Origin of the sequence: Gallibacterium salpingitidis, from assembly GCF_001678495.1 — a bacterium.
GTDB lineage: Bacteria > Pseudomonadota > Gammaproteobacteria > Enterobacterales > Pasteurellaceae > Gallibacterium > Gallibacterium salpingitidis.
Genome location: NZ_JTJL01000018.1, coordinates 1 through 52,527 on the forward strand (window position 1 = coordinate 1; position 52,527 = coordinate 52,527).

Annotated in this window: 39 protein-coding genes and 1 pseudogene; 23 read left to right on the plus strand and 17 right to left on the minus strand. The window is 37.9% G+C overall.

The features are described from left to right. The first annotated feature begins 270 nt into the window (after positions 1–270). Together msrAB and metF are read left to right on the plus strand one after the other, a co-directional pair. Entirely contained in the window at positions 271–1,257 is a 987-nt protein-coding gene (gene msrAB, locus QS62_RS05155) for a bifunctional peptide-methionine (S)-S-oxide reductase MsrA/peptide-methionine (R)-S-oxide reductase MsrB (RefSeq protein ID WP_066106915.1), read from the plus strand. Positions 1,258–1,370: 113 nt separating this feature from the next. Further along, complete coding sequence (gene metF, locus QS62_RS05160; RefSeq protein ID WP_066106918.1) at positions 1,371–2,264, plus strand: methylenetetrahydrofolate reductase; 894 nt, start codon at positions 1,371–1,373, stop codon at positions 2,262–2,264. Between the two features lie 71 nt (positions 2,265–2,335). On the opposite strand, the gene glnS is transcribed toward metF, so the two are convergent. Beyond that, positions 2,336–4,000 carry a glutamine--tRNA ligase gene (glnS, locus tag QS62_RS05165; RefSeq protein WP_066106921.1) on the minus strand — a complete coding sequence of 555 codons (1,665 nt, stop codon included), beginning with the start codon at positions 3,998–4,000 and terminating at the stop codon, positions 2,336–2,338. 474 nt (positions 4,001–4,474) lie between these two features. Here glnS and ggt point away from each other — a divergent pair, with 474 nt between their 5' ends. The 4 genes from ggt to tdeA all read left to right on the plus strand — a co-directional run bounded on the left by ggt (position 4,475) and on the right by tdeA (position 11,239). After that, complete coding sequence (gene ggt, locus QS62_RS05170; RefSeq protein ID WP_197496264.1) at positions 4,475–6,259, plus strand: gamma-glutamyltransferase; 1,785 nt, start codon at positions 4,475–4,477, stop codon at positions 6,257–6,259. Between the two features lie 391 nt (positions 6,260–6,650). Beyond that, positions 6,651–7,817, plus strand: coding sequence for an efflux RND transporter periplasmic adaptor subunit (locus tag QS62_RS05175; RefSeq protein WP_066106924.1), 1,167 nt, complete (start codon positions 6,651–6,653; stop codon positions 7,815–7,817). 10 nt (positions 7,818–7,827) lie between these two features. Next, on the plus strand, positions 7,828–9,765 hold the full coding sequence (locus QS62_RS05180) for a MacB family efflux pump subunit (protein WP_066106928.1): 1,938 nt from the start codon (positions 7,828–7,830) through the stop codon (positions 9,763–9,765). Between the two features lie 103 nt (positions 9,766–9,868). Then, a complete protein-coding gene (gene tdeA / locus QS62_RS05185) occupies positions 9,869–11,239 on the plus strand; it encodes a toxin/drug exporter TdeA (RefSeq protein ID WP_066106931.1) in 1,371 nt (456 codons plus the stop codon). A 106-nt stretch (positions 11,240–11,345) separates the two neighbouring features. On the opposite strand, the gene cspD is transcribed toward tdeA, so the two are convergent. Further along, positions 11,346–11,555 (minus strand): cold shock domain-containing protein CspD, encoded by a 210-nt coding sequence (cspD, locus tag QS62_RS05190; protein ID WP_066106934.1) that lies wholly within the window; start codon positions 11,553–11,555, stop codon positions 11,346–11,348. 265 nt (positions 11,556–11,820) lie between these two features. Here cspD and sbcB point away from each other — a divergent pair, with 265 nt between their 5' ends. From sbcB to QS62_RS05205, 4 genes are all read left to right on the plus strand, one after another. Further along, on the plus strand, positions 11,821–13,239 hold the full coding sequence (sbcB, locus tag QS62_RS05195; protein WP_066106937.1) for an exodeoxyribonuclease I: 1,419 nt from the start codon (positions 11,821–11,823) through the stop codon (positions 13,237–13,239). Positions 13,240–13,329: 90 nt separating this feature from the next. After that, positions 13,330–15,534, plus strand: a complete 2,205-nt coding sequence (locus tag QS62_RS05200) for an NADP-dependent isocitrate dehydrogenase (protein ID WP_066106939.1) — start codon at positions 13,330–13,332, stop codon at positions 15,532–15,534. A gap of 298 nt (positions 15,535–15,832) precedes the next feature. After that, positions 15,833–15,982, plus strand: a complete 150-nt coding sequence (locus QS62_RS11860; protein ID WP_082966135.1) for an ESPR domain-containing protein — start codon at positions 15,833–15,835, stop codon at positions 15,980–15,982. A gap of 203 nt (positions 15,983–16,185) precedes the next feature. Further along, positions 16,186–19,173, plus strand: coding sequence for an autotransporter outer membrane beta-barrel domain-containing protein (locus tag QS62_RS05205; RefSeq protein WP_066106942.1), 2,988 nt, complete (start codon positions 16,186–16,188; stop codon positions 19,171–19,173). A gap of 55 nt (positions 19,174–19,228) precedes the next feature. Here QS62_RS05205 and QS62_RS05210 read toward each other — a convergent pair. The 10 genes and pseudogenes from QS62_RS05210 to QS62_RS05255 all read right to left on the minus strand — a co-directional run bounded on the left by QS62_RS05210 (position 19,229) and on the right by QS62_RS05255 (position 31,644). Next, positions 19,229–19,678, minus strand: a pseudogene (locus QS62_RS05210) (NfeD family protein). Continuing rightward, the gene (locus QS62_RS05215; RefSeq protein ID WP_066106945.1) at positions 19,678–20,604 is read right to left on the minus strand and encodes an SPFH domain-containing protein; all 927 of its coding nucleotides are present in this window, start codon (positions 20,602–20,604) and stop codon (positions 19,678–19,680) included. Before QS62_RS05215 ends, QS62_RS05210 begins: the two are co-directional and overlap by 1 nt. A gap of 139 nt (positions 20,605–20,743) precedes the next feature. After that, the gene (gene brnQ / locus QS62_RS05220) at positions 20,744–22,063 is read right to left on the minus strand and encodes a branched-chain amino acid transport system II carrier protein (protein WP_066106948.1); all 1,320 of its coding nucleotides are present in this window, start codon (positions 22,061–22,063) and stop codon (positions 20,744–20,746) included. Positions 22,064–22,293: 230 nt separating this feature from the next. After that, positions 22,294–24,096, minus strand: coding sequence for an AMP-dependent synthetase/ligase (locus QS62_RS05225; RefSeq protein WP_066106951.1), 1,803 nt, complete (start codon positions 24,094–24,096; stop codon positions 22,294–22,296). Between the two features lie 143 nt (positions 24,097–24,239). Further along, positions 24,240–25,217, minus strand: a complete 978-nt coding sequence (gene oppF / locus QS62_RS05230) for a murein tripeptide/oligopeptide ABC transporter ATP binding protein OppF (protein WP_066106954.1) — start codon at positions 25,215–25,217, stop codon at positions 24,240–24,242. Next, positions 25,214–26,212, minus strand: coding sequence for an ABC transporter ATP-binding protein (gene oppD / locus QS62_RS05235; protein WP_066106957.1), 999 nt, complete (start codon positions 26,210–26,212; stop codon positions 25,214–25,216). The genes oppF and oppD overlap by 4 nt, the downstream gene beginning before the upstream one ends. A 9-nt stretch (positions 26,213–26,221) precedes the next feature. Then, complete coding sequence (gene oppC / locus QS62_RS05240; protein ID WP_066106960.1) at positions 26,222–27,133, minus strand: oligopeptide ABC transporter permease OppC; 912 nt, start codon at positions 27,131–27,133, stop codon at positions 26,222–26,224. A gap of 14 nt (positions 27,134–27,147) precedes the next feature. Then, positions 27,148–28,068: an oligopeptide ABC transporter permease OppB gene (oppB, locus tag QS62_RS05245; protein ID WP_066106963.1), complete on the minus strand. Its 921-nt coding sequence runs from the start codon at positions 28,066–28,068 to the stop codon at positions 27,148–27,150. Positions 28,069–28,148: 80 nt separating this feature from the next. Further along, positions 28,149–29,789 carry an ABC transporter substrate-binding protein gene (locus QS62_RS05250; protein WP_066106966.1) on the minus strand — a complete coding sequence of 547 codons (1,641 nt, stop codon included), beginning with the start codon at positions 29,787–29,789 and terminating at the stop codon, positions 28,149–28,151. Positions 29,790–30,006: 217 nt separating this feature from the next. Next, positions 30,007–31,644, minus strand: coding sequence for an ABC transporter substrate-binding protein (locus tag QS62_RS05255; protein ID WP_066106969.1), 1,638 nt, complete (start codon positions 31,642–31,644; stop codon positions 30,007–30,009). 212 nt (positions 31,645–31,856) lie between these two features. Here QS62_RS05255 and selD point away from each other — a divergent pair, with 212 nt between their 5' ends. Then, the gene (gene selD / locus QS62_RS05260; protein WP_066106972.1) at positions 31,857–32,942 is read left to right on the plus strand and encodes a selenide, water dikinase SelD; all 1,086 of its coding nucleotides are present in this window, start codon (positions 31,857–31,859) and stop codon (positions 32,940–32,942) included. Between the two features lie 85 nt (positions 32,943–33,027). Next, positions 33,028–33,738: a GNAT family N-acetyltransferase gene (locus QS62_RS05265; RefSeq protein ID WP_066106975.1), complete on the plus strand. Its 711-nt coding sequence runs from the start codon at positions 33,028–33,030 to the stop codon at positions 33,736–33,738. Positions 33,739–33,810: 72 nt separating this feature from the next. On the opposite strand, the gene thrS is transcribed toward QS62_RS05265, so the two are convergent. Both thrS and folE read right to left on the minus strand, forming a co-directional pair. Further along, the gene (gene thrS / locus QS62_RS05270) at positions 33,811–35,742 is read right to left on the minus strand and encodes a threonine--tRNA ligase (RefSeq protein ID WP_066106979.1); all 1,932 of its coding nucleotides are present in this window, start codon (positions 35,740–35,742) and stop codon (positions 33,811–33,813) included. Positions 35,743–35,895: 153 nt separating this feature from the next. Continuing rightward, the gene (folE, locus tag QS62_RS05275) at positions 35,896–36,552 is read right to left on the minus strand and encodes a GTP cyclohydrolase I FolE (RefSeq protein WP_066106981.1); all 657 of its coding nucleotides are present in this window, start codon (positions 36,550–36,552) and stop codon (positions 35,896–35,898) included. A 153-nt stretch (positions 36,553–36,705) separates the two neighbouring features. Between folE and QS62_RS05280 the strand changes: the two genes are divergently transcribed. Beyond that, positions 36,706–37,125 carry a DNA polymerase III subunit psi gene (locus QS62_RS05280; protein WP_066106984.1) on the plus strand — a complete coding sequence of 140 codons (420 nt, stop codon included), beginning with the start codon at positions 36,706–36,708 and terminating at the stop codon, positions 37,123–37,125. Continuing rightward, positions 37,115–37,561, plus strand: coding sequence for a ribosomal protein S18-alanine N-acetyltransferase (gene rimI, locus QS62_RS05285; protein ID WP_066106987.1), 447 nt, complete (start codon positions 37,115–37,117; stop codon positions 37,559–37,561). Before QS62_RS05280 ends, rimI begins: the two co-directional genes overlap by 11 nt. On the opposite strand, the gene ribD is transcribed toward rimI, so the two are convergent. Genes ribD through hrpA form a run of 3 tightly spaced genes read right to left on the minus strand, consistent with a single transcriptional unit; the run spans position 37,556 to position 43,120 of the window. Further along, complete coding sequence (gene ribD, locus QS62_RS05290; RefSeq protein ID WP_066106990.1) at positions 37,556–38,689, minus strand: bifunctional diaminohydroxyphosphoribosylaminopyrimidine deaminase/5-amino-6-(5-phosphoribosylamino)uracil reductase RibD; 1,134 nt, start codon at positions 38,687–38,689, stop codon at positions 37,556–37,558. The genes rimI and ribD overlap by 6 nt on opposite strands. 8 nt (positions 38,690–38,697) lie before the next feature. Beyond that, on the minus strand, positions 38,698–39,153 hold the full coding sequence (nrdR, locus tag QS62_RS05295; protein ID WP_066106994.1) for a transcriptional regulator NrdR: 456 nt from the start codon (positions 39,151–39,153) through the stop codon (positions 38,698–38,700). A gap of 22 nt (positions 39,154–39,175) precedes the next feature. Further along, the gene (gene hrpA / locus QS62_RS05300) at positions 39,176–43,120 is read right to left on the minus strand and encodes an ATP-dependent RNA helicase HrpA (RefSeq protein WP_066106997.1); all 3,945 of its coding nucleotides are present in this window, start codon (positions 43,118–43,120) and stop codon (positions 39,176–39,178) included. Between the two features lie 149 nt (positions 43,121–43,269). Here hrpA and QS62_RS05305 point away from each other — a divergent pair, with 149 nt between their 5' ends. The 9 genes from QS62_RS05305 (at position 43,270) to QS62_RS05345 (ending at position 52,468) form a co-directional block, all read left to right on the plus strand. Then, on the plus strand, positions 43,270–44,274 hold the full coding sequence (locus tag QS62_RS05305) for an AI-2E family transporter (protein ID WP_066107000.1): 1,005 nt from the start codon (positions 43,270–43,272) through the stop codon (positions 44,272–44,274). Between the two features lie 248 nt (positions 44,275–44,522). Beyond that, positions 44,523–46,436 (plus strand): FTR1 family iron permease, encoded by a 1,914-nt coding sequence (locus tag QS62_RS05310; RefSeq protein WP_066107031.1) that lies wholly within the window; start codon positions 44,523–44,525, stop codon positions 46,434–46,436. A 44-nt stretch (positions 46,437–46,480) separates the two neighbouring features. After that, positions 46,481–47,002: an iron transporter gene (locus QS62_RS05315; RefSeq protein WP_066107004.1), complete on the plus strand. Its 522-nt coding sequence runs from the start codon at positions 46,481–46,483 to the stop codon at positions 47,000–47,002. Between the two features lie 121 nt (positions 47,003–47,123). Continuing rightward, positions 47,124–48,524, plus strand: a complete 1,401-nt coding sequence (locus QS62_RS05320; RefSeq protein WP_066107007.1) for a Fe-S-containing protein — start codon at positions 47,124–47,126, stop codon at positions 48,522–48,524. After that, the gene (locus QS62_RS05325; protein ID WP_066107010.1) at positions 48,524–49,846 is read left to right on the plus strand and encodes an ABC transporter permease; all 1,323 of its coding nucleotides are present in this window, start codon (positions 48,524–48,526) and stop codon (positions 49,844–49,846) included. The genes QS62_RS05320 and QS62_RS05325 overlap by 1 nt, the downstream gene beginning before the upstream one ends. After that, a complete protein-coding gene (locus QS62_RS05330; protein ID WP_066107012.1) occupies positions 49,833–50,972 on the plus strand; it encodes an ABC transporter permease in 1,140 nt (379 codons plus the stop codon). The genes QS62_RS05325 and QS62_RS05330 overlap by 14 nt, the downstream gene beginning before the upstream one ends. 2 nt (positions 50,973–50,974) lie before the next feature. Beyond that, the gene (locus tag QS62_RS05335) at positions 50,975–51,658 is read left to right on the plus strand and encodes an ABC transporter ATP-binding protein (protein WP_066107017.1); all 684 of its coding nucleotides are present in this window, start codon (positions 50,975–50,977) and stop codon (positions 51,656–51,658) included. Positions 51,659–51,668: 10 nt separating this feature from the next. Then, entirely contained in the window at positions 51,669–52,157 is a 489-nt protein-coding gene (locus QS62_RS05340) for a TlpA family protein disulfide reductase (protein WP_066107020.1), read from the plus strand. Further along, positions 52,157–52,468 (plus strand): c-type cytochrome, encoded by a 312-nt coding sequence (locus QS62_RS05345; protein ID WP_066107025.1) that lies wholly within the window; start codon positions 52,157–52,159, stop codon positions 52,466–52,468. The genes QS62_RS05340 and QS62_RS05345 overlap by 1 nt, the downstream gene beginning before the upstream one ends. Positions 52,469–52,527: the final 59 nt, after the last annotated feature.

Below are 52,527 nucleotides of genomic sequence, written 5' to 3' on the forward strand. Positions count from 1 at the left end.
TTAGCAAGAGTGTGAGGGGGTATTTCTTTTGCCTACTTTTCTTTATACAAGCAAAGACAAAAAGCGTTAGCTTTTTGAACGTTGCTTGCAACGACCCGTAGGGTGAGCAAGTGAACAAAGGTCACTTGCGAATAAAAGTAGGTCGCTCTTTAGAGCGAAATCTAAATCTTAATTCACAAACTCTTCTCCCTCACATTCACAAACACCACAATCTATGTTAAAACCACCCTCACAACACATTTGTTAATACTGTATTCAAAGTGAGGAAATATGAACGAACCATCTTTAAAAAATATCTCCAGCCATAATCCATACACTGCTGAAATTTATCTCGCTGGTGGTTGTTTCTGGGGATTAGAAGCCTATTTTGCCGCAATTGGCGGAGTATTAGATGCAGAATCTGGTTATGCTAATGGCAATACTGAAAACCCAAGTTATCAAGAAGTCTGCCATGGCAGCGGTCATGCTGAAACCGTAAAAGTAACTTATGATCCAACATTGATTTCACTATCCACAATTCTTGAATACTACTTTCGTGTCATTGATCCGACCAGTTTAAATAAACAAGGACACGATCAAGGAATTCAATATCGCACCGGTATTTATTACACCAATCCAGAGCAAAAACCTATTATTGATGCCGCTATGGCTGCTGAACAAACAAAATGGGATCAACCACTAGTCGTTGAAGTGACACCATTAGTAAGCTATTACCCTGCTGAAGAGTATCATCAAGATTACTTAGCAAAAAATCCTAATGGTTACTGTCATATCGATCTCAGCAAAGCTGATGATGTGATTATTGATGCAACTCAATATCCAAAACCAACTCCTACCGAGATTCAGCAAAAGTTAAGCGCTGAAGCCTTTGCTATCACCCAACAAGCCGGTACAGAAAGGCCTTTCTCTCACCCTTATTGGAATGATTTTAAAGAGGGGCTATATGTTGATATTATCACTGGCGAACCGCTATTCTCCTCTTCTGATAAATATCGTTGTGAATGTGGTTGGCCAAGTTTTACCCGTCCAATTTCGCCTGATGTTGTGCGTTATGTGCGTGATACTAGCCATGGTATGATTCGCACTGAAGTACGTTCTCGTGTTGCTGACGCACATTTAGGTCATGTATTTGAAGATGGTCCTGTTGATAAAGGTGGGCTGCGTTATTGTATTAATGGTGCGGCATTACGCTTTATTCCACTAGAGCAATTAGCTGCTGAAGGTTATGCTTATTTAACGAAGCGTATTAAAAAATAATTTTTAATATGAATACTATTCATATTAAATCTGAAAATTATTAAATTGACGCAACTCAAAAATCTCCCTATTTTAATGTTTAGACGGCTAAACATCTAAATAAGGAGAATAATATGAGTTACGCCAAAGAGATTGATGTATTAAACAGAAGCATTGCTGATTTAAATGGTGATATTAATGTTTCATTTGAATTCTTCCCGCCCAAAAATGAAAAAATGGAGAATATTTTGTGGGAATCAATTCAGCGTTTAAAAGTCTTACAGCCTAAATTTGTTTCTGTTACTTACGGCGCCAATTCGGGCGAACGTGAGCGTACTCATGGTGTGGTGAAAGCAATCAAACAACAAACTGGTATTGAAGCTGCACCACACTTAACCGGCATTGATGCTACCCCTGAACAATTAAAACAAATTGCTAAAGAATATTGGGATAGCGGTATCCGCCGTATTGTGGCATTGCGTGGTGATGAACCACCTGGTTACGATAAAAAACCGTTTTACGCTCGTGATCTGGTGACATTATTAAAAGAAGTGGCCGATTTTGATATTTCAGTTGCTGCTTATCCGGAAGTTCACCCAGAAGCAAAATCAGCACAAGCCGATCTTATTTTCTTAAAACAAAAAGTGGAAGCTGGTGCTAATCGAGCAATTACGCAATTTTTCTTTGATATCGACAGTTACCTACGTTTTCGCGATCGTTGTGTTACGGTTGGCATTGATGTAGAAATTGTGCCGGGAATTTTACCTGTATCCAATTTTATCCAGTTACAAAAAATGGCAAAAATTACTAATGTGAAAATTCCTAGCTGGATGTATAAACTTTATGATGGTTTAGAACAAGATCAAACAACAAGAAATCTGATTGGTGCGAGTATTGCGATTGATATGGTAAAAATTTTATCCAAAGAAGGAGTAAAAGATTTCCATTTCTATACCTTAAATCGTTCTGAATTAACTTATGCGATTTGTCATACCTTAGGTTTACGTCCACATTTAGCCGCAGCTTAGCTAAAGTTATTGAACAAAAAAGGCTTTTAACTCATCAGTTAAAAGCCTTTTGCTTTAATTAAAACCAGTTATTAAACCACAACGCTCTCTTTTAAAGAAACAGTGAGGTTAAACACCAAATGTTCTGGGTGGCTGTCTTTACTATCTGCACAGAAATAGCCTTCACGTTCAAATTGATACGCTTTTTCCGCTTGTGCATTAATTAAGCTTTGCTCAACAAAACCATGTTTCACCACTAATGAATGTGGATTTAACACCTGATGGATATCTTCCGCTGCACTTGGATTTGATACAGTAAATAAACGATCATATAAACGGAATTCTGCTGGGTGATTTTGTGTTGCTGATACCCAATGAATTACCCCTTTTACTTTACGTCCATCAGCTGGATTCTTTCCTAAAGTTTCTGGATCATAGCTGCAATAAACCGTAGTAATATTGCCTTCAGCATCTTTTTCTACACGTTCAGCTTTAATCACATACGCATTACGCAAACGCACTTCTTTACCTAATACTAGACGTTTATAGTGCTTATTCGCCTCTTCGCGAAAATCTGCTTGATCAATATAAATTTCTTTAGTGAATGGCAATGTTCTGGTACCAAGCTCTTCACGATTCGGATGATTTGGCGCAGTCAACATCTCTACTCCATCAAAATTTTCGATCACAATGCGTAATGGATTAATTACCGCCATTGCACGTGGAGCATTGGTATTTAAATCGTCACGAATACAAGATTCTAATGCACTATATTCCACCACATTATCTTGTTTCGTTACCCCAATACGGCGACAGAATTCACGAATTGACTCTGGTGTATAACCACGACGACGTAAGCCAGAAATAGTTGGCATACGAGGGTCATTCCAACCATCAACAATCTCTTCATTAACCAACTGTAATAGCTTACGTTTAGAAGTTAATGTACTCTCTAAATTTAAACGAGAAAATTCATATTGATGCGGTAATGGACGTTCGATAGAGATATTTTCCAATACCCAATCATATAAACGACGGTTATCTTGGAATTCCAATGTACAAAGTGAATGGGTAATACGTTCAATCGCATCAGAAATACAGTGCGTAAAATCATACATCGGATAAATGCACCATTTATCACCTGTTTGGTGGTGGTGTGCAAATTTAATGCGATAGATTACTGGATCTCGCATTACAATAAACGGTGAAGCCATATCAATTTTCGCACGCAAACAAGCTTTACCTTCTGCGAATTCGCCGTTCTTCATTTTTTCAAATAACGCTAGGTTTTCTTCTACTGAACGATCACGATAAGGACTGTTTTTACCTGGTTCAGTTAAAGTTCCACGATATTCGCGCATTTCATCCGGTGATAACTCATCCACATAAGCCAATCCTTTTTTAATCAACTCAATCGCATAGCCATAAAGTTGATCAAAATAATCAGAAGCATAACGCGGCTTACCTTCCCATTTAAAACCAAGCCATTCCACATCTTGCTGAATTGACTCAACATAACTCATATCTTCTTTTACTGGGTTCGTATCATCAAAACGCAAATTACATTTGCCATGATAATCCTCGGCAATACCGAAATTTAAGCAGATAGATTTCGCATGACCGATATGTAAATAACCGTTTGGTTCAGGTGGAAAGCGGGTATAAACAGATTGATGTTTGCCTTGTGCCAGATCTTCATCAATAATTTGACGAATAAAGTTTGTTGGTTTTATCTCTGTCGTTTCTGTATGACTCATAATGTCCTCAAATTGAGTGTACTCAAAAATAATTTCCGCATTTTACACTTTTTAGTGCATAACACCAAACCGAAGCCTCATTTTCTTGCTAAATTCCCTTTTCTCCATTTAAACATATTAAATTTAAATCGCAGATTATCTAAATAGATATCCAAATTGTTTACCTCCCAAAAAACACTTCCACTTTATAACAAGACACTCTCTATTAGGCTGAAAACGATATAAAAACCAATAAAAACGCAATGAAATTAAAAAAAATCTATAAAAGATATAAAAATATTTGACAATATTCAATTTAAGATCCTATCATTTAGATAAATTATAAAAAATAATCAAAATTAATAGAAAATTAATCGATTACTTTAAAATTAATTGTAGTTTTTTTAATAAAAAGAGGATTTTTTCAGAATATTTTCAATTCCAAAAAACTTACTAAATGACTGAGATTCACCATTATGATTTACGGAGGTCTTTATGAAGTTACAGTCAACGTTCTTATCTTGTTCAAACAGTATGCGCAGCATCGCTATTACTGCAACTATTCTTTGTTTTTCTGGATCACTGTATAGCGCTGAAAATTTCACCTATGATCCAAAATTAATCCATTCACCAAGCCACCTCACTACGGCACAGGCAGACAATCCATTAGCTACCCATGCTATGGTGACATCTCCTCACTATCTTGCTACTCAAGCAGGGATTGATGTATTACAGCGTGGAGGAAGTGCAATAGATGCAGCAATCGCAACAGCTGCAACACTTGCTGTTGTTTATCCACAAATGTGTACTTTAGGTGGAGACAGCTTTTGGTTGATATATGATGCTAAATCAGGTGAATTAAAAGCGCTTAACGCTTCAGGTCGCGCAGGGGAAAAAGCAACTATAGATTTCTATAAAAGTAAAGGGTTTAGCAAAATACCTTCTCGTGGATATTACTCTGCCAACACAGTACCAGGGATCGTATCAGGCTGGGATAAAGCTTATCAATATTCACAACAACATATGAATAGCCATTTTGCCTGGAAAGATCTATTTAAAACTCCTATCAGCCTGGCCAAAAACGGCTTCCCGGTCAGCAGTTCTCTCGAATATTGGAGCAAAATTAATTTAGATCCTACTGATAGTGAATTCCGTAATCTTTCCCGTTTTAGCGAATTTGCTAAAATTTTCCTGAAAAATAGCAAACAGGCTTATCAAGTCGGTGATATTTTAAAACAAGAGGATCTCGGCAATACCTTGCAATTAATTGCAGATAAAGGAGCTAAAGAGTTTTATCAAGGTTCAATCGCTAAAGCCATTGTTGCGGATCTGCAAGCACACGATGGTATGCTAACATTAAATGATTTCAGCGAACATCAAGCAAATTGGGTGAAACCAATACATGTCGCTTATCGTGATACTATTGCCTATAATTTCCCACCAAACACTCAAGGTATGGCTTCACTAGAAATTCTCAACATTCTAAACAATTTCGATGTACGCAAACTGGGAGAAGGCACTGCGGATTATTACCATCTATTAATAGAAGCAACCAAACAATCATTTGCTGATCGAGATAAATACTTAAGCGATCCTGATTTTGTCCATATTCCGCTCGACAAATTACTATCTAAAGAACATGGCAAAGAACAAGCCAGACAGATCAATATGCAAAAAGCAGCAACTAACGTACAAGCGCTCGACCCTAAAGGTGATACAGTCTGGTTCGGTGTAGTAGATGCTCAAGGAAATGCGGTTTCCTTAATCCAAAGCATATATCATGATTTTGGTTCTGCGATTGTGCCAAAAGGTACTGGCATAATATTACAAAATCGTGGTTCATTTTTCTCTTTAGATAAAAATAATGTCAATGCGCTAGCACCTCACAAACGCACATTCCACACACTAAACCCAGCAATGCTGTTCAAAAATAATAAACCTTATTTAATTTACGGCACAATGGGTGGTGAAGGACAACCGCAAACTCAAGCTGCGTTAGTGACACGCATTGTCGATTTTGCAATGAGTCCGCAACAAGCTGTTGATGCGCCTCGCTGGTTATATGGACGTACTTGGGGAGCCAGCTCTAACGATCTCAAATTGGAAGGACGAATTTCCGCACAAACAGCGCAAGAACTACAACGTCGTGGACACCCTGTCAAAATGCTGCCCGATTATACAGATACTATGGGACATGCTGGCGCGATTTTAATTCGTGAAAATGGTGTGTTACAAGGTGCTTCTGATCCAAGAAGTGACGGTTTGGCAACTGGTTTCTAACAATAATGTGATGAAAACCTGCTTGTAAAAATCAAGCAGGTTTTATTCATTCATCAAGCCGCCATCAAAAACAGACAGCGTAAATCCTTTGCAACAAAATCAGATCACTATCAGCTACATCAAACACATTAAAAATGTAAACAACAAACCAGCCTCTCCCATCATTCATGCAAAACTAATTTTCTTCTAATTTTCCTTCTCCATCATTAAACCTCTGTACATGCAATCAGATTATTCGCAAAAACTAGCGTTCCAAACACTCCTCCTTTTACTAATAGTCTGATCACATATTTCCCAAAATAATATTTGTTTACCAAGTCATCTTTCTATAAAATGAATGAATGTTCATTTAGTAAAGAGAAACGTCCTTGGTTGTCTAAAGGATACATATATGACATTAAATAAAAAAATCGTGTGGAGCCTTGCTATTGCTGTTATTGTGCTTGGTTCCATTTATTATTTCACACAGAGTAATCAGCCCCAAACCTCCTATTTTACGGAAACAGTAAAAAAAACAGATTTACAACAAACTGTAATTGCAACAGGAACAGTTCGTAGTTCTAAACGTGTTGAGGTCGGCGCGCGCGTTTCAGGTAAAGTGGAAAAAATTTATGTCAAACTTGGACAACAAGTTAAAAAAGGCGATCTCATTGCCCAACTTGATTCAATCACTCAAGAAAATGAATTAAATATCGCTGTTGCTCAATTAGCTTCTTATAAAGCACAACTCGCTGCGGCGCAAACAGCGTATCGTATCGCACAATCTAATTATGACCGAGTAGCAAAATTATATAAAAAACAAGCAAGTTCACTAAATGACTACGAAACAGCACAAAACACATTAGAAAGTGCAAAAGCTACTGTTGAACAAATTCAAGCACAAGTTAAACAATCAGAAATTGAAGTGAATACGGCAACAACTAATTTAAATTACACCAAAATTACTTCTCCATTAGATGGTACTGTTATTTCAATTCCAGTTTCTGAAGGGCAAACTGTTAATGCTAATCAAACAACTCCAACAATTATTCAAGTAGCAGATTTAGATACAATGCTGATTAAACCTGAAATTTCTGAAGGAGATATCACCAAAATTAAAGCTGGTATGACGGTAAAATTCTCTACTCTCGCGGAACCTGACGAAATTTATACTGCGAAAATTGATTCTGTTGATCCTGCAATGACTACACTAACAGATAACGAATATACCGAATCAGTGAGTGATACCAATGCTATTTATTATTACGCCAATGTGTTAGTTCCTAATCCAGAACATAAATTACAAATCGGGATGACGACACAAAATACCATTATTATTGCGCAAAAACAGAATGTGTTAACGGTACCAACATTGGCTATTCGCAAACAAGCTGGTAAATCGACTGTACAAGTATTAGACGGCAATAATGTGATCGAGAAAACCATCACCACTGGCTTACACGATGATGTAAACACCGAAGTATTATCTGGTTTAGCGGAAGGCAAGAAAGTCATTGTATCGCAATCTTCTACTAACGACTCACCTAGCGTGCGCGTCAGAACACCAAGAATGATGTAATGAGGTGGGTATGCAAAATATCATCGAAATAAAGAATCTGAATAAATTCTTTGGTGAAGGAGAAAACCGCGTTCATATTCTGAAAAATATCAATTTGGAAATTCAACAAGGTGATTTTATCGCGATTATTGGTACCTCTGGTTCAGGTAAATCAACCTTAATGAATATTATTGGCTGCCTAGATACCCCAACCAATGGTTCCTATGCCATTACTGGGCAAGAAACTGCAACTTTGTCAGCCGATCAACTTTCAGAATTACGTCAGCAACGCTTTGGTTTTATTTTTCAACGCTATAATCTGTTACCAACATTAAACGCTCAAGAGAATGTTGCCTTACCTGCTGTTTATACTGGAATGGCGAAAGAACAACGTTTAGCCCGCGCTGCACAACTATTAGATAAATTAGGTTTAGCTAACAAAATGGAGAATAAACCTAATCAATTATCAGGCGGTCAGCAACAACGTGTCAGTATTGCAAGAGCCTTGATGAATGGCGGTGATATTATTTTGGCAGATGAACCAACTGGTGCATTAGATTCTAAAAGCGGCGAAATGGTAATGGAAATTCTGCAGCAGCTGCACCAAGAAGGACATACCATTATTCTGGTCACTCACGATCAACATATAGCTCAATTTGCCAGCCGTATTATCGAAATTAAAGATGGTGAAATTATTCAAGATCAGCGTAAAAATGATCCGTTGCAACAGCGTGAAATCAGTCAAGCTAACACCAGCAAAAGTTTTCGTTTTTATCGCGATCAATTCATTGAAGCGTTAAATATGTCGATTAAAGCGATCGTGGCACATAAATTACGTTCGCTCCTCACTATGTTAGGGATCATTATCGGTATTACTTCTGTTGTTTGTGTAGTGGCATTAGGAAATGGTTCGCAACAAAAAGTGTTACAAAATATTAATTCACTTGGTACCAATACAATGGATATTTTTAATGGTACAGGTTTTGGCGATCGCAGAGCGGAAAGTATGCAAAATCTAACTGTAGCTGACAGCGAAATTTTGATGAAACAACCTTATATAGAAAGTGTGACCCCAAATAGTTCAGTGAGCGGAACCTTAACGTATCGCAATAGCGCTTTTACTGCTCAAGTACGCGGAGTAAGTGAACAATACTTTAATGTTAAAGGCATTCAATCGGCAGCAGGAAATTTATTCACCGCGCAAGATGTGAAACTAAATCAATCAGTGGCTATTATTGATCAAAATACACAACAACGTATTTTCCAAGATCGTAATCCTCTTGGACAAATTATTATGATTAATAAAAAACCGCTAAAAATTATTGGTGTAGTGAATACCAATAATGTAATGGGAATTAACAGCGAAAATCTTAATATTTGGATTCCTTATACCACCGCTATGAACAAAATTTCTGGCGAGAAAAAAATTAGTTCCATTACAGTAAAAGTGTCGGAAGGTATTACCACCGCCGCAGCGGAAAAAAATGTGACTGCACTTTTATTAAGCCGTCATGGGAAAAAAGATTTCTTTATTTTAAATACCGATACGATTAAACAAACTATCGAAAGTACTACCAATACAATGAAATTATTAATTTCATCAATCGCCTTAATTTCACTGATTGTCGGCGGTATTGGTGTGATGAATATTATGTTGGTTTCTGTTACCGAACGTACCAAAGAAATTGGTGTTAGAATGGCAATTGGTGCAAAACAACAAAATATCTTACAACAGTTCCTGATTGAGGCAGTGTTAGTCTGCTTAGTCGGCGGCATTATCGGTATCTGTTTATCCGGCATTATTGGTGTATTATTTAATCAATTTATGACCGATTTTACGATGCTATTTTCAACATTTTCGATTGTAGTGGCAGTGCTTTGCTCAACTTTAATTGGTGTCATTTTTGGCTATGTTCCTGCACAAAATGCCGCCAAATTAAACCCAATTACCGCATTATCACAAGAGTAAAATTACCTTATGAAGTGAATAATTTCAGATGTGATTACTAGGCGAAAATGGCGAAAATTGCTATAATTTTTTATAACATTTTATTTATTTTTTAAGGATAACTATGAATAAATTCAATAAAATTACCGCAGCCTTGTTGCTTTCTACAATTCTTGTTGGTTGTGCCAATATTGATGATTCATTTAAAGCCAGCCAACAAAATTTTGAACAATATATTTCAGCGACTTCACAATTCAACGTAAATGAAGAGTGGTGGAAACTTTATAATGATCCACAACTCAATCAACTAGTTGATCTCGCATTAAAAAACAATCTTGATTTAGCGAAAAGTGCCGTTGCAGTGAATATCGCTTTATATAAAGCCAATTTATTAGGTGCTGATTTAGTGCCAACATTCAGCGGTGGTTCTGAATCTCAAGCAATGAAAGATATCAAAAATGGCGGTAATTCAACCATTTCTCATACAGGACAAATTGGTATTAGTTACACCGTAGATCTCTGGCGTAAATTAGCCGATTCTGCTGATGCAGCTGAATGGGAACATAAAGCGACAATTGAAGATCTTGCCGCAGCTCGTTTATCTTTAATTAATAGTGTAATCGATGCTTATTACAGCCTCGCTTATTTAAATGATGCCATTAAAGCGACTGAAGAATCTGTAAATTATTACAATCAAATCAATACCGTAGTACAAAATAAACAACGCTTCGGTGTAATTGATGGTTTAAGCAGTGCTCAAGCAACACAAGCCGTATTAACCGCACGCAATACGCTCCTTGATCTACAAGCGCAACAAAAAACTGCACAACAAACATTGCACAATTTATTAAATTTAAAACCAAATGAACCGCTTAATTTAAAATTGCCAAAATTACTTGATGTTAAACTTCCAGGTGTGAATTTAAATGTACCTGTTTCAGTAATTGCAAATCGTCCTGATGTTCGTGCTGCACAGTATCGTTTACAAAGCGCCTTTAAAGATGCAAAAGCAATGCAAAAAAGCTGGTTCCCAACTGTTAGTTTAGCGGGTACATTACAAGTACAAGGTAATCGTGTAAGCAATGCAACTGAATCACAAGCCGGTATTGGCGCGCTCTCTATCACATTACCATTCCTTTCATGGCAAACTGTTAAATGGAATGTAAAAATTTCAGAAGCGACTTATGAACAATATCGTTTAGCTTTCGCACAAAATATTACTACTGCGCTTAATGAAATTGATGCACTCTATTTTGCTTATCAACAATCACAACGTAGCTACAACAATCTACAAGATAAATATAACTACGATAAGCAAATCAGCAAATATTATCGTGATCGTTACAATGCTGGCGTATCTGAATTAAAAGATTGGTTAGCAGCGGAAAATACCGAAAAGGCTTCAGAAATTTCAATTTTAAGTCAAAAATATAACTTAATTAAAAATGAAACGGCGGTATATCAATCTATGGCAGGTTATTATATGAAGAAATAATCTTGCTTCATAAAACTAAAAAAGATACACCCTCTTTGGTGTATCTTTTTTATTTGGTTAATCTTGTTTTAACACACAAAATCATTTTAAAAAGTATGCGATATAATTATTCAACAATTGGCACAATTTTCGTTGCGTGAGAACCTTTATCGCCATGTACAGCTTCAAACTGTACTTTTTGTCCTGCTTTTAATGAACGATATCCATCCATTTCAATCACAGAATAATGTGCGAAGATATCGCCTTCTTGACCTTCAGTCGAAATAAAACCGAACCCTTTTGCATTGTTAAACCACTTAACTACACCGATTTCCATAATAACCTCGAATAATGGATTTTTTACTTAATTTAAAATATACAACGGCAGGATCGCCCTGTACTGGCTACATATTTATCCAAGTTGGCTGATAAATCAAATAGCGAATGTTTAAAATTAGCGGAAGATCACATAAATTTAGCAAATTTGTTTAAAAACAATCTCATTTATGCCAAATTAACTCTAAATTTAAGGTTTTATCCTTAGTTATCATTCTCTATAATCATGAGGTTATTTTTCTATTTTTAGTATTAAAATCCACAATATGAGTAATTTCTCTTTTTTTATTTATGATTACGAAAGTTTCGGTGTTGATCCTGCTTTAGACCGTCCTGCCCAATTTGCTGGTATTCGTACTGATCAAGACTTCAATATTATTGGGGAGCCTATCGTTCTCTATTGTAAGCAAAGTGATGATTATTTACCGCACCCTGCCGCAGTTGCTTTAACAGGCATTACGCCACAACTTTGTAATCAACAAGGGCTTAGCGAACCTGAATTTGCTGACAAAATTTTAGCTGAATTTAGCCAACCCAATACTTGCATTATGGGTTACAACAATATTCGTTTTGATGATGAAATGACACGTTATACCTTCTATCGTAATTTTATCGATCCTTATGAATATAGTTACAAAAATGGCAATTCACGTTGGGATTTACTCGATTTAGTACGTGCAACTTACGCCTTACGTCCAGAAGGAATCAATTGGGTTTATGATGAACAAGGTATGCCAAGTTTTCGCTTAGAATTATTGACCAAAGCGAATGGTATTGAACATAGCCACGCCCACGACGCGATGTCCGATGTATATGCCACGATTGAAATGGCGAAATTAATTAAAAGCAAACAACCGAAACTGTTTGATTACTTTTTCACACATCGTGGTAAAAAAGAGATTGAAGCACTAATTGATTACATCAATATGACACCATTAGTGCATGTATCCGGTATGCTCGGCAATTATCGCAGTAATATCAGTTGGATGGTGCCGCTAGCACCACATCCAACCAACAAAAATGCGGTTATTTTTTGTGATCTAGCCAGTGATCTTACCGATTTATTACAGCTAGATGCTGCACAATTGAAACAGAACCTTTACACCAAAAAAGAAGAGTTAGAACAGCAAGGTATTTTGTCAGTACCGCTCAAATTGGTGCATATCAATAAATGTCCAATTCTTGCACCGGCAAAAACCTTAACACCGCAAGATGCACAACGCGTAGGCATCGATCGCCAGCTTTGTTTATCCAATTTAGAAAAATTAAAAGCCAGACCAGATATTCGCGAAAAGGTACATCAAATTTTTCTTGATGAATATGACAATGATTTTAGCAATGTCGAAGCTGCGTTATATAACGGTTTCTACTCTTTTTCTGATAAAAATAATCTTGCTATTTTACGTACCTTACCCGCTGAAAAACTTGCTGATCATGGTTTAAGTTTTCAAGATGCACGTATTCCTGAATTGCTTTTTCACTATCGTGCCAGACATTTTTTTAAAACACTCTCTCGTGCCGAACAAATTAAATGGCAAAAATATTGTCGCGCCAAATTAGAACAAACCAGCGAGAGTTTTATTGCCGAATTAGAACAACTTTCTGCCGAATATGCTAATGATGAGAGCAAACTCACATTGTTAAAAAATCTTTATGATTATGGTTTAAAGTTAATAATGAAATGATAAGATAAAGATACGATTATCGTGCCTGATATTCTGCGATATCAGGCGAATTGCAACACACTATACTTAATATCCAATCAAGAGGTGATTATGAGTAAAATTATTTATACCTATACCGACGAAGCACCTGCTTTAGCCACTCTCTCTTTCCTACCGATTATTGAAAAATTTGTTAAACCAGCCAATATTGAGATGGTCACCAGCGACATTTCTCTTGCCGGCCGTATTTTGGCAAATTTTCCTGAATATTTAAAACCGGAACAACGTGTCGAAGATGCTCTTGCTCAATTAGGAGAGTTAGTGACAAAACCGGAAGCGAATGTAATCAAATTACCAAATATCAGTGCTTCTATCCCACAATTAAAAGCAGCTATCGCCGAATTACAAGCGCATGGCTATGCCGTACCAAATTACCCAGATTCACCAAGCAATGACGAAGAAAATAGTGTGCGTGCTCGTTATGACAAAATCAAAGGTAGCGCAGTAAACCCTGTTTTACGTGAAGGAAACTCAGATCGCCGCGCACCTAAAGCGGTGAAAAATTTTGCGAAACAGTATCCGCATAGTATGGGAGCTTGGTCAGCAGATTCCAAAACACACGTGGCAACAATGCAAGCCGGCGATTTCTACCATAATGAACAATCTGTTACCTTAGCCAAAGCCGGTGAAATCCGTATTGTCTTAGAAGATAAACAAGGGCAACAAACCGTATTAAAAAGCTTAAAAGGTCAAGCTGGTGAAATCTTAGATGCCACAATGATGAGCAAAAAAGCCTTAGTTGATTTCCTTGCTAAAGAAGTGGCAGATGCGAAAAAACAAGGCGTGTTATTCTCATTACATATGAAAGCTACCATGATGAAAGTTTCCGATCCGATTATTTTCGGTCATGCGGTAAAAGTGTTCTTTGCTCCAGTATTTGAGAAATATGGTGCGCAATTAGCACAAGCAGGCGTAAACGTGAATAACGGCTTAGGTAATTTAATTGCCAATTTAGATAAATTACCAGATGAAGTGCGTGCAGCAGTAGATCAAGCATTAGCTGACGGCCCAGATTTAGCGATGGTAGATTCTGATAAAGGTATTACCAATCTTCACGTACCGAGTGATGTCATTATTGACGCTTCAATGCCAGCGATGATCCGCAGTTCAGGTCAAATGTGGAATGCACAAGGCAAATTACAAGATACTAAAGCAGTAATTCCAGATAGCAGTTATGCTGGCGTTTATGCACAAACAATTGCTTTCTGTAAACAACATGGTGCATTCGATCCAAAAACAATGGGCAGCGTACCAAACGTTGGTTTAATGGCACAAAAAGCGGAAGAGTATGGTTCTCATGATAAAACCTTTGAAATCGCTGCTGATGGCGTTGTGAAAGTATTAGACGAAGATAATCAAGTCTTAATGCAGCATACTGTTGAAGCCGGCGATATTTGGCGTATGTGTCAAACCAAAGATGCACCGGTAACTGATTGGGTGAAATTAGCGGTAAAACGTGCACAACTCTCTGATACTCCAGCAGTTTTCTGGCTTGATAAGAATCGTGCACACGATCGCGAAGTATTGAAAAAAGTCGAAAGAGATTTGGCAACGATTGATACTAGCAAAGTTGAGCTACATATTCTCTCTCCAGTGGAAGCAACTCAATTCTCATTAGAACGTGCAAAAGCGGGTAAAGACACCATTTCTGTCACTGGTAACGTATTGCGCGATTATCTCACCGACCTCTTCCCAATTTTAGAATTAGGTACTAGTGCGAAAATGCTTTCTATCGTTCCATTAATGAATGGTGGCGGTATGTTTGAAACCGGTGCTGGTGGTTCAGCACCAAAACATGTGCAACAATTCTTACAAGAAAATCATTTACGTTGGGACTCTTTAGGTGAATTCTTAGCGTTAGCAGTTTCACTTGAACATTTAGCACAACGTGAAGGTAACCAACGTGCGCAAGTTATTGCCGATGCGTTAGATGTTGCGACGGAAAAATTGTTGTTAAACGGCAAATCACCAGCACGTAAAGTCAAAGAAATTGATAACCGCGGCAGCCATTATTATCTTGCTTGTTACTGGGCGGAAGCACTTAGCCAACAAGATAAAGATCCAGCATTAGCGGCACAATTTAAACCATTAGCGGAAGCATTAGTGGAAAACGAAGCGGCGATTGTTAAAGAGTTGCTTGAGGTTCAAGGTAACGCAGTTGATATGGGCGGTTATTATCAACCAAACCCAGAGCTTGCACAAAAAGCAATGCGTCCAAGTGCGACTTTAAATGCGATTATTGATAATTTCGCCTAAACCGTTATTCATTATCTATTGATAACTACCAACCCCGATAGTTGCTGCTATTGGGGTTAATTGTCTTTTTAAAGAAATTTGTCTGTCACCAATAATTCTCTCTCCTTCAGTATTGCTACAATTTTTAAATGTAAATAATAGAAAAGTGCAAGTTTTTGATGGTTTTTTCCCTTACTAAGACTATACTAGAAAACGTATTCTTTACATTACCGTTTAAGTCATCATATACCACTGCATAGTTATCAAGTTTTGTCTATTACTATGTTTTTATGTTTAGCTTATTGCTAAGGAGCTTTCTATGAATCACATTTATCGTGTTATTTGGAACAATGCGTTGCAATTATGGCAATGTGTTAGCGAAATTGCGCATGCGCATAGTGCAAAATCCTGCAAAAATCGCAGTGAAATCAGTAGTCTAATTACCCCCCCCCCTCAACCACTAAGTTAATTTCTGCTTATTCTCGACCTTTTATTTTTTCCACGTTATCCCTTTTTGTTGCCTTAGCCATTCCTCAAATCACGTTAGCAGAGCGCCTTTATACTGAAAACATTGCGACGAATCCGTATAACCAAGATATACGCGACACTATTTTTACGGTGACTGAGGGTCAAAAGACCAATATTGGGCGAACAGGAAAGCCAGCATTTCTTGTGGATAGCAATGTATTACGTATCCATGGTCAAGGTACACACCTTAATATTTTGCAAGATGATTACCTAAAGCCTGCATTGTCGCTGGGGATATATCCTCGTTCTGCCAAGGATAAGATACCAACGATTGAGGTATCGGATGGGGCAGTATTGGAGACACATTCTTATATTGATGTGGGTAGTATTGAGGCAGTGGGAGAAGTACATAGAGAGAGTTATGGGAAATTAGTGGTGAATAACGCCTATGTATTGATTGATTGGCTATATGATGGAGAGTTCATGGGCAAAGGAATGCTGGCCATAGGCAATTATGGGGAAGGCGAGGGGCTAGTTGAAGTTAGCGGTAATAGTTTTGTCTATGCCAATAAGGGCGTAAAATTTTATGGTGCACCAGCAGGTACTATTCCATCCGTACTTAACGGCGGCGGTTTAGTACTCAATGGTGGAGTATTGATGAGCGATATGTATCGCTCTATCACAGCAGGTAACTTTGGTGGTGTTGATAAATACGGTGATTTCTCTATGGGCGATCAGGGCTATACGGCAATTAATCAAACCGCGCCAGATGCATCACGGATTTACCCCGCCCATATGGTTTTTAACGGAGGGGCGCTCGCTTTTAAGAATGCGACACCAGATATACAGCCTGCTTTATTATTTAATGGGTTTTATACGCTTGCCGTCCCTGAGCATTACAGTATTACGGTAGGCAATAACGATGCCAAATTGGTTTTGGCACCTACCTCGGTCGATAGTAAAGCGGTGGTGCAATTCCCTCATGCGGCGATTACGCCAGAACAAGCCGATAGCTCGGGTGGTTTAACACTGGAAAAACAAGAAACTAACTACTACACAGGAGAACAGATTCAAGGGGGAGGTACGTTAGTATTAACGGCAGATAACCGCTATAAGGGAGATACTCGGGTTGAGGTGGGTACATTAGAGATTGGCGGTGAAGGGTATATGTCGTTGGCATTGTATTTGGATAATAAGCTGCTCAACCGAAGTTACCGCGTGGAGGATTTAGCTTCCTTGCAAGACGAGATAGCCAAGTTACCTCAAGAAGAACAGACGCCTTATTATTTTGGTGAAAACGGCGATATCGGTGAAGGCGATGTTTATCTTGGTCTTGATCAAGCTAATCGCGCTACGTTAAAAATCTCGCGCAGCCGTAACATTGTAAATGGTGATATTCAAGAGAATGTTCCGGACGATATTCATTATAAAGAATATGTGTTAGATAACGGCATCCATGGGTATGGTGATTTATATCAATCGGGTAGTGCCTTATTAAAATTAATGAACTCAGCTAATGATTTTATTGGCGATGTCTTTATTGAAAAAAGCGCAATCTATATCGAAGATATAAATGCCCTTGGTCGTGGCGAAAATGTGATGATGGGTAAAAAGGAAAATGCGCAATTAATCCTGAATTTACAGCAAGATACGACTTTAAACCATCACATCAAAGACGATGACTCAGCACAAGGCAAAGGTAGTTTGCTTAAACAAGACAACCATATCTTAACCTTCAGCAAAGATTATCAATATACCTATTCCGGCGATACTGATGTGCAAGCTGGTGAAATTGTGTTAGCTAAAGGCGCGAATATACCAAATAGCGCTATTAAAATGGCATCAGCCACCGTATTACGAGCGGAAACTGGTGCGCATGCGATAGGCGCATTATCGTTAGCGGATAAGACTAACCAAGTCAATATCGTTGCCAATAGTTTTAACGATTACAGCCAATTACACGCACAAGGTGCGGTCACCTTAAATGGACAATTAATGGTCGATGCCAGTGCCTGGAATACTCCGGTAGCCGGCAATGGCAAATTGCCCAATGTGATTACCTCACAACAACAACTCAGCGGACAATTTAGCAGCTATCAAGATAACAGTGCTTTGTTTGATTTTGTCCCAGAATATGATTATGCCAATAAGGCAATGCACTTAGTGATTAATCACGCGGCAAATTGTGCTAACACCTCAGCAGGGATGTTAGGTTGTTATATCCCAACTAATTATCCAAACATTACCCCAACCGATGTAGAAGCCTCTGTACCGCTTCTTACCGGTTCAGGCAATTCGATTCTTAATAATGATGTCAGCCGTTTAGCGCTATATACGCCGAGAATTCCTTGTACCAGTGGTTTTAATCAAGGTAAACACAATGTTTGGGTGGAAACCTCAGGAAATTGGGACCACCAACGTGAAAAGGATATCTCCACTGGTTATCGAGGTCATCATAACGATGTGGCGATTGGTACCGATACTTGCGTAGAACAACAACAATTACGTCTTGGCGTGATGGCAGGCTATGCTTACTCGGATGTCCATAGTGTGGGTACGCCAGCGATTCATAATTTTGATAGTGATTTATTCCAACTTGGTATCTACGGCGATAAAGTGTTAAGAGAAAAAGTGGATATGGATTTCCAAACGGGGTATGCAAAAGCCTATATTGACGGCAAACGTTATTTACCGTTTGCCAATCTGACTGCGAAAGCCAACTATCAGGGTGATGTGTTCTATGCAGGTTTAGGGTTTAACTATCGTGCGGATAATGGGCTTTCGCCATTTATTCGTGCAGATTATGCTTTAATCAGCAGTAAGGGTTATCACGAAACAGGGGCTGGCGCGTATAACTTCATTGTCAAACCGCAATATCGTCAATCCTTAATTTTCCAAACTGGTGTCAATATTGATAAAGCGGTCACTGAGAAATTTATCGTCAATGGTCAAGTCGGTTTAGGCATTGAAGCCTTAGATGAAAAGAACTACATCACAGCTGCTTTTGAAGCTACGCCTGACCGTTATTTCACTATGCCAAGTGCGGAACGCGGTCGGTTATTTGCTAATGCGAAATTAGGCTTTGATTATCATATTGAAAACAATGTGACTTTCTCGGTCGATTATCGTGTTAAAGGCAACCAAAGCTATTATGAAAATAGCTTAATGGCGAATTTGAAAGTGACTTTCTAACCCCTCTAAACGAAATAACACCACAAGGATTGTGGTGTTATTTGTTAATATTCAATCAATTCAAAACTTTTCTCACTAACAGCGTAATTCCCCTTACCGCTATCACTTCAACCAGATCACCAACTTGTAGCTCCTGCCCTTCTACACGCCAAGTTGTATCACCGAAAGCTGCTCTTGCAGTATTACCGCTCAAAACTTCTGTCACACGTCCTTGCTGACCTTGCATTGCTAAACCACGTTGATTTAACAAATTTACCGATAAATCCTGTCTATTTTTTCATGATTGGTAACGCCACCAGCATACACTAGCAACCGTAGCCAGTACGGCAAATAAAACGCCACTTACCACAATCGACAATAAGAAGAAATAGCTAACCGCCGCAATAATTAATGCGGCGATTCCCCACCATAGAAAGAAAATGCCCGGTACAATAATTTCTAAAATTAACAGAATAAAGCCTAATACCAACCAATGGATCATGCCCCATTCCGCAAACCACGCCATCATTTTTTCGATCCTGTTTCTTTTAACAATTCAGTGATACCTGCAATTGATCCCATTAAATTACTCGCTTCTAATGGCATCATCACGACTTTGCTATTTCCAGATTGACCAATCTGTTGCAATGCTTCAGTGTATTTTTGCGCAATAAAGTAATTAATCGCTTGAGTATTCCCTGTGGCAATCGCTTCAGACACCATTTGCGTTGCTTTCGCTTCCGCTTCTGCTTCACGCTCTCTCGCTTCCGCACGTAAAAAGGCTTCTTGTCTTTCCCCTTCCGCTTGCAAAATACGCGATTGTTTTTCCCCTTCTGCACGCAAAATAGCTGCTTGACGAATCCCTTCCGCTTCTAATACTTCCGCACGCTTATTTCGTTCAGCTTTCATTTGTGCATTCATTGAATCAATCAACTCTTTTGGCGGACGCACATCACGAATTTCAATCCGCGTCACTTTTACACCCCAAGGGTTGGTTGCTTCATCAACAATCGCCAATAGGCGGCTATTAATCGAGTCACGTTGTGACAACATTTCATCTAATTCCATGGAACCTAAAACGGTACGGATATTAGTCAGCGTTAAATTAATAATTGCTTGTTCTAAATGATTAACTTCATAAGCCGCATTGCGTGCATCAATCACTTGTACAAAGCAAACCGCATCAATTGATACATTGGCATTATCTTTTGAAATCACTTCTTGTGAAGGAATATCCAACACCTGTTCCATCATATTGATCTTACGACCTACACGATCAATAAAAGGCACAATAATATTTAAACCAGGTGTTAAAGTGCGGGTATAACGACCAAAACGTTCGATCGTCCAATGATAACCTTGTGGTACCGTTTTTACTGCAGCAAATAACGCTACAATCACTAAAATAATAAAAAACAGCGTACCAATCGGCAAACTATCTAAATAAAACATAATCACCTCTTATTTTGACTAACTCTCTTTTTGTATCTTCCCATAAATGCTAAATAAGTCAAAAAGTTAATCGTAAAAATGCAGGTGATATAACAAAAAAAGCCTGCATCAACGCAGGCTTCTATTCAGCAATTTCCACTTAAGCAGCATTATCCACTGCTGATTTCATTTTTAACTTACCAACGACAATTGTTAATAACAACATCACTAATACCGGCAGCAACCAAGTTAACCCCTCTTGATAGAATGGAAATAGTTTTAAAAAGTCATCTACCGCTTTTGGTAAAATCCCCATATTTTTCAAACTATCACACAGACTAAATAAGGTTGTTAATGCAATGGTCGCATTATAGCTCCAACTAATTATTGGTAATTTTTTGCGTAACAGTTGTAACACCACTAACATAATCGCCACCGGATAGATTAACAATAACGCCGGAATTGTCACTCGCAATAAGGTATCTAATCCTGTTTCCGAAATAATAATAGTCGCAATAGTAAAGACCACCACAAAGAATGAATAATTTAAACGATGATGGAAGTGTGAGAAATAGTCAGCACAAGCACTGGTTACCCCAACAAGCGTTGTTAAATTAGCTAACATCACAATGCCGCTCATAATCCAAAGCCCGGTTGCACCAAATAATTCATTGATATAGCGTGAGAAAATTTGACCGCCATTGGTTGAGGTTGATGCCACCATATCACCAGTCGCACCTAAATAGAACAAACATAAATAGAGTCCGCTTAACAACACTACCGATGTTGTTCCTGCGGCAAGGGTATAACGCACAATCGTTCTACCTTCTGTAACTTTATTAACCGCAAACGCACGCGCCACAATACCACCGAACGCCATAGCGGATAATACGTCCATTGTTTGATAACCACCAATCATTCCCGTAACTAATGCTGAACCTTCCGCATAATTGCTTGATGGCGCAACGATTTCTGAAATTGGATTAGAAACAACACCAATACCAACAATAACCAATAATACCAATAAAATAGGTGCCATAAATTTACCGATAGTCGAAATCATCGTACTACGGCCCAACATAAAGCCCATACCAATCAGGTTAAAAATCACTGCAAATAGAATATGCGAATTTTCTCCGTTATAAATATTCAATGGCAGCCAAGCCATTTCATACGCCACATTGGTCACACGCGGCATCGCAAATGTCGAACCAATGATCAAATATAAAATTGACCAGAAAACAACGCCAACCCAAGGCGGTAGATCCGTAGAAAGCGCTTCACCACGACCACGCACAGTCACTACAATCAAAGTGATAAAAGGCATCAACACGCCAGTTAAAATAAAACCTAACGCTGCCCATAACCAACTATATCCTGCATGATAACCTTCCATTGGTGGGAAGATGATATTTCCTGCACCAAGAAACAGTGAAAAAATCATCATGCCTAAAACTAAAATGTCTTTTCTTGATAACATTATTACTTTCCCTAAGGTATAAATTTTCTCCAAAGGCGCAAAGTGTAGCTAGATTGAACAGTAAATAGAAGTAAAAAATGCTTTTTTTGCGATTTTTTGCAGAGTAATTAGATGAGATCTAATAATTTAGCTGATTTTTATCATTTATTAAGTAAAACTAGCAGGATAAAGATTTGTAGTGAGATGATAAAAGTAGGCTGCACACAAGGATGCAGCCTACTAAATATGATTTATTGATACATTTTCTCAATTAAATGACGATAACGCTCTAAAATCACTTTTCTACGTAATTTCAAAGTTGGCGTAATCTCACCCAATTCGGTCGAAAATGCTTGTGGTAATAGAGTAAATTTCTTAATTTTTTCAAAACCTTGCAACTCTTTTTGTAATTCATTGATCCGTTTTTCAAACATCTCAACAATCGTTGCATTTTTAATTAACTCTAAACGATTTTGATATTTGATATTTAAGCGTTTCGCATACTCTTCTAAAGTATCAAAACAAGGAACCACTAGTGCCGAAACATATTTTCTTGCATCTGCAATAACGGCAATTTGTTCAATTAATTTATCTTGTAAGAATTTACCTTCCACTAATTGTGGCGCGATATATTTACCTGTTGATGTTTTCATTAACTCTTTAATTCGATCGGTCATAAACAGATTACCATGTTCATCAACATAACCTGCATCACCTGTTTTTAAGAAGCCATCTTCAGTAAAACTTTTCGCGGTTTCTTCCGGATTTTTATAATATCCCTTCATTACACCACCGCCTTTAACCAAAATTTCATTTTCGGCGCCAATTTTAACGGTAGTACCGGTCATAATATGGCCAATCGAATTAGAATCAAAACCAAAATCTTGCCAGCAAGAAACTGTTGCTGTGGTTTCAGTCATACCATAGCCCAATTTAATATTTACGCCAATCACATGAAAGAAACGTCCAATTTGTGGTTCTAACTTCGCTCCGCCACAAGGCATCATTCTAATACGACCGCCCAATAAATTACGTAATTTGCTAAATACCGCTTTATCAGCAAATTGATATAACGGTTTTAACCAAATAGGTAATGGTTGTTGCTGCTGTTTATAATGTAACGCCCATTTACCAATCCGTAGTGCGCTATGAAAAATTTGACGGCGCAGCCAAGGTGCATGAGCCACTTTATCTTGCACTGCTGCATAAATTTTTTCGTAGAAGCGCGGTACTGAACACATCAAGGTCGGTTTAACTTTAACTATTGCCTCTTTCACTTGATGAGGATCAGATAAATACACATTGACCGCACCTTGCGATAACACATACGCCACCCAAGCACGTTCAAAAATATGAGAAAGCGGTAAGAATGACAAAGAAACATCTTGATGATCGATCTTCATCAATGTCTGTTTATGAGTTGCCAATTGATGAGCGAGATTTTGATAATCCAACATCACCCCTTTTGGCTCACCTGTTGTTCCTGAGGTATAAATCAAAGTGAAAAGATCGCTCATTGATTTATCGGTAATACGTTGTTGCAATACAGATTGCATCGCACTGTCTGCTGACAATAAGAAGTCTTGCCAAGTAATACCAATTTCAGCACCTCTTAAATCTAGTGGCTGCATTGCCACAATTTTTTCTAATTGCGGACAACGTTCTACAATCGACAACGCAGTATCGTACTCTTTTTGATCACCAACAAATAACACCTTCATATCTGAATGATTCACAATATATTCAGTCTGAATGGCATTATTGGTTGCAAAAATTGGCACCGTCACTGCTCGAATTTGCAAAATCGCGACATCGGCAATTGTCCATTCCGCCATATTTTGCGCAAAAATACCGACTTTATCTTGTGGTTGCAAACCAAGCGTCAATAACGCTAATGACAATTGGTCTATTTGCTGACGAAATTGCTGCCAAGAAATATCGCGTAATTCCCCATTTTCAGCAAAATAACGTAAAGCGGTATGTTGAGAAAGTTTGGTACTTTGTTGATGGATTACATCAATGAAATGGATAAGTTGTTGAGATGGGTTTTGCATTACAAATGCGTTCCTTTATTTCAGCTAACATTTGTTCGCAAATATACTCATTCTGTCAGAAAAAATCCAGCAATTTTGCCTTAACAAAGCCAATCATTCACTGATTTTTACAGTGAATGATTGTTTTGTGATATAGCTCACATTTATACCTTGAAACAGGCAACTAAATGTTGATCATTACCAGTTAATTTCGGTTTAGTTAAGGTACATTCCGTATCAGCTAAAATACATCTGGTACGGAATACACACCCTGATGGTGGGTTGATTGGTGAAGGTAAATCCCCTTCCAAAAGTTGAATTTTCTTCCCTTTTTCTAAATCAGGATCAGGAATAGGCACTGCCGACATCAACGCTTTCGTATAAGGATGCTTAGTTTGGTGATAAACCTTATCATAAGTCCCTAATTCCACCGCATTGCCCAAATACATTACCAACACACGATCAGAAATATGTTTCACTACTGCCAAATCATGCGCAATAAAGATTAACGAAACACCCATCTCTTTTTGCAATGATTTTAATAAATTCACCACTTGCGCCTGAATTGATACATCCAACGCAGAAACCGGTTCATCACAAATAATTAATTTAGGTTCAATAATCAATGCGCGGGCAATACCAATCCGCTGACACTGACCGCCAGAAAATTCATGTGGATAACGGTTAATTAAGTTTGGCAATAATCCTACTTTTAGCATCATCGATTGCACCCGTTGTTTTACCTCTTCCGCAGATAATTCAGGGAAATAAATTTTCAACGGCTCTGCAATAATATTGCCGATAGTCATTCGCGGATTTAAAGATGCCAGCGGATCTTGGAAAATCATCTGGATATCTTTGCGTGTTGCGTGCCACTCTTTATCAGATTGTTCACTTAAATTTTTGCCCAGCCATAAAATATTACCGCCAGCCGATTTTACTAAGCCAATAATTGCACGCGCTAAAGTGGATTTACCACAGCCAGATTCACCAACCACGCCTAATGTTTCGCCCTCATATAACTTAAAGGAAACATTATTGACCGCTTTTAAGGTTTGTGTTTTTTTGAAAAATAGCCCCTCATTACCCTGAACTTGGAAATGAACGCTAAGATCTTCGACTTCTAACAATAATTTTTTCATTCTGCTCTTCCTCTTAGCATCATTTCATTAGCATCAATAAAACAAGCACGTAAACGATTGTCGGCAAAACGACTTAACGTTGGCGTACTCATACATTGTTCAGTAGCAAATTGACAACGCGGTTGGAATGGGCAGCCTGACGGTAGATGTAATAAATTCGGCGGATTACCCGGAATAGTAATAAGTTGTTCTTCTTCAGTATCAAGACGCGGTACTGCATTAATTAAACCAATTGAATATGGATGAGTTGGTTGATAGAAAATTTCTTTCGCTGAACCATACTCCATCGTCCGCCCTGCATACATCACTAACACTTGATCACAACTACCTGCAACTACACCAAGATCGTGGGTAATCATAATAATCGCAGTATTAAATTCACGCTTTAAGTCATTTAATAACGCCATAATCTGCGCTTGTACCGTTACATCTAATGCAGTAGTTGGTTCATCTGCAATCAACAGTTTAGGACGACATAACAACGCCATTGCAATCATTACACGCTGACGCATACCACCAGAAAATTCATGCGGATACATATTCATGCGTTTACGCGCTTCCGGCATTTTTACTGCATCTAACATTTTGACTGATTCTTCGAAGGCTTGTTTACGATCAAAACCTTTATGCAGAATCAACACTTCCATCAATTGTTCACCAACTTTCATATAAGGGTTAAGCGATGTCATTGGATCTTGGAAAATCATCGCAATTTGTTCTGCTCGTAAGCGATTTAATTGCGATTCAGGTAAACCTAAAATCTCTTCACCATTAAAACGTGCTGAACCAGATGTTCTACCGTTATCCGCTAATAATCCCATTAAAGCAAATGCGGTTTGTGATTTTCCTGAACCAGACTCACCCACAATACCTAAGGTTTCACCGGCATTTAAGGTAAAAGTTAAATTGTTTACTGCTGTAACATCACCATCTGGTGTTTTAAAAGTTACACGTAAATCTTGTACATCTAACAGGGGTTGTTTTTTATTTGTCATTTTTTCACCCTATCTATCTTTTGGATCAAGCGCATCACGCAAGCCATCACCAATAAAATTAAAACAAAATAGTGTAATCACTAAGAATAATGCTGGGAAAATCAAGAGCCATGGTGCCGCTTCCATTGATTTAGAGCCATCGTTTAATAATGCACCCCAACTACTCAATGGTTCTTGTGTACCTAATCCTAAGAAACTTAAGAATGATTCAAACAAGATCATACCTGGCACTAATAATGAAGCATAAACGACCACAACTCCCAACACATTTGGCACAATATGACGCCAAACAATTTGACGTGAAGAAACGCCGCAGACAATCGCTGCTTCGATAAATTCTTTACGTTTTAAACTTAAAGTTTGCCCACGTACAATACGCGCCATATCCAGCCACGATACCATTCCAATAGCGACAAATATCAATAAAATATTTTGTCCAAAGAAGGTCACTAACAAGATCACAAAGAACATAAATGGAAATGAGTAAAGAATCTCTAAGATACGCATTAAAATCGCATCAGTTTTACCGCCAATATAACCAGCAGTCGCACCATATAATGTTCCAACAATCACCGCAATTAAAGCACCGGCGATCCCAACTAATAAGGAAATACGTCCACCAATCGCTAAACGTACCAACAAATCGCGTCCTGATGAATCTGTACCAAAATAGTGCATCGACTCAAAATCTGGTGGATTGGTCATCATTGCCCAATCTGTATCGTCATAACTAAAAGGCATTAACATTGGCGCAAATACGACAAATAACACAATAAAAAAGAGAATAATTAAACTGGCTACCGCCGCTTTATTACGGAAAAAACGACGTCTAGCATCCTGCCATAAACTACGTCCTTCCACAGTTTCTAATTGTTCGCCCAACTTTTGCATGAGGGCTTGATTTTCTTTTGTTTTTAACATCTCTAACCTCATTCTTAGTAGCGAATTTTCGGATCAATTACGGCATACAAAATATCAACAATCGCATTAAACACGATCGTTAATGTGCCGACTAAAATGGTTAAACTTAATACTAAAGAGTAATCGCGATTAAGCGCACCATTCACGAAAAGTTGTCCAATTCCCGGTAAGACAAAAATACTCTCAATCACCATAGAACCTGTAATAATCCCTACAAACGCTGGCCCCATATAAGAAATTACTGGTAATAAAGCTGGGCGCAACGCGTGTTTCAACACAATACGGCGCATTGGTAAACCTTTCGCTTTGGCAGTACGAATAAAATTAGAGTGTAAAACTTCAATCATAGAACTACGCATAATACGCGCAATACTGGCAATATAAGAGAGTGATAACGCCACCATTGGCATCAACATATAAATAAATTGCCCATTATTCCAACCACCAGAAGGCAGTAGTTTCAGAGTGATGGAAAAAATTAAGACTAATAATGGTGCGACCACGAAGCTGGGCACCACCACTCCAGTCATCGCAAAAGTCATTATCAAGTAATCCAGCCACTTATTCTGTTTCAATGCGGCAATAACGCCCGCTGAAATCCCAAACACTAACGCTAAAATAAAGGCAGAAAAACCAAGTTTTAATGACACTGGAAAGGCTTGCGCGACAAGTTGATTAACAGTGTAATCTTTATATTTAAATGAAGGACCAAAATCTCCATGTGCCAGATCTTTCAAATAAATACCATATTGAACTAGCAAAGGTTCATTGAGGTGATATTTCGCTTCAATATTAGCTATAACTTCTGGCGGATAATTCTTTTCACTCGAAAATGGGCTACCCGGCGCCAAGCGCATCATAAAGAACGAAACGGTGATCAAAATAAATAATGTTGGGATCGCCTCTAAAATACGGCGAAAAATTAATTTAAGCATATACACATCCCACAAATATTTTTTGGCAACAGCCAACAAAGCCCCAATCCACCAGCGTGGATTGGGTAATAAAAGAAAAATTAATGTTTAATAATATAAACGTCTTTCAAATAGTAATTTTGACCTGGGTGTGCATCAGCAAAACCTTTCACCCAAGGTTTAATCAGACGAGGTTGGACATAATGATAGACAGGAACTAAAGCTGTATCATTATCTAATTGTGCTTCTGCTTTCGCATAAACTTCTGCACGCTCTTCATCAGTTTGTGCTTTAAATGCTGAAGCAATTAAATCATCATAAGCTTTACTCTTATAGAAAGCAGTGTTGTTCGCACTATTAGATAAATAATAATTTAAGAAAGTGCTTGCTTCATTATAGTCAGCACACCAACCAGCTCTTGCCATATGGAAGTTACCTTGGTGACGAGAATCGAGGTAAGTTTTCCACTCTTGGTTTTCTAAGTTGATGTTGACTAAGCCTTGTAGATTTTTCTTCCAGATAGATTGCGCTGCAATCGCCAATTTTTTGTGGTTATCAGAAGTGTTATAAAGCAAGTTGAAAGTAAGAGGTTTTGATTTATCGTAGCCAGCTTCTTTTAATAATTTAATCGCTTCTTCATTACGTTTATTTTGATCCCAATTTGCCCACTCTGGGTTCTTCATTTTTTCTGCACCATTAATAAATGGTGGAGTAAAGATATAAGCTGGAGTTTGACCTTGTTGTAAGATTTTATCTGTAATGATGTTACGATCTAATGCTAATGAAAGTGCACGACGTACTTTTTCGTTATCAAACGGCGCTTTAGCGGTATTGACTTCATATAAATAGGTACAAAGTAACGGAGAAATATGTAATTCATCCGGTAACTCTTTCTTAATTTTTGCAAATAATTCAATTGGAATTTCTTTACCAGTCATATCTTCATCACCTGCACGATAGCGTGCTACATCAGTTGCTGAAGATTCAATTGGTAATAAAGTCACTTTATTTAATACTGTTTTTGCATTATCCCAATAATGCGGATTACGTTCTAATACCGCTTTTTCATTTACTACCATTGATTTCAAAACGAATGCACCATTACCGACAATATTTTCTGGAGCAGTCCATTTTTCACCAAATTTTTCTACCACTTTTGGATTCACTGGCGATAACACATAATGTTCAACCAATTTATCTACATATGGTACAGATTCGGTAAGAGTTAACACTAATGTATGATCATCTGCTGCTTTAACACCTAAATCAGTAACTGGTGCTTTACCTTCAATCACTTTATCGGCATTTGCTAATTTTAAGAAATCCAAATAACTTGCATACGGAGAAGCAGTTTTTGGATCAGCCAAACGTTGCCACGCATAAACAAAATCACCGGCAACAACAGGATCACCATTTGACCATTTCGCTTCTGGGCGTAAGTGGAAAGTCCAAGTTTTAAAATCTGCACTATGTTCCCAAGATGTTGCTACTCCTGGCAGAATATGTCCTTTTGCATCAGAAGTAACTAAAGTTTCAAATAATTGGTGAGCATAATTTCCTTCAACATCCCCTTCCATTTTTTGTGGATCTAAGGTCGCTGGATTGGCACTAATATTCCACACTAATTCTTGTTTTTCCGCTAATTGTGTGCCAGCAGGTACATTTGCTGCCATCGCATTCATTGCCATTGCACCTAAGCCAAGCGCAACCATCAATAAAGATTTCTTAAATGTTTTTTGCATATTTTTTCCTTATACAAACTAGATTCTTCTACCCAATATGCAGAATTGCCCTAATTAATAAATTAAATCTTACAATTTGTAAATAACACCATTAGATTTTGCTAAATTATTAAGCAATTTTCCCCTGTTATCACTAAATTAACGTTAAATTTTAGTTTAATCTTCTGTGGCAGGATCATAGATATCACGATGAGCAAGCGCTCATCGTGTATTAAGATTAATGTTTAAGAATATAAACATCTTTTAGATAGTAATTTTTTGCCGGATGATTAGCCGCAAAGCCTTTCACCCAAGGTTTTACTAAGCGAGGTTGAACATAGTAATAGACATTAATTACCGCAGTATCATTCGCCAATATTTGTTCCGCTTTGGCATAAATTTCTGCACGTTCTTCATCAGTCTGTGCTTTAAATGCTGCCGCAATTAAATCATCATAAGCCTTATTTTTATAAAAAGCTCTATTGTTAGCGCTATTTGATAAGAAATAATTTAAGAAAGTGGTCGCTTCATTATAATCAGCACACCAACCTGCCCTTGCCATTTGTGAATTCCCTTGGCGACGTGTATCCAAATAGGTTTTCCACTCTTGATTATCCAAAGTGACATCAACTACACCTTGTAAATTCTTCTTCCAAATAGATTGAGCGGCAATTGCCAATTTCTTATGGTTATCAGAAGTGTTATACAACAATTTAAAATTCAATGGTTTAGACTTGTCATAACCAGCTTCTTTCAACAACTTGATCGCTTCTTGATTACGTTTATTTTGATCCCAGCTTGCCCATTCTGGATTTTTCATCTTCTCTGCCCCGTTAATAAATGGTGGAGTAAAGAGATAAGCCGGTGTTTGTCCCTGTTGTAAAATTTTATCCGTCATAATGTGGCGGTCTAAAGCTAACGATAAAGCTTTACGCACTCTCGCATCATTGAATGGTGGTTTAACGGTATTCATTTCATAGGTATAGGTACATAATACTGGCGGCGTATAAATCTCATTTGGTACTTCTTTCTTCAATTTCGCAAATAATTCAATCGGTAACTCTTTCCCTGTCACATCTTCATCGCCAGCACGATAACGCGCTACATCTGTTGCTGCTGATTCAATTGGCAATAATGTCACTTTTTCCAGTACTGTTTTCGCATTATCCCAATAGTGGCTATTGCGTTCTAAAATTGCTTTTTCATTTACCACCATTGAAGTTAATTTAAACGCACCATTCCCGACCAAATTGCCCGGTTTAGTCCACGCATCACCAAATTTTTCCACCACTTTAGCGTTCACTGGCGACAACACATAATGTTCTACTAATTTATCAACATAAGGTACTGCTTCAGTTAAATGTAGCACCAAAGTATGATCATCTTTAGCTTCAATACCTAAATCAGTAACTTTAGCTTTTCCCTCTAAAACTTTATCCGCATTTTCCAATCTTAAGAAATCTAAATAACTCGCATAAGGTGATGCTGTATTAGGATCTGCTAAACGCTGCCACGCATAAACGAAATCTTTGGCTGTTACTGCTTCACCATTTGACCATTTTGCTTCAGGTCGTAAATGGAATGTCCATGTTTTGAAATCATCGCTATGTTCCCAAGAAATCGCGGCACCGGGTAAAATATGACCTTTTTCATCGGAAATCACTAAAGTTTCAAAGAGTTGTCGAGCAAAATATCCTTCTACATCTCCTTCCATTTTTTGTGGGTCTAATGTGGCTGGATTCGCGCTAACGTTCCAAACAAGCTCTTGTTTCTGCGCAAGATCGGCGCCAACTGGTACATTGGCTGCTGTTGCTGCACCTGCCATAGTTAAGCCCAATGCAACAACAAGTAACGATTTTTTAAATGAGGTTTGCATAACCTTAATCTCCTTCAGTCAATATCTTCTACCCCGATGTAGAATTGCGCATATTAATAACTAAAATTTAACATTTTGTAAATACATCCTTTACTTCTATATTTATAGAACAACTTCTTTTTTTTCAAAAATGTGATCAAAATTGTTTTTTAGCAAATATAAAGTGTTAAGCTATAAAATGAATTTTTTAAGCTAAAACGGAGTGAACGCTTATGACTAATCATGCTCACAGTAGTGCAGATCTTGATAACACTGTCGCTGATCTAATCCGCTTAACCCAATATAGCCATGGCGCAGGTTGTGGCTGCAAAATTTCCCCAAAAGTTTTAGAAACCATCTTACATACTGAAATTGAAAAATTTGTCGATCCGCATCTTTTAGTCGGTAATGAAAGTAAAGATGATGCGGCGGTGTATGATATTGGTAATGGTATGGGAATTATCAGTACCACCGATTTCTTTATGCCAATTGTTGATGATCCTTTTACCTTTGGACGCATTGCCGCCACTAATGCAATTAGCGATATTTTCGCAATGGGCGGCAAGCCAATTATGGCGATTGCTATTTTAGGTTTCCCAATTAAATTACTACCGCCAGAAATCGCCAGACGTATTGTTGAAGGTGGTCGCCAAGCCTGTAAAGATGCTGGTATTTCATTGGCTGGTGGACATTCGATTGATTCACCAGAACCGATTTTTGGTTTAGCAGTAACAGGCATTATTCCATTAGAAAAAGTGAAGAAAAACAATTCAGCGAAAGCAGGTTGTGAACTCTTTTTAACGAAACCGCTAGGTATCGGTATTCTTACTACCGCCGAGAAAAAAGGTAAATTAAAAGCAGAACATAAAGGTTTAGCCGCCCAAGTGATGTGTCAAATGAACAAAATCGGTGCGCAATTCTCTGAATTAGACGGTGTAACCGCGATGACAGACGTCACTGGTTTTGGACTATTAGGCCATTTAATTGAAGTGTGTGAAGGTTCTAACGTGATAGCAGAAGTAAATTTTGCACAAATCAGAACATTAGATGGTGTCGATGATTATATTAAGAAAGGCTGTATTCCAGGCGGTACACAACGTAACTTTGATAGTTATGGTCATCTTGTTAGTCCGATAACCGAACAACAAAAAGCCATTCTTTGTGATCCACAAACCTCTGGTGGTTTATTAGTTGCTGTCACAAATGACGATAAACCACGCCTATTTGAGCTTGCTGAACAAGCAGGAATTGCATTAATTCCAATAGGCAAATTAGTTGAGAAAAAAGCTGATACAACTATTTTGGTTGAGGTTAATTAATTAGCCAATCATCACAATAAAAATGAAGAAGCCTATCTTTAGTTGATAAAGATATGGCTTTTTTATCATTAACAGGAGAATTCTTATGGCAATTAATCAATATGGACAAGAAGTAGGAGAATCTCTTCCTAATTGGATTCCTGCTGCTCGTCCACAACTTATCACTCTCGAAGGTAAATACGTTCGTCTTGTTCCTTTGCGTACTGCTGGTGTTATTGAACAATTCATTGCTACAATCAAAGATAACAATTGTCTTGCCTCTCCAATGTGGACTTATCTTCCTATCGGAGATTTTTACGATACTAATCAACTACAAACTGTACTTGAACAGCATGCAAAAAGTGATGACCCTTTGCATTATGCGATTGTTGATGTTCATACAGGCGCTGTAGAAGGCTCAATTGCACTAATGCGTATCGATCCCAATAATGGGGTTATCGAAGTGGGCTGGCTGATCTTCACTCCGGCATTGCAACGCACTGTCAAATCTACTGAACTGCACTATCTTTTGATGCAGTATGTATTTGATAAACTAGGTTATCGCCGTTATGAATGGAAATGTGATGCTCTTAATGCCCCATCTGTAAATGCAGCATTGCGTTTAGGTTTCATTTATGAAGGCACATTTTCTAATGCTGTCGTTTACAAAGGACGTAATCGCGATACAGCTTGGTTCTCTATTACTGCCCAACGTTGGCCGAACTGTCGAGATGCATTTACCGCTTGGTTATCGCCACAAAACTTTAACCCTGACGGAACTCAACGTCACCGATTAAGTGAACTTCGTACCAGCTAAAACATATTTTTATGATACAAAAAACCACGCCAATCAGCGTGGTTTTCTCTTTATTGACTCTTATAAATAAAATTACTCTTCACCAAGTAATTTCAATTCACGTCCTCTGACTTGTTTCTTCAAGATTTCAGTAAACTCTTCTACAGTGAAAGAACCTAAATCTTGCCCTTTACGAGTACGTACTGCGATCTTACCTTCCGCAATTTCCTTATCACCACAAACTAGCATATAAGGAACACGTTTTAAGGTATGTTCACGAATCTTAAAGCCGATTTTCTCGTTACGTAGATCTGATTTCACACGTAAACCTGCATCAGAAAGGGTTTTCACCACTTTTTGTACATACTCTGCTTGTGAATCAGTAATATTCATTACTACCGCTTGAGTTGGTGCTAACCACGCTGGGAAGAAACCAGCATATTCCTCGGTGATAATACCAATGAAACGCTCGATTGAACCTAAAATCGCGCGGTGAATCATTACTGGTGTTTTACGTTCATTATCTTCCGCTACATAAGACGCATTCAATCGGCCCGGTAACGCAAAGTCTAACTGTACTGTACCGCATTGCCATTCACGTCCGATACTGTCACGTAATGCAAACTCAAGTTTTGGTCCATAGAATGCACCTTCACCCGGTTGCACTTCATACGCTAAGCCATTGTGTTCTAATGCTTTGGCTAAGTCAGCTTCCGCACGATCCCACATTTCATCTGAACCAATACGGCTTTCCGGACGAGTAGATAATTTCACATAAATATCAGTGAAACCGAAAGTGCTATAAATATCGTAAACCATCTTAATACAAGAAGTTACTTCACTTTCAATTTGATCTTCAGTACAGAAAATATGTGCATCATCTTGGGTAAAACCACGTACACGCATCAAACCATGCAATGAACCTGATGGCTCGTTACGATGGCAAGAACCAAATTCCGCCATACGCAATGGTAAATCACGATAAGATTTCAATCCTTGATTAAAGATTTGTACGTGTCCTGGGCAGTTCATCGGTTTAATTGCATATTCGCGGTTTTCTGATGAAGTGGTGAACATTAAATCACCATAGTTTTGCCAGTGGCCAGTTCTTTCCCAAAGTACACGATCCATCATAAACGGACCTTTTACTTCTTGGTAATCATACTCTTTTAATTTAGCACGCACGAAAGTTTCTAATTCGCGGAAAATGGTCCAACCGTCATTGTGCCAGAACACCATTCCTGGTGCTTCTTCTTGCATATGATACAAATCGAGTGCTTTACCAATTTTACGGTGGTCACGTTTTGCAGCTTCTTCTAAACGTTTCAAATATTCAGCAAGTTGTTTCTTATCTGCCCACGCTGTACCGTAAATACGTTGCAACATCTTATTATTGCTATCACCACGCCAATATGCGCCAGCCACTTTTTGTAATTTGAAATGATGGCAAAAACGCATATTTGGTACGTGCGGACCACGACACATATCAATATATTCTTGGTGATGATACAACGCTGGTGTAGCTGTTTTTTCGATATTTTCTTCGAGAATTGCCATTTTGTATGGCTCACCGCGTTTTTCGAAAACGTCGTGTGCAGTTTGCCAAGAAACTGGTTCTTTCACTACATCGTAATCAGTTTTCGCTAACTCCAACATCCGTTTTTCAATTTTTTCTAAATCTTCGGTAGTGAGTGACTGATCTAAATCGATGTCATAGTAGAAACCATTTTCAATGGTTGGCCCAATTGCCATTTTGGCATTTGGATAAAGTTGTTTTAACGCATGACCTAGTAAGTGTGCGCAAGAGTGACGAATAATTTCTAAACCGTCTTCATCTTTTGCAGTAATAATTTCTAATTTTGCATCTTCACTAATCAAATCGCAGGCATCTTTACGTTCACCGTTAACACGACCTGCAATACACGCTTTCGCAAGACCTGCACCAATACTTTGGGCAACTTCTAGGACAGTAATAGGTTGATCAAATTGACGTTGAGAACCGTCAGGTAAAGTAATAATAGGCATAATAAAATCCTTACAGTGGTTACCTATACGAGGGGTAACTTGTGATTAAAAAAATTTTGTTTTGAACTTTGCAAAATAAAATACCCACAATGTATTCCATTGCGGGCGTGAGTATAGCATAGCTAAAATATGAATAAAATTTGAAAAATTAAACTATTTTGAGATCAATGAGAGAAATTCTTGTCGTGTTGCACGATCTTGTAAAAATACACCACCATACGCCGATGTTACGGTAAAGCTATTTGCATCACGCACACCGCGGCATTTCACACAAAAATGGGTAGCTCGAACATAAACTGCCACATCTTCTGTTTGCAATAATGTTTGAAATGCAGTCAAAATTTGCTCGGTTAAACGCTCTTGTACTTGCGGTCGTTGTGCAAAGAAATCCACCACTCGATTGATTTTCGACAAACCAATCACCCAATCTTTTGGGTAGTAAGCTACCGATACCTTGCCGGCAAAAGTGACAAAATGGTGCTCGCAAGTGCTGGTTAAATTAATATCATTAACCAACACCATTTCGCTAACTTTCATGCGGTTTTCAATACGGGTAATTTTCGGGAAATTATGATAATCCAAACCACTAAAGATTTCGTCAAGATACATTTTGGCAAGGCGTTTTGGCGTTTCTTCTAAACTATCATCGCGTAAGTCCAAACCTAAAATATTCATCACTTCACGCATATGTTGTTCTATTTTTTGCCGACGCTCATCTTGTGTTCCGACTCTTGCGACCATTGGTGTTTCTAATCCTTTCGTCGCTAAAGCTGCTCTAACCTGTTGAGCTTCTTGTGAAATTGTGTTCATTAACCACTCCTTTTTTATTAGGCGGATATTCTAACAATCGTTATACATTTGTGAAAGGAAAAATAAACCTTAATACCGAAAACAAAATCAAGCACTGCCCCTGTATTTTTTAACAATAAATGCTATGATTGCCGCCATTATTGGGAGTAAAAAATGAATAGACGAGAGTTGTTACTACAAGAAATGGGAATTACCCTTTGGCAATTAACTAAACCAGAGGTGTTACAGGGCATAGGTAATATGCAAATTCCTGCGCAAATACATACATTATTACTCGCTGATGATCCGCAATTTTCCCAATATCCTTTGCTACAAGATCTATTACGCGCAGCCAATAGTACAGAACCACAATTTCTGAGTATTACTACGGAAAAATTACCACGTTTAGAAACGCAGCACGCATTACTAATCTTCTGTGCAAAAAATTGTCATACTGCTCTGTTGAATTCACCTTTTGCAAAGCAACCTCACTCCGCTATTGTGCTACCGCAAGATCTGAAACTAACCTTGACGCAAAAGCGTCAGATTTGGCAACAAATTCAACAATTTTTATTACAACAAAATGAACATTAATATTCAGCCTATTCAAGACAGTGATTTTTCTGAGTTATATCCCATCGAAACAGCTGCACATACCGTACCTTGGAGCCTTGGCACATTAAAGAATAATCAAGGTGATAATTATCTGAATCTTAAAATTTTACAGCAACAACAAATTGTTGGTTTCTGTATCTGTCAGGTAGTGTTAGATGAAGCTACACTGTTTAATATTGCGATTGATCCTACATTTCAAGGAAACGGCTTGGGTAAACAATTATTGCAAGAACTGATGAATCAACTCATCAATAAAGGTGTTAATACACTTTGGCTTGAAGTAAGAGAATCCAACAAAAAAGCCCAATCCTTATATCAAGCATTAGGCTTTAATGAAGTTACTTTGCGTAAAAACTACTATCCATTGGCCGACGGCGGACGCGAACACGCAGTCATTATGGCGTGTTACTTATAAATTCGGCTTACGATAGACCAGTTTAATATCCTCACCAATCTGTTGCGTTTCTGCCAATTGCCATAATGGCACATCAGCTAAATGCTGCAATTGTGGTAAGTGGCATAGTCCTCTCGCTTGATCACCTAACAATTTCGGCGCGATATAGACAATTAATTCATCCACCAACTCTGCCTCAAGCAATTTTCCTGCTAAAGTAGCTCCCGCTTCCACCCAAACAGAATTAATTTGCTGTCTGCCTAAAAAGTTAAATAGGTCAGTGAAAAAATAAGGACTCTCAGCGATCATCTGTTGCTGGCAAAAATCAGGAAAGTTTTGCATTGCTCGCTCTTGAGAGCTGATTAGCCAAATCGGTGATTCAGTCGCAAACAAACGCCCTGTTGGTTGAATTTTATGTTGTGAATCTAAAATAATGCGTAATGGCTGACGTAATTTTTGTTCCGGATAATCAGCCTTAATTTGCTCGCTTAGTTGCTGCCAACGCACTGTTAAAGCGGCATCATCCGTCATTACCGTTTTACTGGTTGATAAGATTGCTGATGCCATTGCACGATATTGCTGCACATCTTGTCTAGCTAATTCCCCAGTGATCCATTGACTTTCGCCATTCGCCATCGCAGTGCGCCCATCAATACTCATTGCCATTTTTAATTGTACATAAGGAAATCCTGTGCGCATTCTTTTCAAAAAACCGCGATTTAGTTGTTCTGCTTCTTGTTCCAATAAACCAACTGCTGTTTCAACACCTGCTTCATTCAACATTCGCAAACCACGACCAGCAACTTGTGGATTAGGATCTTGCATCGCTGCAATCACTTTGCTGACACCAGCTTCGATCAACCCTTTGGCACAAGGTGGAGTACGTCCATAATGCGAACAAGGTTCTAACGTCACATACGCCGTCGCCCCTTTTGCTTGTTCCCCTGCTTGGCGCATTGCCATCACTTCTGCATGACCTTCGCCAGCTTTAGCGTGATAACCTTGTCCAACAATTCTCCCTTCTTTCACTAACACGCACCCCACTGCCGGATTTGGTGTACAAGTGAATCTACCTTTCTTGGCTAGTTCAATGGCTAATGCCATAAATTGCTGATCTTCTCGTGAAAAGTCTGCTGATCCTGCTGACATTTTAATCGTTATCCCTCTCGTTGTAATTTGTCGATTTCATCACTGAATTGTTTAATATCATCAAAGCTGAGATAAACCGAAGCAAAGCGAATATAAGCTACTTTGTCTAATTTTTTTAATTCATTCATTACCAGTGTTCCCACCAATTTACTAGAAACTTCTCGTTCACCAGAAGTCTGTAAGGTATGAATAATTCGGCTAATCGCATTCTCAATATTTTCTTCACTAACAGGTCGTTTTTCTAACGCACGTGAAAAACCTGCCCGTAATTTATCTTCATTGAAAGGCTCTCTATTACCATTATTTTTCACAATTTTTGGTGTGACTAATTCTGCCATTTCAAACGTAGTAAAACGTTCGTGACATTGTAAACACTCTCGACGGCGGCGAATCTGATAGCCATCAGCGACCAGACGACTATCGATGACTTTTGTGTCCTGTGCGGAACAAAAAGGACAATGCATATTGCCTCCTCTATTTTTAGTTTTAGCCCAAACTTTCAATCAAATTAAGAATACGCTTATCAGAAATCGGATAGGCTGTACCTAATTGCTGAGCAAATAAACTTACGCGCAGCTCCTCAATCATATACCGAATTTCTAAAATTTCATCTGAAATTGGTTTCGATTTTGGTAATTTATTTAATAGTTGTTGATAGGCTTGCTGTACTTTCTCAATACGCAGCATTGCCGCCCTGTCACGATTCACGTCCTGCGCCACTTTATCTAGACGTTTGTCAATTGCTTGCAGATAACGATTCAAATCTGCCAGACGCGGATATCCTGTTTTTTCAACAAACCCTGGATAAATCAAGGCGCTAATTTGTGCTTTTATATCTGACAAAGCAAACGCTAAATTAAAATCTAAACGCCCTTTCATTCGTTTATTAATTTCAAAAGTTAAAGTCAAAATTTGCTCAACTTTTTGCGCAATATCTACTGTTACCTCGTTTAAATTAGCCCGCACAAAATCACGTAGTTGCTCAAACTTTTCTTCTTCCCAAACTACACCGCCAAAATCCACGATCAATTTATCCACTGCACAAGCAATACAATCATCAATTAACTGTAATACCGTTCCGAATGGTGTGAAATACAGTCCTAACTTGGCTTTATTTGGCAATTTTTCGTGTAGATATTTAATTGGTGATGGCACATTTAATAATAATAAACGACGTAAACCCGCTTGCATCGCACGTTGTTGCTCAAATTCAGTTTCAAACAATTTAATGCCAACCGCTTCTTTCTCATCAACTATTGCAGGATAAGCCTTAATACTAAAGCCATGTTTCTTCTGTTCATAAAACTGTGGCAAAGTAGCAAAGTTCCAAATATGAATGCCAGATTGCTCAATACCATCATCAGCAACCTCGGCAATACTTTGTTGAATCCGATCTTTTAATGACACCTTTAAATCATCTAAATCGCCACTTTCTGCGATCTTTTTACCTTTTTCATCAATAACGCGGAAAGTCATTTTTAGATGTGTTGGCACTTGTTCCCAATTCCATTCTGACGGTTCCACCCATACACCCGTCATTTTACGGAATTGCTCACTTAAGCTCTCTACCAAAGGTTTTTCCAATGGCGTTGCTCTGGCTAAAAAAGCTTCTGCGTAATTTGGTGCAGGCACAAAATTACGACGTTGTGCTTTTGGTAATGATTTAATCAAAGCCATTACCAATTCTTTTCGTAAGCCAGGAATTTGCCAATCAAAGCCATGCAAATCAATCTGATTTAATAACGGCAATGGAATATGGACAGTAACGCCATCAGCATCAGTTCCCGGTTCAAATTGATAGCTTAACTTCAATTTTAAATTACCCTGATGCCAAAAATTTGGGAAATCTAATGTGCTAATATTAGCTTCTTCATTTAATAAAAAGGCTTTCTCAAAATTGAGCAACTCTGGCTGTGTTTTTTGTGTTTGTTGCCACCATTTATCAAAATGGCGCTGCGAAACAATTTCGGCTGGAATCCGCTGATCATAAAAGTCAAACAATGTTTGTTCGCTCACCAAAATATCGCGGCGACGAGTCTTATGTTCCAACTCTTCCACTTCTTGAATCAATTTTTGGTTATCAAAGAAGAATTTATGTCGGGTTTGCCAATCACCTTCCACTAAAGCAGCGCGAATAAAAATTTCACGACTGACCATTGGATCGATAGCACCATAATTAACACTTCTCGCTTGCACAATCGGTACACCATACAAAGTAACTTTTTCACTCGCCAACACTGCCCCTTGTTTTCTCGACCAATGTGGTTCGTGATAACTACGTTTTACCAAATGTTGTGCTAACGGTTCGATCCATTCCGATTCAATACTGGCAACCATTCTGCCCCATAATTTGCTGGTTTCAACCAATTCCGCCGCCATACACCATTTCGGTTGTTTCTTAAATAATACTGACGCCGGGAAAATCGAGAAATGCGCATTTCTTGCTCCTAAATATTGCTGTTTCTCTGCCTCTTTTGCGCCAATATGAGATAGCAATCCTGTCAGTAATGCAGTATGTACTGCCACATATTCTGCCGGTTCGGAATTAATCGCCAACCCCATTTCACGTACTGTCAAGCGTAATTGATGGTAAATATCCTGCCACTCCCGAATACGTAAATAATTTAAATAATCTTTCTGACAAAGGCGACGGAATTGATTACGTGATAGTTCTTTTTGTTGCTTCTGAATGTATTGCCATAAATTCACAAATGCCAAGAAATCAGAATTTTTATCAGCAAAACGGCGATGTTTATCATCTGCTGATTGTTGTTTTTCTTGCGGACGTTCGCGTGGATCTTGAATTGATAACGCCGATACAATCACCATTACTTCACGCAGGCTACCATTGGCTGCAGCACTTAATACCATTTTTCCTAAACGTGGATCAATCGGTAAATTGGCTAATTGACGCCCGCTATCTGTTAATACCCGTTTTTTCCCTGCACGAGTATCAATCCATTTCAATGCTTGTAACTCTTCTAACAAGCGCAAGCCGTCCTGGATTTGACGGCGATCTGGTGCATCAACAAACGGAAATGCCTCAATATCATCCAAACCTAATGCTGTCATTTGTAAAATGACTGACGCTAAATTAGTTCGCAAAATTTCAGGATCGGTAAATGGCGGACGATTATTAAAATCGTCCTCCGAATATAAACGAATACAAATCCCTTCACTTACCCGTCCACAACGCCCTTTACGTTGATTAGCTGAGGCTTGTGAGATTGGCTCAATCGGTAAACGTTGTACTTTAGTACGATAGCTATAACGGGAAATTCTTGCTGTTCCCGGATCAATAACATATTTAATGCCTGGTACGGTTAAAGAGGTTTCAGCAACGTTGGTCGCTAAAATAATTCGATTAAGTCCACTTGGATGAAATATGCGATTTTGTTCTTGTGCCGATAAACGAGCATATAATGGCAAAATTTCAGTATGGTGTAACTCTCGTCGTTCAAGTGCTTCCGCTGTATCACGAATTTCTCGTTCACCATTCATAAAAATTAAAATATCGCCACGTCCTTCCGCTTGTAATTCATCAACAGCATCAAAGATCGCTTGTAATTGATCTTGATCTTCCGTTTCCGTCACTGGACGATAACGCACTTCAACAGGATAGGTACGACCAGAAACTTCAATAATTGGTGCATGATCAAAATGATCAGAAAAACGCTCTACATCAATGGTCGCTGAAGTAATAATAACTTTTAAATCTGGACGACGTGGTAAAAGCTGCTTTAAATACCCCAAAATAAAATCATTATTCAGGCTGCGTTCGTGAGCTTCATCAATAATTAACACTTCATATTGATTCAAATAGCGATCCGATTGAATTTCTGCCAATAAAATCCCATCGGTCATCAATTTTATTTGCGTATTTTCACTAACCTGATCGTTAAAACGTACTTTATAACCGACAAGGCTGCCTAATTCGCTTTGTAACTCTTCAGCAATTCGAGTTGCTACTGAGCGTGCTGCAATACGGCGCGGTTGTGTGTGTCCAATTAAACCTTTTGCCCCTAATCCCAATTCAAGACACATTTTCGGTAATTGTGTGGTTTTTCCCGAACCAGTTTCTCCAGCAATTACCACGACTTGATGTTGTTTTATTGCTGCTAATATTTCTTCTCGACGCTGACTAACTGGTAATTCCTCCGGATAGCTAATCTCGGCAATAGGTTGCTGACGCTGCAATAATTTCTGTTTTGCAGTTTCAACTGCTTCACTCAATAGCGCTTGTAACTCTGGCTTTGCTTGCGCAGGTGCTTTTTTAATGCGGGCTAATAGCGGATATTTATCCACTAACATCACTTGATCTAATTGCGATAATAATTGTTGTTGCCATTCTGCTAAAGGAGTTGTTTGTGTTGCCGATTTCTTATTAAAAAAACGTTTTTTCTTACTCTGATTTTTTACTTGTTCTGACATAATTACTAAAAATCTCTTAACTACTTGCGGCCTATTATACTGGGGTTAATAGCTGGTACAAGGTTGTTGTACCTTAAGGTAACTGTGATTACAATGCTTCACTGCTATTAACTTTCTATTATGATCATTATTTCAGCAATAACTGTATTATGGAAAAATTAGATCTTACCTTTAAACACTTTCTGATTGCGATCAGCGGTGTATTAATTTTATGGCTACCAGTGTTCTGGTTACATCTAGTATTAGTCTTGTTTACCGCTTTAAGCGCCTATGCTATTACCGACATTTTCGCTCGCCACTTACAAAAGCATAGCAAACATTATGTTGGTTATTCCGTACTAATCGTACTAATGCTATTTATTCTTGCTATTTTTCTGTTCATTATTTGGGTTGAAAATCGTGCTGATGCATTAAGCGCTGGAAAACTAATCAGCAGTGTGGCGGATATTTTAGATGAATTACACGAAAAATTGCCTGCCTCTATTGCGACGCATATTCCTGATGGTGTTAGTACCTTACAATTACATCTCTCACAATGGTTAAAAGAGAATGCTAGAGAGTTACAAAGCGCGGGGTTATATACGTTAAGAGTTTTAGGGCATCTTATCGTCGGTGTTGTTTTAGGTACAATTGCCGCTTTCCAAACCTTACCTTTATCCCCTAATAATCAACGTGCATTACCAAAACTATTACAATTACATTTTCAACAATTGTTAGATGGTTTTACCAATGTTTTCTTTGCGCAAATTCGTATTTCTTTCATTAACACTATATTAGCTGCATTATATCTGTTAGTGATCTTACCTGCTATCGGTAAACCATTACCTCTCGCAGGCACGATGGTATTTGTCACCTTTGTTGCCGGACTAATTCCAGTAGTTGGTAATCTTATTTCCAACTCATTTATTGTAATGATGAGTTTAGGCGACAGCGTCAGTATTGCTATTACTTCCCTAATCTTTTTAGTCGTTATCCATAAATTAGAATATTTTCTTAATGCCGAAATTATCGGACATCGGATTAATGCTAAAACTTGGGAATTATTAATTATGATGGTGTTTATGGAAGCCGCTTTTGGCATTCCAGGATTAGTCAGTGCACCAGTAATTTACGCACAAATCAAAAGATTATTGGTTTACCATAATTGGCTTTAATTAGCATTTTTTCACCTTAATTAGGCTAATTCGATTGTAATTTATTTAGCTAACATTAAGGTGAAAAAGTTTAACAAAATGTTTTCTATTCATAAGCCATTAATTTTCTTTCCTTTTTAATTCCGTTAATATTTTGTAACAATCCTACCTTTTTACAATAAAACCTAACCTCTGTACTTGCATAAAAAAATAATCAGAGGATAATACAAGTGAAGATAAGAATTGTTTCTATTTTAATGGATAATATTATGGTTTTTTCTCGTTATTATCGGATATTTATTTTACTCACCACCTTATTCTGTTTTACCAACGCTCAAGCAGATAATAATTATCAACAATGGATCAAAGATATCGAAAATCGTCTAGATAAAACCGCTTCTTTATATCAACAAAATAGCGTTGATGAAGCTCGTACTGAAGTACAAATGGCTTATTTTGAAGTCTTTGAAAATTTAGAAGGTCCAATCAGAATTAACTTCTCTGCACAAAAAAGCTATCAAATGGAAGCTACTTTTGGTGAAATTCGTAAAATGATTGGCGAAGGTAAACCATTAGATGAAGTTAAAGCAAAAATTGATGGTTTAAAAGCTGAATTACAAGAAGTATTACCTTCTTTAGAGGAAGGACATCAACTTAACGCTTCCAGCCAGCATGGTGTATATGAACATCCAGAAATTGCACAACACTGGCAACAAAGTTTTAAAACGATTGATGATCTATTAGCACAAGCGATTAGCGCATATCAAAAAGGCGATTATGCTGCTGCGAAAAAGTTAGTACAACAAGCACAATATGATGGCTATAAAAACTCTGAAATGGAAATGTCCATTCGCCAAAATCGCTCTTCTGCCATTTCAGCAAGTATCAATCAACAATTCTATGATTTAATTAAGATTAGTGAACAACCTGATCAAATTAATAATTTAGGTTATCAAATCACTACACTTCTCCAAGATTTAGAAGAACAATTACCAAACTTACCAACTACACGTGAAAATCAGCAAGTCAGTGCACAAAATACCGCTACGAATTCAGCTACTGATGTTCCTGATCAGGATTGGAGTAAAGTCGCCGCTGATGTCAATCAACATATCCAACAAGCTATTGCACTCTTTGAAAAAGGCGAAAGCAAAAAAGCAATGTTGGCAGTGCAAGATACCTATTTTGATATTTTTGAAAATAGCGGTATGGAAAATAAAGTCGGTTCACGTGACAGTAATTTTAAAGCCGATTTAGAAGGATATTTCACTCGCTTAGTCAGTTTAATGAAAGCAAATGAATCTAGCGATAAATTACAACAACAAGCAGATGGTTTAAAACAAGGGCTTGCTAAAGCTGTTGAAATGTTACAAGGTGGAGAGCAAGGCGCTTGGGTAATGTTCTTATATAGTTTGTTGATTATTCTTCGTGAAGGCTTAGAAGCCTTATTAATTGTTGCGGCAATTGTTGCTTATTTGGTGAAAAATAATCATCAAGACAAATTACCAGTAATTAAACAATCCGTTTATGTTGCCTTAATTGCTAGCGTTGTCACAGCGGCAATATTCCAATTACTCTTTTCTAATTCCGGCGCCAGTCGAGAATTGTTAGAAGGCTTCACAATGATCATTGCGGTAGTAATGTTATTCACAATGAGTTATTGGTTATTGTCAAAAGTCGAAGCTAATAACTGGAAACGTTATTTAGAAGGAAAAATTTCTGTTGCACTCACAACAGGTTCTTTAATTGGTTTATGGTTTACTAGCTTTCTAGCTGTTTATCGTGAAGGCGCTGAAACAGTTCTCTTTTATTATGCCTTAGTTGGCGATGCCTCAACAACATTAGATTATGTTTACCTATTAGGTGGTTTTATCGCTGGTGCAATATTACTCGCTGTTTGCTACTTCATAATGCGCTACACCGTAGTCAAACTACCATTAAAACCATTCTTTATGTTTACTGGCTCATTTATGTATTTAATGGCTTTCGTCTTTGCTGGTAAATCAATTTTAGAACTTATTGAAGGAAAACTCTTTGAACCAACACTCTTAGCTGGTGTACCTGAAATTTCATGGTTGGGTATTTACCCTTATGTTGAGACTTTAATTCCTCAAGCGATTTTAATCATTGCTGCTATTTTTGCGCTGATTTATATGAAATACCAAAGTAAAAAAACAGTTTAATCTTTTTCACAGCACGATATATCAATTAACAGGAGAAATTAACTATGAAAAAAACCTTATTAGCTGCAACATTACTTGCTAGCATTTTAACTGCACCATCAGCATTTGCTTTCAAAGAGTATCCTATCGGTGAAGCAGTTACGATGAATGAAATGGAAATTGCTGCCGTTTATCTACAACCAATCGATATGGAACCTCGAGGTATGGGATTATCTGCTAAAGATTCAGATATTCACCTTGAAGCAGATATTCACGCAACTAAAGGAAATAAAAACGGTTTTGGTGAAGGTGAATGGATGCCTTACCTCACTATTTCTTATACTTTAGTTAATACTGATACCGGAGAAAAACAAGAAGGTTCATTTATGCCAATGGTTGCAGGCGACGGCCCTCACTATGGCGCCAATATTAAAATGATGGGCGTAGGTAATTACAAAGTTACTTATCATATCGATCCGCCATCAAAAGCAGGTATGCACCGCCACACTGACCAAGAAACAGGTGTTGGTCGTTGGTGGAAACCATTTGATGTAAGTTATGAATTTAAATTTACTGGCTTAAAATAACCAACACTATGAGCACGAAAAATCTTTCGTGCTCTTTAATCGCTATTTTACTAACACCTGTGATTGCAGGTGTTTATTACTTTAAAACAGTATTGTGATTACTTAGCTGTGATTAACTACTATGAATTATTATTTTGTCTTTCTACTACAAGCTGTATTACCGCTCGCTATTTTACTCGGTTGTAATTGGTCACGTTATCGTAATGTTAATATCAAAAACGCACTATGGCTCACCGTAATTGGCTTTGCTTTAGGGATTATCCTTAGCTTAAATTACCCTAATAACCAACAAGCTAAACTTATTCTTAACAGCATTATATTGGCACTATTGCTGCTCTTTTATCTGTTGCAATTTATTCATTCCAATAAACTTGCTTATCTATTCCAATTTGTTTTTTGTATCATTGCAGGTATTTTCTGGGCAAAAGATCCTAACGTCAGTGCCATTACCAATACAGACGTAATCAATACCGATTTTATCTTACATCTTGCTGCTGTTATTTCAGGTTTATTCTTTTGTATTTTCATTACGGTATGGCTCAATATTCTATTGCAACAAAGTCAGGTATTAAACAAATTAGCGGTATTACGCTTTGTCGTGCTAACTTCTATTACTGCGTTACTGATTATTCCTATTCTTGGCGAAATTACTTTAGCGCTAATGAAATTACAAGTGTTTGAACTCACCAAATTACGCCTAAGTTTTGTCGCAAAATCCAGCAATATCACCGCTTATTTAAATAACATTACCGCAATTTTGTTGCTAATCATCATTGCTTGTTTTTCGCTTAAAGTCTATTTACCACATAAAAAGGCAGTTGTTGCTGAATCACATCCTATCGAAAAACGTAAAAAAATGGTGGCAATGCGTAATAGCCGCCGCACGATTATTTGGGGTTCTGCTGCCACCATCTTAATTATCGCAGCTCAACTTTATTGGGATAAAGTCGCTTCTCAACCACCAAAACTTTCCGAAGCTACACCTGTCACCCTAGATCATGAAAACAATGTACATATTCCAATTGATCAAGTTAAAGATGGGAAATTACATCGTTTTGTTTGGGTGGCAAGTGACGGCAAAGCGGTTCGTTTCTTTATTATCAATCGCTCAACAAAAAATATCAGCCTTGCAGCTGTCTTTGATGCTTGTATTTTATGCGGCGATCAAGGTTATGTAATGGAAGGCGATCAAGTAGTCTGTGTTGGTTGTGGAGTAAGAATGTTTATTCCTTCAATCGGTAAACCGGGCGGCTGCAATCCGGTTCCTATTGAAGGCTGGCAACAAACTGCAACAGACGTTGTGATTAGTCGTAAAAGTCTTGAGGATGGTTTGAATTACTTCTCTACTATTGTTGAATTAGAAGTTACTGACCCTGTGAATGGTAAAAAATTAAAAAATACTACCGCAGAACATAAATATAGTTATGAGGGAAAAACCTACTTCTTTACTAGTGAGCAAAACCTCAATCTATTCCGCGACAATCCAGAAAACTATTTATCAAATAGCAAAGGAACTGAATAATGTTAGCGCGTATGTTATTCCAATCTTGGCGACATGGGCTCAAACGTAAATTATTAGCGATTATCACCATCTTTCTCGCAGCAGGTTTAGTTTCTGCGTTACTTGCTGTTTCAATTGATATTGGCGATAAAATGGCTCGTGAATTGAAATCCTATGGCGCGAATATTTTAGTTGAACCCGCCAGCAGCGCCGTACTTCCCGAAGATGTTAATGGCAACACTGCGCTTTCTACACAAGATTTTCTTGATGAAAAAGAGTTACCCAACGTTAAGGATATTTTCTGGCGAAATAATATTGTTGGTTTCGCTCCTCTATTAAGTGCAGAAGTTCAAGCACAAAAACTAACAACACAAGAACAACAAAATATCGCTATTTTAGGTACTTTTTTCGATCATCAAATCGCCATTCCAGACGAAGACGACTACCACACAGGGCAACGTATTATTAGTCCTTATTGGAAAGTTACTGGTGAATGGGTTGATGATAGTACCAATCAATTTTCTGAATTTATTCCTGCCCTAGTTGGTGAACAATTAGCAAAAACAACTAAATGGAAAATTGGCGATAAATTACTTTTAAAATATCAAGAAGGTGATTTTTCCCAACAAATTAAAATCCAAATTGTTGGGCAACTCTCTGCCGGTGGTAACGAAGATCAACAATTGGTAATGCCATTGAGCGCAGTACAAACGTTACTTGGCTTAGAGGGAAAAGTACAAGCTATCAAAGTATCAGCACTAACAGTGCCAGAGAATGAGTTATCTCGTAAAGCACGAGATAATGCCGATGCACTCGCTGCTGAAGAGTATGATCGCTGGTATTGTACTGCTTATGTTTCTTCAATTTCTCATCAATTAGAAGAAGCAATTTCTGGTGCAATAGTGCGGCCAATTTGGCAAGTTGCTGCTTCTGAAGGAGTAATTATCGAAAAAATTCAATTATTGTTGGCTGTGGTTACTGTTGCTGCATTAATTGCAGCCGCTATGGGCATTGCTTCACTAATGACAACCACCATTATCGAACGCAGCAAAGAGATTGGGTTAATGAAGGCTTTAGGTGCTTATCAATGGCAAATTGTATTACTGTTTTATTGCGAAGCGATAATTAGTGCTGTAATCGGCGGTGCATTCGGTTGTGTTGCTGGATGGGGATTAGCGAGATTTATTGGTATCACCCTCTTTGGTTCACCACTAAGTTTTACTTGGATCGTTATTCCTTGCGTTTTAGTGTTATCTATCTTAATTGCTTTAATTGGTACTTGGTTCCCAGCTCACCGTATTGCACAACTCTATCCAGTGGAGGTGTTATATGGCCGTCAATAAAACCAAATCGATGTTTTGGCGCTTAGTCATCAATGCCTTGCGCTTACGTTTACAAAGAGTCTTTATTATCTTTGCTGCTTTAACTGTCGGGGCTAGTATCGTCACCGCTATGGCAGCAGTCTATTTCGATATTAATACGAAAATGAGTCAAGAGTTGCGTACTTTTGGCGCCAATTTTTATGTTGGTTCCACTAACAGCGGCTTAATTGAAGAAAGACAAGTAAAACAGATTTTACACCATGCTCCAAATGGCTTAATTACGGCGGCTAGCCCTTATTTATATGGCGTGGCTCGCTCTGATCTGGAAAAAATTGTACTAATGGGTGTTTGGTTTTCTGATATGCGTACATTAGCACCTTATTGGCAAATTACAGGCTCAGCTATTGGTGTTAATTTTGATGATCGGCATGCAATGATCGGTAAAACATTAGCACAGCGCTTAAATTTACAGGTTGGTAGCCAAATTACTTTGTCAAAAAATGCTGTTGAAAAACATACTTTCAAAATCAAAGCTATTATCGAAAGTGGTGATGTTACTGACAATATGTTAATTGTGAGTTTGGAATTTGCACAAAATTGGTTAGATAAAGAAGGATTAGTTACTAATGCACTATTTAATGTAAAAAATGATCAAGGGCAAGTAGAACAATTCGCTCATCAATTACAACAACGCTATCCTGACTTAGAGATTCGCCCTATTTTGAAAGTATCTGCATCGGAAGGGCAAATCCTCGATAAAATTAAAGGACTAATGGGCTTAATTGCATTGGTCATTCTAATCTTAGCCACCCTTTGTGTTAATACTACCTTAATTGCTATTGTTGGCGAACGAGCAAAAGAGTTTGCATTGCAAAAAGCATTAGGCGCTAAAAAGAGCGACATTGTAAAACAAATTGGTACTGAAATTTTGATCATTGCATTTTGTGCAATTATTGTTGGTTTGATAATCGGCTATCTATTAGCACAAATTCTAGGAATCACCGTATTTAAATCTTATATTGATATGCGTTTACCAGTTATTCCAATCACTATCTTGCTTTCTCTTATCGTAGCGTTTATTGCAGTGATTTTCCCAACTCGTCGCGCATTACAAATTCAAACAGCCAACATTTTAAAAGGCGAATAATTATGACTAATTATGTAATTGAAACTCAGCATTTATATAAAAGATTTGGTCAAGTCACAGCACTTGAGGATATTAATATTCAAATTGCACAAGGCGAATTTGTCGCTATTATGGGCGCTTCTGGTTCAGGGAAAACAACATTGATGAATATCTTAACTGGCTTAGATACCGCCAGTGAAGGTAAAGTTATTTTAGATGGTATTGATGCCGCACAATTAGATGAAACGGGAAGACAACGCTTTCGTGCTGAAAAAATTGGCTTAGTATTTCAACAATTCCATCTAATTCCCTATTTAACAGCATTGGAAAATGTGATGTTAGCGCAACATTACCATAGTGTTGTTGATGAAACAGCCGCTAAAGCGGTGCTAGAACAAGTCGGTTTAGGGCATCGTATTGATCACCGTCCAAGTCAATTATCAGGTGGTGAGCAACAACGTGTATGTATTGCACGTGCGCTAGTTAATCAGCCACCAGTGATCTTTGCTGACGAACCAACAGGAAATCTTGATGAGAAAAATGAAAAATTGGTATTAAACCTATTAACTGAACTCAATCAACAGGGCAGAACCATTGTGATGGTAACTCATAATCCAGATTTGGGGAAACTTACCGATCGCACTATTTTCCTGCAACATGGTAAATTCTTGAAAGAAGAAATTAATCAACGTCACCCAATAAAATAAAGAAATAGCAATGAAACTCTCATCTATTATTAAACTATTTTTGTTAAGTATAAGCTGTTTAACACTCTTTGCCTGTAAAGAAGAAATTGCTGAAGTTGGTAAAACCGCTCCAGAAATTGCTGCTTATGATCTGCAAGGCAACAAAGTTCTTTTAGATAAGTTAAAAGGCAAACCAATATTACTCACCTTTTGGTCTGGCACTTGTGGTATATGTTTAGTTGAATTGAAATCATTTGAGAAATTAGCTACGCAATATCCAGAAAAAATTCAATTACTCGCTATCAATGTCGATGGTGAAAACAGTGATATAGCTAAGTTAGCAGCTAAAAATAAACTCAATCTACCTATTGCAAAAGATCAACTTAAAATCACTGCGGAACGTTACCAATTAGTCGGTACACCAACGTCTTTTATTATTGATCAAGCGGGTAAAATCCTTTATAAATTCGAAGGTTTAATTCCTGATGAAACATTACAACAATTATTTGTGGGTCAATAATGAAAAATTTAACTTTAATTCTTAGTGCGATTATCCTTACCACTGCAACAGTAGCTCAAGCTAATACTGATATTGAACGCGGTAAACGTTTATTTAATCAAGGTTGTGCTTTATGCCATGGTAAGCAAGGTGAAAAATCTGCGTTAAATCAATCTGCAATTATTAACACCTTAAGTGTTGATGAAGTAGTGACAGCATTACAAAAACGTAAATCAGGTGAAATTGTTGGCGCTGGCAATGCGGCCAAATCTCGTCTTAATGACGATGATATGAAAGCGATTGCTGAATACCTACAAACACTAAAAAACTAATTTTATCGTTAGATAAGTAAAAGGCTGAACACAAAGTTCAGCCTCAGACCGCTGACAAA

What these genes read in the sequence shown, in the direction of transcription:
- QS62_RS11860 (WP_082966135.1), top strand. Translation starts at nt 15,833, where the DNA reads ATGAATCACATTTATCGTGTTATTTGGAACAATGCGTTGCAATTATGG.
- ggt (WP_197496264.1), top strand. Translation starts at nt 4,475, where the DNA reads ATGAAGTTACAGTCAACGTTCTTATCTTGTTCAAACAGTATGCGCAGC.
- ribD (WP_066106990.1), bottom strand. Translation starts at nt 38,689, where the DNA reads ATGTCAGCAGGATCAGCAGACTTTTCACGAGAAGATCAGCAATTTATG.
- QS62_RS05215 (WP_066106945.1), bottom strand. Translation starts at nt 20,604, where the DNA reads ATGTTTTATTTAGATAGTTTGCCGATTGGTACGCTGTTTTTTATTATT.
- thrS (WP_066106979.1), bottom strand. Translation starts at nt 35,742, where the DNA reads ATGCCTATTATTACTTTACCTGACGGTTCTCAACGTCAATTTGATCAA.
- QS62_RS05225 (WP_066106951.1), bottom strand. Translation starts at nt 24,096, where the DNA reads ATGCAAAACCCATCTCAACAACTTATCCATTTCATTGATGTAATCCAT.
- oppB (WP_066106963.1), bottom strand. Translation starts at nt 28,068, where the DNA reads ATGCTTAAATTAATTTTTCGCCGTATTTTAGAGGCGATCCCAACATTA.
- QS62_RS05250 (WP_066106966.1), bottom strand. Translation starts at nt 29,789, where the DNA reads ATGCAAAAAACATTTAAGAAATCTTTATTGATGGTTGCGCTTGGCTTA.
- oppF (WP_066106954.1), bottom strand. Translation starts at nt 25,217, where the DNA reads ATGAAAAAATTATTGTTAGAAGTCGAAGATCTTAGCGTTCATTTCCAA.
- QS62_RS05255 (WP_066106969.1), bottom strand. Translation starts at nt 31,644, where the DNA reads ATGCAAACCTCATTTAAAAAATCGTTACTTGTTGTTGCATTGGGCTTA.
- rimI (WP_066106987.1), top strand. Translation starts at nt 37,115, where the DNA reads ATGAACATTAATATTCAGCCTATTCAAGACAGTGATTTTTCTGAGTTA.
- msrAB (WP_066106915.1), top strand. Translation starts at nt 271, where the DNA reads ATGAACGAACCATCTTTAAAAAATATCTCCAGCCATAATCCATACACT.
- QS62_RS05180 (WP_066106928.1), top strand. Translation starts at nt 7,828, where the DNA reads ATGCAAAATATCATCGAAATAAAGAATCTGAATAAATTCTTTGGTGAA.
- oppC (WP_066106960.1), bottom strand. Translation starts at nt 27,133, where the DNA reads ATGTTAAAAACAAAAGAAAATCAAGCCCTCATGCAAAAGTTGGGCGAA.
- QS62_RS05200 (WP_066106939.1), top strand. Translation starts at nt 13,330, where the DNA reads ATGAGTAAAATTATTTATACCTATACCGACGAAGCACCTGCTTTAGCC.
- selD (WP_066106972.1), top strand. Translation starts at nt 31,857, where the DNA reads ATGACTAATCATGCTCACAGTAGTGCAGATCTTGATAACACTGTCGCT.
- QS62_RS05310 (WP_066107031.1), top strand. Translation starts at nt 44,523, where the DNA reads ATGGTTTTTTCTCGTTATTATCGGATATTTATTTTACTCACCACCTTA.
- glnS (WP_066106921.1), bottom strand. Translation starts at nt 4,000, where the DNA reads ATGAGTCATACAGAAACGACAGAGATAAAACCAACAAACTTTATTCGT.
- cspD (WP_066106934.1), bottom strand. Translation starts at nt 11,555, where the DNA reads ATGGAAATCGGTGTAGTTAAGTGGTTTAACAATGCAAAAGGGTTCGGT.
- nrdR (WP_066106994.1), bottom strand. Translation starts at nt 39,153, where the DNA reads ATGCATTGTCCTTTTTGTTCCGCACAGGACACAAAAGTCATCGATAGT.
- metF (WP_066106918.1), top strand. Translation starts at nt 1,371, where the DNA reads ATGAGTTACGCCAAAGAGATTGATGTATTAAACAGAAGCATTGCTGAT.
- QS62_RS05280 (WP_066106984.1), top strand. Translation starts at nt 36,706, where the DNA reads ATGAATAGACGAGAGTTGTTACTACAAGAAATGGGAATTACCCTTTGG.
- hrpA (WP_066106997.1), bottom strand. Translation starts at nt 43,120, where the DNA reads ATGTCAGAACAAGTAAAAAATCAGAGTAAGAAAAAACGTTTTTTTAAT.
- QS62_RS05340 (WP_066107020.1), top strand. Translation starts at nt 51,669, where the DNA reads ATGAAACTCTCATCTATTATTAAACTATTTTTGTTAAGTATAAGCTGT.
- tdeA (WP_066106931.1), top strand. Translation starts at nt 9,869, where the DNA reads ATGAATAAATTCAATAAAATTACCGCAGCCTTGTTGCTTTCTACAATT.
- QS62_RS05315 (WP_066107004.1), top strand. Translation starts at nt 46,481, where the DNA reads ATGAAAAAAACCTTATTAGCTGCAACATTACTTGCTAGCATTTTAACT.
- QS62_RS05265 (WP_066106975.1), top strand. Translation starts at nt 33,028, where the DNA reads ATGGCAATTAATCAATATGGACAAGAAGTAGGAGAATCTCTTCCTAAT.
- QS62_RS05175 (WP_066106924.1), top strand. Translation starts at nt 6,651, where the DNA reads ATGACATTAAATAAAAAAATCGTGTGGAGCCTTGCTATTGCTGTTATT.
- QS62_RS05325 (WP_066107010.1), top strand. Translation starts at nt 48,524, where the DNA reads ATGTTAGCGCGTATGTTATTCCAATCTTGGCGACATGGGCTCAAACGT.
- QS62_RS05305 (WP_066107000.1), top strand. Translation starts at nt 43,270, where the DNA reads ATGGAAAAATTAGATCTTACCTTTAAACACTTTCTGATTGCGATCAGC.
- brnQ (WP_066106948.1), bottom strand. Translation starts at nt 22,063, where the DNA reads ATGTTATCAAGAAAAGACATTTTAGTTTTAGGCATGATGATTTTTTCA.
- sbcB (WP_066106937.1), top strand. Translation starts at nt 11,821, where the DNA reads ATGAGTAATTTCTCTTTTTTTATTTATGATTACGAAAGTTTCGGTGTT.
- QS62_RS05330 (WP_066107012.1), top strand. Translation starts at nt 49,833, where the DNA reads ATGGCCGTCAATAAAACCAAATCGATGTTTTGGCGCTTAGTCATCAAT.
- QS62_RS05320 (WP_066107007.1), top strand. Translation starts at nt 47,124, where the DNA reads ATGAATTATTATTTTGTCTTTCTACTACAAGCTGTATTACCGCTCGCT.
- QS62_RS05345 (WP_066107025.1), top strand. Translation starts at nt 52,157, where the DNA reads ATGAAAAATTTAACTTTAATTCTTAGTGCGATTATCCTTACCACTGCA.
- folE (WP_066106981.1), bottom strand. Translation starts at nt 36,552, where the DNA reads ATGAACACAATTTCACAAGAAGCTCAACAGGTTAGAGCAGCTTTAGCG.
- QS62_RS05335 (WP_066107017.1), top strand. Translation starts at nt 50,975, where the DNA reads ATGACTAATTATGTAATTGAAACTCAGCATTTATATAAAAGATTTGGT.
- oppD (WP_066106957.1), bottom strand. Translation starts at nt 26,212, where the DNA reads ATGACAAATAAAAAACAACCCCTGTTAGATGTACAAGATTTACGTGTA.